We start from the raw sequence: 57671 nt of genomic DNA on the forward strand, positions 1-57671 counted from the left end.
GAAATTATTTAAGAAAAAGTTTTTATGTTGATTACTCTACTTTTAACAACATTATTGAATATATCAACATTGAACAAATAATGAAAACTCTGTAAAAAAATCATGTTGATAGCGACAAATTTTCTTTTAGAAGTTTGTCGTTTTTTTATGCCTGAAAGGAGGAAATTTTATTTGATTTTAGTTGTCGCAGAAAAGCCCAGTGTGGCGCAAACAATCGCTGCCGTACTTGGGGCAAAGGAAAAGAAAGACGGATTTCTCACAGGAAGCGGCTATATCGTTTCTTGGTGCGTAGGACATTTGGTAGGGCTTTCCGAAGCTGCCGCCTACGGGGAGCAGTATAAAAAGTGGAGCTATGACAGCTTACCGATTTTGCCGCAGGAATGGAAGTACACCGTTTCGGCTGACAAGGAAAAGCAATTCAAAACCTTAAAGGAGCTTATGCACCGGGCAGACGTTTCCGAAGTCGTCAATGCCTGCGACGCAGGGCGCGAGGGAGAACTCATTTTCCGTTTTGTCTATGAAATGGCGGGCTGCAAGAAACCTATGCGCCGCCTTTGGATTTCCTCTATGGAGGACAGCGCAATCAAAGAGGGCTTTTCCCGTCTGAAGAACGGCGAGGAATACGACGCGCTCTTTGCTTCCGCATTATGCAGGGCAAAGGCTGACTGGTTAATTGGTATCAATGCCACCCGCCTTTTCTCTGTCCTTTATAATCATACCTTGAACGTGGGGCGCGTACAGATCCCGACCTTAAAAATGCTTGTTGACCGGGACGCAGCGATTACCACTTTCAAGAAAGAAAAATACTACCATGTGCGCCTTGCCTTATCCGGCGCGGAAGCTGCAAGTGAAAGAATTTCAGATAAGGCAGAAGCCGACGCATTAAAAACGACTTGCGAAGTGTCAAAAGCAGTCTGTACTTCCCTTGTGAAAGAGAAAAAGACCGCAGCCCCGCCGAAGCTCTTTGACCTTACTTCTTTACAGAGGGAAGCAAACCGCCTGTTCGGATATACGGCAAAGCAGACCCTTGACCTTGCACAAGCCCTGTATGAAAAAAGACTTCTTACTTATCCGAGAACCGACAGCGCATTTCTGACCGACGACATGGGCGACACAGCGGCGGGCATTATCAAACTGCTTTGTGGAAAGTTTTCTTTTATGGCGGGAAAAGACTTCACGCCGGAGCTTGGAAAGGTGCTGAACAGTAAAAAGGTATCAGACCACCATGCCATTATCCCGACTATGGAACTTGCAAAGACCGACCTTGCCGCGCTGCCGGAAAGCGAAAGGAATATCCTTACCCTTGCCGGGGCGCGTCTACTTATGGCGACCGCTGCACCGCATACCTTTGAAGCGGTTACGGCAATCTTTGAATGTGCCGGACAGTCCTTTACCGCAAGGAGAAAAACGGTACTGTTCGACGGGTGGAAAGAGATTGACCGAAAATACAGGGCAGCCTTAAAGAACAAGACCGAAACGGACGACGCAGACAGCGACACAGAAAAGACTCTGCCGCCATTTACCGAGGGACAGACCTTTGAAAATCCGGCGGCAACGGTAACGGAGCATGACACAACACCGCCGAAACCTCACAACGAAGCGTCGCTGCTCTCTGCTATGGAGCGTGCCGGAAGTGAGGACACCGACCCGGACGCAGAACGCAAAGGGCTTGGAACTCCCGCCACCCGCGCCGCCGTCATTGAAAAACTGGTAAAGGGGGGCTTTGTGGAGCGAAAAGGCAAGCAGCTACTTCCCACAAAAGACGGTATCAACCTTGTGTGCGTCCTGCCGGACACATTGACAAGCCCGCAGCTTACCGCAGAATGGGAAAACAATCTGACGCAGATTGCAAAAGGCAAGGCAGACCCCGCTGCATTTATGGAGGGTATCGAAAATATGGCGCGGGAACTGGTAAAGACCTATCCGTTTCTTTCTGATGATAAAGCGCAGATGTTCAAGCCGGAACGGGAGGTGTTGGGAAGCTGCCCCCGCTGCGGTTCTCCTGTCTATGAGGGAAAGAAAAACTACTATTGCAGCAACAAGGACTGTATCTTTACCATGTGGAAAAATGACCATTCCTTTGAAGAACGAAAAGTAACCTTTACCCCGAAGATTGCCGCTGCACTCTTACAGTCCGGCAAGGTAAATGTGAAAAAGCTCTATTCCCCAAAGACGGGCAAAACCTACGACGGAACTATCGTATTGGCTGATACGGGCGGGAAATATGTCAACTATCGCATTGAACTGCCGAAGAAAAAATAACTGAATAGCAAGCATAGGAAAAGAGTACCCTTTTCCGTAAAATCCCTGCTTTCTCTACCGAGAACGGCGGGGATTTTTGCTTGTTGGGAAGTTCCCAAACCCTCTGAAACAGCAGAAAGGAGGTTACACATGGTAAGTTTACGGGACACCGTAAAGGACTATCAAGAAGAATTAAGGGACGGTATCGCTTGGGTGGCGTTTTGGAAAACGGGACGTTCTTGGAACGCCGAATATTTCCACCTTGAAATGAGCGACTACCTTTACCCGAAGGACAGAAGCCGCATGGAAGAAATCAAACAGGCTGACCCTGCCGCCGTTGTGGTAAACGGCTATTATTCCGGCTATCTTGGCGAGGATATGAACCTTGACGAGCTGACCGCCGGGGTGCACCGCCACTACGAAAACGGATATAGCAATATCGGGGAATTTATCGAAGTCCACGACGACAGGCTGCCGCCGGAGCTTATCGAGGAAGCAAGAGCCGCCGCCCACGCTGCGGCGCTTCCGTTCTCTGAAAAAGCCTACCGGGATGGCGAAGAACCCGACCCCTATCTATTTGACGGGAGCATGAGCATTGAGGACTACGAACTTATGCACCGCATGATTGAAAACGAAAGGAGTGAACGCATGGCAGAAATAAAAACAGGATATTCCACATACGACCATGACCGCTTAGACCCGGCAGACAGTATGAGGATAGAACGCAAGCTATATTTTGAACAGGACAAAGCCGATATTTCCGGGTTGACTGTCTTATCTATGGAACAGCTACGGGAAATCCGCGAGGAAAGCGCGGCGGCTGAACAGACAATTTATGAAGATTTGAAACAGCGGGCGGCTGCATGGGAAGCACAGGCAGGACAGACCCTTGCCGTTGATAAAGCCATTGAGTATGTGAGGACACCCGAAGTCAAGCATACCGCTAACCAGTGGGAAGCCGCAGAAAATGACCGCCATATCATTAGCAACCGCGTTTATCAAATGCGCTACCACATTTATGAGAATACCCGCTATGACCGGGAAAAGGAACAATCCGTTCCCTATGCGTGGACGCTCTCATGGAACGTTTACACCAACAGCCCGGACGGTTACAATCAAGCAAAAATCGCCGGACAGGAAAAGAAATTTGCAGACAAGGCAGCTATGGAAAAATATCTGAATGGGCGTATCAAAGCCTATCAGCATTTATTTACTGAAATATCGCCGCCTATTCCGAAAGAATATGCCTACCATTTCAAGATAAACGGGCAGCTTTTACCGAACTACACGATTGAGGGCGAGGAACGGGAACAGCCGACCACTGAACAGGCAGCACCCGTCCCGACAGAGCCACCGCAGAACATAGGGCAAAGGAACGAGCCGGAACAATTTGCAATTCTGATTAACAGCCGCAGCCGTTTTGAAACAGGCGAACCGGGCGGCGTGTGGCTTTCCATGCCGACCACAAAGGAGCAGCTTCACGAAGCTATGAGAACTGTCGGCATTACCGCTGACAATCCACAGGACTTTTTTATTAACGGATATTCTGATAATGAAAACAGGCATATTGCCTTACCCTATGACATGGTATGCGCCGCTGACATTGACAGCCTTAATCTTCTTGCAGCGCGTATCGCACAGCTTGACCCCGCAGAGCTTCCAAAGCTCAACGCAGCCTTGCAGCAGAAACAGGGATTTGAAAATATCGGACAGATAATTGATTTTACTTACAACGTGGACTATTTCGTACATATCCTCGGAGTGAACACGTCCCGCGACTTGGGCGACTATTACCTTAACAAATCCGGCATGGTGCAAATGCCCGAAGAATGGAAAAACGGCGTTGACCTTGCTGCTTTTGGAAAAAATGCTGCCGAGCAGGAGCAGGGCAGCTTTACCCCTTATGGCTACCTTGTGAAAAGCGGCGACGAATGGGAACGCCATTTTGAGGGGCGCGAATTGCCGGAGGAATACCGCATTATGAGTTATCCGAAGCCGGAACAAAGCGAACAGGACAAGATTTTTATGGACGCAGCCGCCACAGAACAAACCGCCCCGGCGACAGCCATAGAGCCGCAAAAGCCCCGCCCGGTTATCCCTATCGTGCTGACAAGCGAAAAACCCGCAGAAAAGATGAAAGAGATTACCGACCGTTTGGAGCAGGGCATTACAGAACTCTTTGACAGTGAACGCTACAAAGAATATCTCAAAGTTATGTCCCGCTTCCACAATTACAGCTTTAACAATACGCTGCTTATCGCCATGCAGAAACCCGACGCTTCCCTTGTGGCAGGATTTACAGCTTGGAAAAATAACTTTCAGCGCAACGTAATAAAAGGAGAAAAGGGTATCAAGATTATTGCCCCGTCGCCGTTCAAGGTAAAACAGCAAACGGAGAAAATCGACCCACATACAAGGAAGCCTGTTATGGGGAAAGACGGGAAACCTGTCATGGAGGAAAAGGAAGTCACCATACCCGCTTATAAGGTGGTATCTGTCTTTGATGTGTCGCAGACCGAGGGAAAAGAATTGCCGGATATTGCGGTTGACGAGCTGACTGGGGACGTTGACCGTTACAAGGACTTTTTCATAGCCCTTGAAAAGACTTCTCCTGTCCCTATTGGTTTTGAAAAAATCACAGGTGGCGCACATGGCTACTATCACTTGGAGGATAAGCGTATCGCTATTGATGAGAGCATGAGCGAGTTGCAGACCCTCAAAACCGCTATCCATGAAATCGCCCACGCAAAGCTGCATGATATTGACTTAAACGCCCCGAAAGACGAGCAGCAGCCCCGCGTTGACCGCCGTACCCGCGAGGTGGAAGCAGAAAGCGTAGCCTATACTGTCTGCCAACATTACGGACTTGATACGTCTGATTATTCCTTTGGATATGTCGCCGGTTGGAGCAGCGGGCGGGAACTTGCGGAGCTGAAAGGCTCTCTTGAAACAATCAGAAGCACCGCTGCCGAGATAATCAACAGTATAGATGAACATATCGCACAAATCCAAAAGGAGCAGGACAAGGAACAGGCAGCCCCCGCACAGGAGCAGCCGGAACAGGAAGCCCCACAGGACAAAGACACCTTTTCCATTTATCAGATAAAAGGCGGGGACGAAACAAGGAACTTGCGTTTTGAACCTTACGACCGTCTGACTGCCACAGGACACCGGGTAGACCCGAAAAACTATGCGCTTGTCTATTCCGCAGAGCTTACGCCGGGGACTTCCCTTGAAGATATTTACACCCGCTTTAATATCGACCACCCGAAAGATTTTAAGGGACACAGCCTTTCCGTTTCCGACATGGTGGTGCTTCATCAGAACGGGCAGGACACCGCCCACTATGTAGACAGCTTTGGTTATAAGGAAGTGCCGGAGTTTTTCAAGGAGCAGGAAAAAGCCCTCATTCCCGACGACTTGGAAACGGGCGAAACAATCAAAACACCGAGGGGGACTTTCTATGTAACCGCCATGAGCCGCGAGCAAATGGAAGCTGCCGGATATGGATTACACCACCAGTCCGACGACGGAAAATATTTAATTATGGGGAACGGAACGCGGGCGTTTGCCATTTTCGCAGAGCAGCCGGAAAACTATCTGAAAGCTGCTGAGCAGACCACCGAGCAAAACTACAACATGATTGACGGGCAGATAAACAACACCCCGACCGTTGCAGAACTGGAAGCAAAGGTAAAGGCAGGAGAAACCATTTCCCTTGTTGACCTTGCGGAAGCTGTCAAGGCTGATAAGGAACGCGGAAAGGCAGCAAAAACGGAAAAGAAGCCCTCTATCCGGGCGCAGCTTAAAGCAGATAAAGAAAAGACCGCACAGAAAAAAGCGACAAAATCAAAAAATCACGAATTGGAGGTATGAGCATGATTAGACTGACCGTTGAAGAAACGAACCTGTTGAGCATTTACAATGAGGGCGGTAAGCGCGGGCTTATGGAGAACATCAACGCTGCGCTGCCGTTCATGGACGAGGATATGCGGGAACTGGCGAAGCGCACCCTTGCAAAAATCGCACCTCTGACAGAAAATGAGTATGCGGAGCTTGCTATTTTCGCCGCTGATGAGGTATGACCGGGGGTAAGCGGCTTACGCCGCCCCAAAGCCGAAAAGTCAACAGCCTTGTAAAAAAGGAGTGCTGCAACTGCGATAACGGACACTGTATTTTACTGGACGACGGGGAGGAATGTGTCTGCCCGCAGCTTATTTCCTATTCGCTTCTATGCGAATGGTTTCAGACTGCCGTACTTCCTCTTGATAAGCTGCTGTATGCAGAGCTTTTCAAGACCGAGGATAAAAAGCGTTGTACCGAGTGCGGAGTTTCTTTTGCGTCCACCTCTAACAGTGTAAAATACTGCCCGGACTGCCGGAAGCGTATTACCCGCAGACAGGCAGCGGAGCGCATGAGGAAACGACGCGCCCTTGTTACGCAGTAGGGGCAAAAAAAGCCTTATTTTATGCGGCTCTGACAGCCGTTTTCTAAGGCGGTAAGGGATTAAATACCTTTCCCCTCAAAATAGGACTTTTACTGCGTAACACATACTTAAAACGCACCTACAAGAAATGGGGCGCGGACAGTCATTTACTGGCTGTCTGCGCCCCGTTCTTTTTGCATTATAGAGGTAATGTACCTAACAATGCGATTATTCCAGATGCTATTAAGCTTCCGCTTGCACCAACGGCTAAGTCTTTGAGAATACGCAAAGACTTTTTCACGATACCGACATCTTCTTTACTTTCAACTGCTTTAATTGTGTCCTCAATAATTGTTTTTACATTTTCAGAATTTTCTTTGAAAGTTGTTTGAAATTGAGGAAAATCAACATATTCCCTTATCTCTTTTAAAACTTCAAGAGCCTTGTCATAATTGAATGTCTGTGAGTTAGTCATTTCTTGCGTAGCACCATCGGAATTTTGCTGTATTTGTATTCCATTAGCGTTATCTCCGATAACTATTGTTGCTCCTTTTTCTCCAGCTTCTTTCAAGGCAGCGACTATTTCGTTATGTCTGCGTAATTCCTCGGCTTCTTTTTCTTCTCGCGCTTTTTGAATGCTTCTAATGGTTTGTTCCTGTTCTCTTTGTATTCGTGCCATTTGGTCTTGTACCGGATTTACATATTGCATGGTTTTTGTCAAATCCAGACTAAATTTTGATAAATCAATATCTTTGAAGTCTGACATAATTAAATATCCTTTCATTTTCTTTTTGTAATAGGGATTACTCTGGAATAATCTGTGCTAAATCGTCCTCTACATCAAGCCCATAAGATTTAGCAATTTGTCCTATCATAATGCCAAAAACACCGCGTAATTCACCAACCGCAGAAGTGAAAATCCAGTTGTCAATATTTCCGCTTTGGCAAGCATAGCAGCGGAAATCTTTACGGTCTGGACATTTACTTAAAAACTTATTACAAGCGTTACGCATTGCTCGAACATAAGAATTAAGTTCTGAATTTTCATCAATTTGCTGAAGTTCAGATGTAAGATAATTCTTTATTTCTGTAACTGATGTAATACACGGACATACAGATTCATATTCATATGCAGAATACAACACCCTGCGAGGTTCAAGAAATACAATTATGCGCCGAGCAATACTTCTTTCAGTATCAACAGGGTTCCACGATAATCCAAAAATAGGGCAACTAATACCTGTAAGCCTATTCATTATTTCTGAAAATCTCAATGTCCTTCACATCCTTTCTATTTTTTTAATTATACTATAAAATTATGAATAAATCCACCATAGAAGGCTATCCACGCTCTGGTTCCTTGCCCCGTTCCTGTTCTTTGCCCTGCCGCAAAATACTGTCTATGTTCTGTTTGATAACGTCGTATTCCTTGACCTGTTTTTTCAGCTTGCCATAATCAGTGTAAAGGACTTCTTTTTGCGCTTGTAGTTTCCCGTATTCTTCCTGCATGGCGGCAAGGTTGGGAAGTTTAGTAACGCCCGCCGCTTTCAGTGTCTTTACTGCTGCTTTGTGGAGTATCAGACTGCTTTCCTGCTTTGCCCGGTACGCGTCCTTATCCTTTGCCCTGCGGTATGCTTCATAAACAGGCTTTGTCTTTTGGTAGGTGGTAACGTGCTTCATCAGCACTGCCATGTCTGCAAGATGCTTCTCCACGCTCTTTAATGCGTCTGCTGTCTTTACATTTTCCGCATTTATTTCCTCAATCCGGCTGACTAAATCTGCGTACTGCTCAATCTTATGTTCCGTCAAGAAATTCATAGTCTTTGCAGCCAGTTTCAGATTATGGATTTTCGCCCACTGTTCATAGCCCCGGCTCTCTTGTGCTTGATACTGTTTTCAATGTCGATAAGCAGCGATACGCCGCGCTGCTCTTTGGGAGCTTTCGTCGCCTTTGTGCGCTTGCCCTCTATCCGTTCTCTTATGGCTTCTTCTGTATAATCTACACCGAGAGTTTTTAAGCGGGTAAAGCGTTCCTGTCCGGGAGCGCGGCAGGAGATATATTTTCCCGGCTTTATCTCATAACCCGCTGCCTGTAACCGCTGCAACAATTCTTCAAAACTTGCTACTTGGGGGATAAGCGTATCAACGGCAATTTTCAGCTTGCCTTTCCAACTTGTACCGACCTTTTCCGCTTGATATTCTGCATAGCTTTTTCCCTTGCTGCCTTTGCCCGGAACGACAACAGACAGCCCGTTTTCCCGGCACAGCTTATCGCTCATGTTCCGTATGCCGTAGTAACTGCGTTTGTTGGAATTGTACTTATGGTAGTCAACAAAATTGACCGCACAAAAAATGATATGGTTATGGATATGCCCTTTGTCTATGTGGGTAGTTAAGACGTATTCATGCTGTCCCTTTGTTACCGCGTCGGCAAGCTGCTTTCCGATTTCGTGGGCTTTCTCATAGTCTACTTCTCCCGGCTCAAAGGACTGTATCAAATGGTGGGCGAGATTGTTCCCTTTCTCTATGGCTTGTGCAAGCGTAAATCCGAACTCAATGTCTGCCGTTTCATAGCTGCACCCAAAGGAGGACACAAGCATTTTCCCGTCTGTTTTATCCGGGTTTTGGATATAGTCAAGGGCTTTGCTCAACGTGCTTTTAATAGGCTTAATCTTTGTAACCGCCATATCTCCGCAAGCACCCCCTTTATTTCCTCTATGTCCTCTTGGTAGACGCTGCCTGTCGCATTGACACGCTTTGCAATCTGATTGATGTTGACCCCGATTTTCTGTATCTCTGCTGTCATGGCTTTTATGTCGCTATGGTCTGTCTGAATGATATACCCGTCAATGGCAATCTTGCGAAGATACGCCGCCATGTTCCGGGTGGGGACGAGCTTCATTTTCTGTTCAATCAATGCCCTTTCTTCCTCTGTTACATAGAATTTGATTTGTATTTTTCTTTTGCGTCCGTTCATGCAATCGCTCCTTTCCATTCCGAGGGTTTGGGACACTTCCCAACAAGCAATTTTCAACCGACACACCGCAGGACGGGAGGGCGAAAATACGGAAAAGGGTACTCTTTTCCTATGCTTGCTAAGAAAGTTTTTTCCTCACTTACCACTACAACGAAACTTCCAGTATGCCAAAAAAAGTGCAAAAGAAAAACGCCGCAATCCTGCGACGCTTCAATCACTTTATGCAGACAAAAACGAGGGAACTTTATTCCCCCGTCCTGTCGTTGTTGGCTTCCTCTATGCCTTTTGCAGTAGCAGACATGATTTTTAAGTCCGTTTCGCTCATAGTGTCAAGCATGGTATCGAGCTGACGGCGGCGTGTGGACTTCTCCTGTTCCCGTTCCGGGAAAAAGAACTGGTCTACTGATACGTCAAGCAGGGTTACAAGCTCATACAAAATCTGTAAACTTGGGTGCTGCCCGCTGTTCTCAATGGACGCGATATATCGGGGCGCAATATTCAGCGTGTCGGCTAACTGATTGCGTGATATTCCCTTTGCTTTTCTTGCTGCTTTAATGGCTTGTCCGAAAGCCTTAAAATCAAATTTCTCTTTACTCTGCTTCATAATCATTTCACCCAGTTACATTTTACCGTTCACCTTTCTTTCAAGATATGAGTACACATATCATAGTATTGATAGTAATAGAGCATAAAACATGCAGAGTAAGGTTGCTATCACTCATACTGCCATATATAATATCTAATGACATCGAAAATTAAAGAAATTGATTAGAAATAGATTTTTGTTTGATAATCTTAAATCAGATATTTACAAGGGAGGTATATTTATGGCGCAGAGTATTTTAATTGTAGACGATGAAAAAGAAATTGTATCAATGCTGTATTACTATTTCAGCAAACTTGGATATACGGTATATACTGCAACAGCAGGAAATGCTGCATTAAAAGAAGTAGAAAAAAAACCTGACATTATTTTGTTAGACGTTAATATGCCAGATATTGATGGATTTACTGTTTGTGAAAGAATACGGGATTATGTTTCATGCCCTATAATTTTTTTAACAGCACGCATTGAAGATAGTGATAAAATAAAAGGATTTTCTATTGGCGCAGACGACTATGTAATAAAACCATTTTCTGTTGATGAATTAGAAGCTCGCATTGCAGCACATCTTCGCAGAGAAAAAAGACACAATACATCTTTAAAGGTGCAATTTGATGAAGATATGGTTATAGATTATTCCTCACGTATTGTGTTTTATCATAATAAGGATATGGCTTTTACCAAAAAAGAATTTGATATAATATCTTTCCTTTCGCAAAACAAAGGAATTGTTTTTGACCGGGAAACTATTTATGAAAAAGTTTGGGGATTAGACGGCATTGGTGATAATACAGTTGTTACAGAACATATCAGACGTATTAGGGCAAAATTTTTATCTTTAGGCGATAGACCTTACATTGAAACTGTTTGGGGGTGCGGATATAAATGGAAAAATTAAAGAGAAGCAGATTGTTCAATCGGTTAAATAGCATGAGTATTAGAATGTCCTTTGTTCTTTATGCTTTGTTTTCGTTGTTGATTGGAATAATTATTTGTATATTTTTAATTTCAATGGTTGACAGATACAGAATAAATTTAAACTATAAGTATGAAAATATGTCAACAAGGTATGATATACCGGAAAATGGCTCATTTACCGCCACTTATAGTAATGACCAAACAAAATATACAATATTTGACACGAAAGGAAACGAGATATGCAAGTTCAATGTTGATTATCAAAAAGAACGCCCAGTACACGAATATGTCTATCCGAACCATGTTTCATATATCGAAGTTTTACCTAATTTTACAAGCCGGGATAGGCTTATTGACAGTGCTTTAGGTTCATTAAATATTGCAATTATTCCTATCGTATTATCTATTAGTATGATATGTTGTGTAACATTTTTTATAAAAAAATTATCAAAACCCATTAAGCTATTAACTAATGCGTATCATAAAATTGAAGCAAATGACTTGGATTTTGCGTTATCATATCCCTTGAATGATGAAATGGGAAAACTTTGTTGTGCTTTTGAAAAAATGAAAGATTGTTTAGCAAAAAACAACGAAATAATGTTACGGCAATTTGCTGAACAACGACGTTTAAATGCTGCCTTTTCACATGATTTACGCACTCCTTTAACCTTACTAAAAGGTCATGCTTCTACGTTGCTTTCCTTTATCCCAAAAGGCTTAGTATCACAGGAAGAAATAATGGAAGAAATATCTGTTATGTCAAAAAATGTTGTGCGGCTTGAAAAATATGTAAATGCCATGACAAACTTATATAGATTGGAAGAAATTGAAATGCCACGCCAGTATATTCAATTCCATTCACTAATAAACAGCTTGAATGAAACAGCAGAAGCCCTTTGTTGTGACAAACGCTTTACGATCACATCAAAAAATGATGATATAGCCTTGTTTATTAACTTAGATACGGTCATGCAGATATATGAAAATTTACTTTCCAATAGTATCAGATATGCAAAAAATAATATTACTATCGGAATAGAAATACAAAATAATGATTTAGTTATATCTGTTTCGGACGATGGTTGTGGTTTTAAAATTAGCGATATCGAAAAAGCAACTTTGCCATTTTATAAATCATCAAAAGAAATATCTACTGAACATTTAGGATTGGGTCTGAATATTTGTAAGATTTTAAGTGAAAGGCATGGTGGAAATATTCAAATTTCCAATAACGAAACAGGTGGAGCTTGTGTTACCGTAAGAATAAATTATAGTGAAAGTTGATTGAAAATAGATATTTAGTTGCTAAGATATACTCAAAAGAAAGGAGATAAGGACAAATGAAAAAAATAATATGTATGTTTATTATGTTATCATTATTGGTGTGTATTGTTGGGTGCAGTCAAGCAGAGGATAGTGGTAATCAATTAGTGCAGGATTATTCCGAAGAATATGAGGTTTCTCCTTATGGAAATGAAGAAGAACTTGACACTTTGAAAGATTTAAAGATTTCATTGAGTACAGAAAATGATTTAGATTTGAAACAGCTTTCTTTTCTAATCGAAAATACTTCTGATAAGGAATACCGATATTCACCAGAATATTTTGAAATAGAAGCCGAACAATCCGGTACTTGGTATCAGCTAAAACAGCTTAATGACCCCTCAAAGAATAATGAAACAGATTGTATTATTAAGCCCGATGAACAGTTACCATTAAAAATAGATGTCAAAAGTTTTTATGGAGAGCTGCCCGCTGGACACTATCGCTTGATTAAACAATTTGCTTTCTTTGAGCATGAGAGAGATTGGGATTACGACACATACAATTTATCTTGTGAATTTACAATCAAATAAGAAATATCTACTCCATAAGCAGGAAACAAAAAAAACCGCTTATGAAGTAGAAAGTACTCATGCCTCTATAACGGCGGTTTTGAAATAACAATCAAAGCCGCCGTTTTCCTTTTTAAAAAATGGATTTGCGGGGGGTGTGTTGAAGTCGCCCTTTTCTAAGGACACGGCGGTATCCGGGAGGTATTGTCATGTCCTTTTTTCTATACCTAATGGGTTACTATCAAAAAAAGCCATTATCCACCGACGGGGTATTCCGGCTATGTAGATGAACTATCAAATCAATTAAATACTGCTGTTATTTCCTATGCGTCTGTCTGCATTTTGCAGGCAGGCGCATTTCGCATTTTACAGAAGATTTTTCAAAAACTTTGCCCTCTTTTTGGCAAAGCAAAAAGTCGCCTGTATTATCCCGCGAAAAGGGGAGGTACTACCGCCTTTCGGCAGAAAGGAGGTGAACACCATGACACCTAATCGCAGGAAATTTGAAAAGCAATGTACGTTTCAAAAGTTCTGTAAATCAGTGCTGCACAATGAAGCGTGCAACGCCCATGAAGAAATTCGTCGGCGCAGAGTTCGGGAAGTTACTTTTTCCGACCTTGCCTTGTATGAGGAACGGCAGCTTTATACCGTCGATAAGTATTTTCAAGACGAAGAAGCAGAGCCGTCTTATCAAATGGCAGGAAAAGAAATAACCCCAAAACTGCTGCTTGAAGCTATCCGGGCTTTACCCGAAGAACGGCGCAAAATTGTACTGATGTATTACTTTGAGGGATTGACTGATGTAGAAATCGGAAAGCAGCTCAATATCTCAAGAAGTACGGTACAGTATCGCCGGACAAGCTCCTTTGAGCAGTTAAAAAAATATTTGGAGGAAAACGCTGATGAATGGATTGAATGGTAAACCGACCGAGTACCCGGAAAATGCCCTTGTTCCCTATCCCGTTATTTTGGCGGCGAGCAAAGGCGACCCGGATGCAATGAAGATTGTATTGCAGCATTTCAGCGGCTACATAGCAAGTCTTTCCATGCGGAAGCTCTATGATGAGCGAGGAAATGTTTATTTTGGAGTAGACAAAGAAATACGCGAAAGGCTGCAAGCAAAACTGATGAGGGCAATCCTCACATTTAGGGCTGAATAAAGCAACGCGGTATTGGAACGCTTCCCCCTTTTCCGTTCCATATCGCAGAACAGCCCTCTGCTCTTTGACAAAGAAAGCGGCGCAATAGAACGGCGACGCAGCATAGGACAAATCAGATACATTCGATATATGGGGAGCCGTTGGGCTGATACGCCATGACTGAAAGGAGGGACAAAACGAGCGAGAACTATCAGCGTTCCATAGCAGACTTAGCAACTCTGTCGCCACAATCCATATATCGGTATAATGATACTCCTTTACCGCCGTAGTCCGAGCGTTAAAAGCGTCGCAGACAACGGGTAGAGCTGCATGAGAACCATGCGGAAGTGAAATTCTTGTGAGGTTTGCTAAAACCGTCTGATGAGCCTTTATAATTTTACAATAGTTTTATAGTTCAAGAAAGGGGAGAGAATAAATGAATAATGAAACACAGGTACAGATACAAAATAAGTTTTGTTTAACGATTGATGAAGCAGTAATTTATTTTAATATTGGAGAAAAGAAATTAAGAAAACTTGTTGCAGATAATTTGGACTCCGGTTTTATTATTCAAAATGGAGTGAAGTTTCTTATCAAAAGGAAACGATTTGAAGATTTTCTGAATGACCTGACAGCAATTTAACAAATATACGATAATCAGTAGCCATATCGGATAGGCTATATAGTCGTTTCCGCTTTGAGTGCTGCTTGATAAAAGGATAGAAAAAGGGCTTTGCTTATGATATAATTTAATATATCGTGGCGAGGCTCTTTTTGTACGAAAGGAGCATAGACATGAGCGGAAAAAGACGAGATAGCAAAAATCGTATTCTTCGCAATGGAGAGAGCCAACGCCGGGACGGACGATATGCGTTCAAATATATTGATACAACAGGTAAACCGCAGTTTGTTTATAGTTGGAAATTAGAAAAGACCGATAAGACACCGCAAGGAAAACGCGACGACCTTTCATTAAGAGAAAAAGAAAAGCAGATAATGAAAGCGATTGATGATGAAATTGTCCCGCGCGGTGGAGAGATGACCGTTTTAGAATTGGTAAAGAAATATCTTTTACAAAAAACGGGAGTACGACATAACACCGAAGCAAATTATAATTTTGTTCTCAATATTATCAAGAAAGAGGACTTTGGTAAAAAGCGAATAGATAAAGTGAAGCTGTCCGACGCAAAGTGTTGGCTGATAAAGTTACAGCAGGACGGACGTGGATATAGTTCCATTCATTCTATCAGAGGTGTTGTAAGACCAGCTTTTCAAATGGCGGTAGATGATGATTTGATACGCAAAAATCCGTTTGAATTTCAGCTTGCTACGGTTGTTGTAAACGACAGCGTAACAAGAGAAGCAATTACAAGAAAGCAAGAACGGGCATTTCTTGAATTTGTGGCAAATGACAAGCACTTTTGCAGATATTATGAGGGAATTTTTCTTTTATTCAAAACAGGGCTTCGTATTTCAGAGTTTGTGGGATTGACATTATCAGATTTGGATATGCAGAATAGAAAAATCAGTGTCAATCATCAGCTACAAAGAAAAAGAAATATGGAATATGTAATTGAAGATACAAAGACTTCTTGTGGTACAAGAGAAATCCCTATGACAGATGAAGTTTATGAGTGCTTTCAACGTATTATTTCCAATAGAAAGAAACCGAGGGTTGAACCTATTGTAGGAGGTAAATGCGGCTTCTTATATTTGGATAAAAATGATATGCCTATGGTAGCCTTGCATTGGGAGAAATACTTTCAGCATATTTGCGAGAAGTATAATAGCATTTATAGAGTGCAAATGCCAAAGGTTACGCCACACGTTTGCAGACACACTTTTTGTTCTAATATGGCTAAAAGCGGCATGAACCCTAAAACTTTACAGTACCTCATGGGACATTCGGATATAAGCGTTACGTTAAACACCTATACACATATAGGCTATGACGACGCAAAAGAAGAACTGAAACGGGTAGTAAATGGGGAGTAGTAAAATACGGAGTTAGCTTTTAATTTACTACTTTTTGTACTACTTTTGAGGTAAAAGATGTGCTAATTTATGCTACGATATGCCACGAATGAGAGGAAACAGCAAGCGGAAGAAAATGCCGATATATCAAGGAAATACAGTAAATTCAAGGAGTTTTATATAGATGATTAGAGTATTATTTATTTGCCACGGCAACATCTGCCGTTCCACCATGGCGCAGTTCGTTTTCCAGCACCTTGTCAACGAACAGCACCTCACCGATCAGTTCCACATCGACTCCCGTGCCACCAGCACGGAGGAGATCGGCAACCAGCCACACCACGGTACTGTCCGCAAGCTGCGAGAGGTCGGCATTCCGGTGCTGCCGCACCGCGCCACGCAGATCACCTGGCAGGATTATCAGGAGGCAGACTATATTATCGGCATGGACGAATGGAATATGAAAAATCTCCATCGCATGCTGAAGGGCGACCCGGACGGCAAGGTGTACAAGTTGTTGGAGTTTGCGGGCAGTCATCGGGACATTGCGGATCCGTGGTACACCGGCAATTTTGATGCGACCTACGATGACGTGCTGGAGGGTTGTACGGCGTTCCTGAAGTATCTTAGGGAAAATAAAGAGATATAATATGATATTGGGGGCAAAAGGCATCCACCCTCCCGATCCCATCCTCCTTCTTGTTTTCCAAACGTGAATAGTATATAATATACTTTATATAATGATGCACGGCAATGATATCAATGGATCGATCCGGAGCATCAGATAGAGGGGCGATATTTTCGAGCCTTTCATAGAACACGACGGAGGGACAGACCATGAAGGAAAAGATTTATAAGAGATTTCAGGAGATTTTTGGAGCGGAGGGAGAGATTGGTGTTTATTTTGCACCGGGACGTGTGAATCTGATCGGTGAGCATACCGATTATAACGGCGGACATGTATTTCCATGCGCCTTGACGATCGGTACATATGGAGCCGTTCGCAAGAGAAATGACAATAAGCTTCGCTTTTATTCTATGAATTTTGAGCATCTGAACGTGATTGAGTCAAGCCTTGATGATCTTACGCCGCGCAAGAATGCCGGATGGACGAACTATCCGAAGGGCGTGATGTGGGCGCTGCGTGAGAAGGGCTATGAGATCCCGTGTGGTATTGATCTGATGCTGTTTGGTAATATCCCGAATGGTTCGGGACTTTCGTCTTCTGCATCGGTGGAGGTGCTGACGGGTTATATTCTGAATGATCTGTTTGATCTTGGTATTTCCAATCAGGATCTGGCACTTCTGGGACAGTTTTCGGAGAATAATTTCAACGGAGTCAACTGTGGAATTATGGATCAGTTTGCAATCGCTATGGGCAAGAAGGATCATGCAATCTTTCTGGATACGGCAGATCTTTCGTTTGAATATGCACCGATCAAGCTGGAGGGTGCAAAGATCGTGATTTCCTGCAGCAATAAGAAGCGTGGCCTTGGAGATTCCAAGTATAATGAGCGCCGTGCAGAGTGCGAGGAGGCTCTGGAGGAGATCCGGCAGAAGGTGAAGGTGGACAGCCTTGGTGACCTGAGCGAGGAGCAGTTTGAAGAGGTGAGGGATGCGATCAAGGATGCAACCCGCCAGAAGAGAGCAAAGCATGCGGTATATGAGAACCAGCGCACGATCAAGGCAGTACAGGCATTGAAGGCAAATGATATTGAGCTGTTCGGTAAGCTGATGAATGCGTCTCATGTTTCTCTGAGAGATGATTATGAGGTGACCGGTATTGAACTTGATACACTGGTGGAGGAAGCCTGGAAGGTTGAAGGTGTGATCGGTTCCCGTATGACAGGAGCAGGCTTTGGGGGATGCACCGTAAGTATTGTAAAGGATGATGCCGTTGATACATTTATTGAGAAGGTTGGCACAGCCTATAAGGCAACAATCGGATATGCCGCCGATTTCTATGTAGTACAGATCGGAGACGGTCCGGCGAAGCTGTAAGATAAGGAGATTTACAGGATACAAAGGGGGTGCGTGGTATGGAAACGATTTCAGATAAGATAGCAGAGAGCGGCTTTGAGATGCACAAGGAACAATTTGCCAGACTGGCAGGCATGTCGGAGTGCGGCATGATGATCACGAAGATGCAGGCGGAGCTCAGATCATATATGCCAATGATGGATTTTACAGAATGTTTCAGTATACCTCGGAGGAGTTTGAGGAATGCTTTGATAATAAGGTCATGGGACCGGCGCTCCCGGAGGAGAAGCAACGTATGAAAGCACTGATGGCGCGTCAGGTCAGCATGGGCGGTAGTATTCATCTGGAGTTTCGGGCGAAGCGCAAGGATGAATCGATCATCTGGATTTCTTTTACGGCGAAGAGAGAAGCGGAGCCGGGGAGTATGGTGTATTATTGCTCATGTCTGGATATTTCGGGTTCTAAGCGGCATCTGCAGGATGTCTACAATGCCAAAAGAGAGCTGGATCTTATCGCAAACAGTATTCCGGGTGGTGTGATCAAGGTTCGCCTGAATGATTTTAAGATCCTTTATGCGAATGATGGTTTCTTCCGATTGGCGGGATACAGCCGATCGGAGTACAGCATGCAGTTTCATAATGATACCTCGAAGCTTGTTTATCCGGAGGATCTGGATATGGTGACGAGCCTTATCAGGCAGGCGATCGAGAACCGGGGACCTTTGGCGGTGGAGTACCGGATCATGGCGAAAAGTGGCGAGATCCGCTGGTCTTACATTAATGGTACGCGGATTGATGATGACGATGGAAAGCCGGTTTATCTGTGCGTAATCGTGGATATTACCGCCAGAAAGCAGGCGGAGGCAGAGCTTGCGGACAACAATCACCGCTCGAATGTGGTTACCAGCATGCTGAAGGAGACGATCTGGACCTACGATCTGGAGAATCAGGTGTTGCGCCGGGATGGCGATCTGGGAGAGTCGTATTCGCCGGAGTCTATTCTGGAGGGGCAGTTTTCGGACGAGAAGCTTGGGACGATCATTCATCCGGATGACGTGTCAAAGTTTATGGAGATGCGCAATTTCTGGATTGAGCAGGAGGGCAGATATCAGGATGTCTTCCGGGTGATCAACAGTCACGGTGCTTATCACAGAATGCGGATCAGTACCTGTACGGAGAAGAGACCGGGAAAGGGAGCTGTTGTCTATGGCTTGACGAGGCTTCTTTCCGATGGAGAACAGACGGCATTGAAGCCACAGGAGTCGAAGCCGGCAGAGCTGGAGATCACACAGGTTGCAGGCAAGCTGAAGAAGCTTGCGGCGTCAGCAAGAGCGAAGACAGAGGATACGATCACAGGTCTTTTGCCGTATGCATCGTTCCTGCGTAAGGCTGAGAAGATCCTGGCGAACCGGAGAGAGGATTCACACTATGCACTGATCTGTGCGGATATCAATGAATTTCAGAGCTTCAGCCATCATTATGGCTTTTATGTAAGTAATCGGATTTTGAAAGCATTTTCGGATGTTTTGTTAAATCATTTGACAAAGGATGGAATGTGTGCGAGAGTAGACGGGGACTATTTCGTCGTTCTCTTCCAGTACGGAAGTCACAAGGAACTGGTTCGCGCAATGTCCGCAGTTGTCCGTCATCAGCAGGAGGTTGAGGTGGAGGAGGACAACATTGACTTCGGATCGACGGTTGGAGTTTATCTGATCCAGCAGGAGGATCACGAACTTTTAGAAATGTTAGAGAAAGCAGATCTTGCCAGAAGAAGCATTAAGGGACTTCGCGGCAATCATTATGCGATCTATACCGAGGATATGGAGCAGCAGTTGTCCCGCGAGGACGAGATGGCGGGAGAGATCCGACGTGCGATGGACGAACGGACGGTCGAGATCAGCTATCTTCCGCGTATCAGAGGGGATAAGGATCATGTAATTGGGTGCAAGGCGATACCGAGGATTCTTATGAAGGATGGTCAGTATTTTGAGTATACGCAGATCATGCATCTGATGGAGCGCGGCACGCATTTAGAGGAGTTTAGTTTCTATCTGCTGCAGGAGGTTGCAGATAACATTGGTGCCTGGAAGGCAAAGGGCAATACGGTCATTCCTGTTTCGCTGGAGATGACGGCAAGCCAGCTGTCGACCCGGCATGCGGTTGAGCGCATTCATAATATTGTTGTGGAGCGGAATAATCTGGAACCGGAGGATTTCATTTTTGAGATTCCGGAGCGATTCTTCGCCGATGCGACCACAGCATTTGAGGTGGCGATCCGTAACCTGACGAATCTGGGGTACCGGGTGATCATCAGCCGGTTTGGTGCCGATCATACAGCAGTTAATTCAATGCGTCGTCTGCCGGTGACCGGTATTAAGTTCCATGGAGAGTATTTCAGCGAGCATATGATCAATGAAAAGGATACCGTGGTATTTCAGAAGACGGTGGAGATGGCGAAGGAGATGGGTCTTACCGTCACCTGTGGGGGTATTCATACCAGGCTCCAGGAGGAGTATGCGAAAAAGATAGGATGCGATGTGTTTGAGGGCGTGATTTATTATGGCGCCATGAAGAACGTTGTATTTGAAAAATGCTTTTTGAGCGAATAAATCATAAAGGAGAAAAGAAATGTTAGACTTGAAATTTGTCAGAGAAAATCCTGACATCGTAAAACAGAACATCAAAAATAAGTTTCAGGAGGACAAGCTTCCACTTGTGGATGAGGTGATCGCGCTCGATGCAGAGGCGAGAAAGACACAGCAGGAGCTGATGAGCTTCGCGCACGCCGCAAGAAGATCTCCAAAGAGATCGGTGGTCTGATGGCACAGGGCAAGAAGGATGAGGCTGAGCAGAGAAAGGCTGAGGTTGCAGAGATCGCCCCTCGTCTGGAAGAGCTGCAGGCAAAGGAACCGGAGCTTGCAGAGAAGATTCAGAAGATCATGATGGTCATTCCGAATATTATTGACCCAAGCGTACCGATCGGTAAGGATGACAGCGAGAATGTGGAGATTCAGAAGTATGGTGATCCGGTTGTGCCTGACTTTGAGGTGCCTTATCATACAGAGATCATGGAGCGTTTTGACGGTATTGATCTTGACGCTGCAGGAAAGGTTGCCGGTAACGGATTTTATTATCTGATGGGTGATATTGCAAGACTGCATTCTGCAGTTCTTGCTTATGCAAGAGATTTTATGATCAATCGTGGATTTACTTACTGCATTCCGCCGTATATGATCCGAAGCAACGTCGTGACAGGCGTTATGAGCTTTGCAGAGATGGATGCGATGATGTATAAGATCGAGGGTGAGGATCTCTACCTGATCGGTACCAGCGAGCATTCTATGATCGGTAAGTTTATTGATACGATTCTGGAGGAACAGTCACTGCCTCGCACACTGACAAGCTATTCTCCGTGCTTCCGTAAGGAGAAGGGTGCACATGGTATCGAGGAGCGTGGTGTTTACCGTATCCATCAGTTCGAGAAGCAGGAAATGATCGTTGTCTGCAAGCCGGAGGAGAGCAAGGAGTGGTTTGATAAGCTGTGGCAGAACACGGTTGATCTGTTCCGTTCACTGGATATCCCGGTTCGTACATTGGAGTGCTGCTCCGGAGATCTGGCAGACCTGAAGGTGAAGTCTATTGATGTTGAGGCATGGTCTCCGCGTCAGAAGAAGTACTTTGAGGTTGGAGCTGCTCTAATCTGGGTGATGCACAGGCACGCCGTTTAAAGATCCGTGTGAAGGGCGAAGACGGCAATAAGTATTTTGCACATACACTGAATAACACAGTTGTTGCACCACCTCGTATGCTGATCGCATTCCTCGAGAACAATCTGCAGGCAGACGGCAGTGTTAAGATTCCGGAGGCATTAAGACCTTATATGGGTGGCATGGAAGCGATCACAGAGAAGAAGAGTAAATAAAGATATAATGAGTCCCAAGGGACTCATATTAGGAGTTTCTTCGAAACTCCGCTATGCGCAAAAAACGCGCGCAGATATATGTTATAATGAGTCCTAAAGGACTCATATTAGGAGTTTCTTCGAAACTCCGCCATGTGCAAGTGAACAAGCTTCCTTGCGTTGTGAATTTATTTTTTGAAATATATATAGTATAGAAAAAAGCAGAGGGTGTCCCGTTTTGGGGACACCCTTTTTGCCGTTTAAATATTCGTCTGTGAAACATATTAAAGCAGCTGCAGAATTATTTCTCTGTTTGATCGTGATCGGAATGCACCGGCTCGTCTGTGTCGCGTTTCCGGAAAAGAGCGGCAGCAGAAACTTCCAAGGATCGTATAGATAATGTAGCAGGCGGCGCCGATGATCACGATGCGCTTAAACCATTTGAGATGAACGGGTGTGATGTGATACTGCTTTGTAAGATTGTGCGTTACCTTTGCCTCAATCTTGTCCTTCCGGATCGGTCCGATCTCACGGCTGTCGGTGGAATTGTTCCGATTGTCACCCATCACAAAATATTCGTTATCGGATAACCGGATGGACATATCGGAGGTATTCATCGGCTCGGCGATATAGTTCTCTGTCAGAGCCTTGCCGTTGACATACACAACGTTGTCCTTAATATCGACCTGATCGCCCGGAAGACCGATGCAGCGCTTAACGATGCGTTCCCTGAGAACATCGCTGTATATGATCAGGATGTCTCCCTCGGCAATCTCTGCTTTCTTGTCGCCGACCAGCAGATCGCCGTTCGTGTAGGTGTTGTTCATGCTGTTTCCGTCTACCGTGAAAAGCGGCATCTGGCGGATAAATATGATCAGTGCGATCACAGCAAGCAGGAACAGAAATTGCAGGGTATCTACAATAGAAAATTTCTTTTCTTTTTTATCGACCGTTGTTTCTTCGGATATATTTTCTGTTTCGTTCATGAGGATTATCCTTTCTCGTATTGTGTTTTCAGCCCCTATCTTATCACATTGCTTCTTTAATGTAAAATTACGCCGCAGGAATATTCAGAGAAACATTAGGTTTTCTTGAGGAAAAGCAAAGGCATTTTCGGACAGGAGATCCTATAATGGTAATCACACAGAAACAGAAATGGGGGACAAAGGATGCGGAAATGGAAAAGAAGAAAGAAACGAAGACTTGTGCTGACGGTGCTTCTGGTGATCGGGGGGCTCCGTCTGCTGACGTGGAACGGTGGTGCCGGAAATATTTTGAAGAACGGAATGGAGGCGGTTTCGGAGCGGATTTCTCTGGGACAGGATCAGTTTCTGAAAAACGAAGACGGAACTTATCCGGATCAACTGGTGGAGCTTGCAAAAAAGAACAGGGAGACAAGACAGTTTGTGAAGGATTATCCTGAAAATGCCGGCAAAAAGCAGAAGATTAAGCTGACCGACGAGGATCTGAAGGGGAATCAGGGAAGCAGCGTGCCGTTGCTTGTTCAGTGGGATGAGCGATGGGGTTACCGGCAGTACGGTAATGATTTTATGGCGCTGACCGGATGTGGCCCTACGTGTCTTGCGATGGTTGCGGAAAGTCGTGGAGAGACAAAATGGAATCCGTGGAGGGTGGCGAAAATGGCGCAAAGGAATGGTTATTATGTGGATGGTCAGGGCTCGGCATGGTCGCTGATGACGGAAGGTGCGGCAAAGATGGGCTTAAACGGTACAGAGATGTCATGTGATGCGGAAACGATCCGGCGGACGCTGGAGGACGGGCATGTGATCATTTGTGCCATGCGTCCGGGGGACTTTACAACAGCAGGACATTTTCTGGTGCTTGCCGGTGTGACGCAGGATGGCGAGGTGATCATCAACGACCCGAACAGCAGGAAGAACAGTCGGAGAACGTGGGATCTGGAACGGGTTGTGCCGCAGATCAAAAACCTGTGGAAGTATTCCTGACCATGGAAAAGTGGAAGAATTAAGATATGAATGGGAAATTTATGTGTGAAAAAAATTAAGACATAAACGGACAAGAAAAATGAGGATAAAAGGTTGACAATTGTGAATGAATGTGGTAATATGTCATTCGATTTGTGAAAACAAGTCATACTGCCGTAGACAGTAGGTGCTGATAGCTCAGCGTAAGGAAACCGCCTACCGAGGAAGGATGTAATTATTTTGATGATTTCACCTCTCTGTGTTTACGCAGGGAGGTTTTTTAATAAGAACTTCCCAAGGCAGGAAAAATTATGGGACTGCCCAGGAAAGGAGATATCTTATGGCAAAGGTTGAATTAAAACAGCCAATCGTTGATGAAATCAAGGCGAAGATCGATGGCGCTACTACAGTAGTGCTTGTTGATTATCGTGGACTGACTGTAGAACAGGACACAAAACTTCGTAAGGGATTGAGAGAGGCAGGTTGTGAGTACAAGGTATACAAGAACACACTGATGAAGCGTGCGTTCGAGGGTACTGATTTCGCACAGCTCGATGATCTTTTAGACGGACCATCTGCTATTGCAATTTCTAAGGAAGATGCAACAGCTCCTATCCGCGTTTTAAATAACGTTGCGAAAGAGGCTGAGGCTTTGGAATTCAAGGGTGCCGTTGTTGAGGGTACATTCTATGATGTTGACGGTGTTAAGGCACTGGCAAGCATTCCTTCAAGAGACGAGCTTATTTCCAAGCTGCTTGGTTCTTTGCAGTCACCTATCACCAATCTTGCTCGTGTGCTTAATCAGATCGCAGAGCAGGGCGATAGTGCAGCAGAGGCATAATTAACATTTTATTGAAACAAAACGAAAAGAAAATAATACGGAGGTTATAGAAATGACTACACAGGAATTTATTGATGCTATTAAGGGCATGACAGTGTTAGAGCTGAACGATTTAGTTAAGGCATGTGAGGAAGAGTTTGGTGTATCTGCAGCAGCAGGCGTTGTTGTAGCAGCAGCAGGCGGAGATGCAGCAGGCGCAGCAGAGAAGGATGAGTTCGATGTTGAGCTTACAGAAGTTGGTGCAAACAAGGTTAAGGTTATCAAGGTTGTTCGTGAAGTAACAGGTCTTGGACTGAAGGAAGCTAAGGAAGTTGTTGATGGCGCTCCTAAGGTTCTTAAAGAGGCTGCTTCTAAGGACGAGGCTAACGAGATCAAAGAGAAGCTCGAGGCTGAGGGTGCTAAGGTTACACTTAAATAATTTAACCGAAATATTGTGGCATCTATGTCATGTAAATATGCTGGCAGAGGTTTCAGAAATGAAGCTTCTGTCAGCTTTTGTTTGCTTTTATTAGTATTTGGAGTGATGAGTTATGGCAAAGAAAATGACAGAGGGCAGACCACTGCCTTTGATAATGGGATTCGCAGTTCCGCTTTTGATCGGAAATGTTTTGCAGCAGACCTATAATATTATTGATGCGGCGATTGTCGGGAGAGCATTGGGAGCGAATGCTCTGGCGAGTGTAGGTGCATCAAGCAGTGTCCAGTTTTTGGTACTCGGCTTTTGCATTGGTCTGGCGTGTGGCTTTGGCGTGCCGATCGCCAAAAGCTTCGGTGCGGGAGATATGGCACAGATGAGAAGCCATATTTTTCATTCCATGTTCCTGACCGGTGTATTTGCGGTGATCCTGACGGCAGTCTGTGCGCTGCTTTGTCCGCAGATCCTGCATCTTTTGTCAACGCCGGATGAGATTTATCAGGGAGCCTATAATTATCTGATTATATTGTTTCTCGGCATACCGTTTTCATTGTTGTATAATCTGATGTCCAGCATCCTGCGATCGGTGGGAGACAGCAGAACACCATTTATATTTCTGGCGATCTCAACCGTGTTAAATATTATATTGGATCTTGTCTGCATTCTGGTATTTCACTGGGGTTGTGCCGGTGCGGCGGCTGCAACGATCACGGCGCAGGCGGTCAGCGGCATTTTGTGCTGCATTTATATCTGGACAAAGGTGCCGGTGCTTCGGATTTCCGGAAAGGATTGTCATGTGCAGAGCCGCGGAGTGCGGATCATGTGTACCATGGGCGTACCGATGGGACTGCAGTATTCGATCACGGCGATCGGAAGCATGGTGATGCAGTATGCCAATAACAGTCTCGACAGCGTTGTGTATGTCTCTGCATTTACGGCGGCACTGCGGTTGAAACAGTTTTTCATGTGTCCGTTTGATGCGATCGCCACGGGCGTGTCCGTTTTTTGTAGCCAGAATCTGGGTGCAGGCAAAAAGAAACGTATCGTCAAGGGACTTTTTCAGGGAATGGCAGTTGCTGTGGGGTATGGTCTGTGTGCCGGAATTCTGTTGATCTTCTTCGGACGGGATCTGTGCCGGATTTTTATCAGCAGCAGGGAAAATAAAGTGTTGGATGCTGCCGCAATGTATCTGTTCTGTCAGGGCTTTTTCTTCTGGAGTCTCGGCATCCTGAATGTGAGCCGCATGACGACACAGGGACTTGGCTATTCCGGCAGAGCAGTATTTTCCGGCGTGACAGAGATGGTGGCAAGGATCGTGGTCAGCCTGATCTTTGTTCCGATCTACGGTTATACGGCAATCTGTTTCGGCGATCAGACAGCGTGGGTGTCAGCGTGTATTTTTATCTTTCCGACCTGTCTGATCTGCTTGAAAAAGGTCGGTGCGAATTTTCGCTTCCGCAAGGTGGCGTAGTTTACAGTTCATTAAAAGCGAAACGGTGGAAAGAAAAAGCCGGGGCTGCGTGATCCGGAATGTCGAAGGTGTGGTCCGGGCTCCGTTCTGTGAGATTCGCAAGGGCGAGGGCTTGGATCCGGTTCAAGTCTCGGACGGGGTGGTGCAGGAGGCTTTGGTTCCGGCTTTGGAGGGACACAGCCGCACGGGTGTGGAGGCATAGGAGGTCTTGGCCCCGATTTTGGCTCCGGTTCAGATTTCGGACAGGGTGGTGCTGGAGGTTTTGGAGGGACACAGCCATTCGGACAGGGCGGCTTTGGCGGCGGGCAGAATGGACAGCACGGGAAGCATGGTGGCGGACACGGCTTTGGCCTGGAAGGCTTTGGCTTCGGTTTGTGTCCATGAGCACAGAGCGCATCCAGAACAGAATTAACCTCATCAACGCAGTGCTTCATATGGAGGACTTTACGGTTAAGCCGGTAGTTGCACTGCATTTTGCGTGCGATCATATTTTGGATAGACATAAGAGCCTCCTTGAACCGGAACATTCTTATCACTCATGATATGACGTTTTGGACCAAAGGTGCCTGTTTAAATAATTTTTCGAGGTCTGTAAAGTTTCGGACGTAATCAGCCGATAAGAATAATAACAGAAGATGCAGTAAATTATGTTCGCAAAGGAAAAGGAGGTTCGGGAACATGAGTATATCATCAATCAACGGAGTTGGCGCATACAGCGCAGTGACTGCTGCAGAGACAGAGAGCAAGGCGGCAAAGGCGGCAGAGACAACCGACAAGCAGGTCAAGGAGGACGCTGCAGTATTTGAGAAGAGTCAGGATACCAAGAAGGACAGTGCTAATCAGATTTATAATAGAGACAACGTGATCGCAAAGCTGAAAGCAGATCAGCAGACACGTCTGGACAGCATGAACAGTCTGGTACAGAAGCTTTTAGGAAAGCAGGCAGAGAAGTTTAATCTGGCAACAGGAACCAATCTGGCAGCAACCTTCCGTGAGATCGCAGGAAAGGTTGACCAGCAGACGATTGACGATGCGAAGGCATCCATCGCAGAGGACGGTTACTGGGGCGTTGAGCAGACATCAGACCGTATGGTCAGCATGGCAATCGCTCTTTCCGGTGGAGATACCAGCAAGGCAGATCTTATGATGGAGTCTCTTGAGAAGGGTTATAAGCAGGCAACAAAGGCATGGGGTGAGGATCTTCCGAAGATTTGTCAGGATACCGTGGACGCAGCCAAAAAGAAAATGGAAGACTGGAAAAACGGTGTCACAACAGCAGAGGATTATTCCAAGTATCTGAATGAGTAATTTTAGAATAATGTGGCACTGCTGCTGAGAAGAAAGCGGCAGCTGCCGGACAGAAGTTACATAGAAAAGACCGGGACATTGCGGATCATATGCGGTGTCCCGGTCTTGTTCATCGTGTATAGAAAACTGCCCATTTTTATTCCGGTAAACGTGTGCGGCACAGGAGAACATCGTAGTCCTGATACTGCTCCTTTGCCTTCTTTAATGCCATGCGGGCGAGGATCTCATCCTGATAAAGTCCGTATGTGGTAGGACCGCTGCCGCTCATCAGAGAACCAATCGCACCGTTGTCGGAAAGGAAACGTTTCAATTCTGCAAGAATCGGATATTCCGGGATCGTGACTGTCTCAAGTACATTGGAAAGTCCTCTTGCCAGTGTGGCATCGTCGTGACGGCGGATGCAGTCGATCAGGTGCTCCGTGTCCGGATGGGACGTAATCTCGTCCAGCTTTAGATGCGTGTAGACGTAGCCGGTACTCACAGAAATGTCCGGCTTGATCAGAAGCACCCACAGAGGGGAAAGATCCGGAAGTCTGGTCAGGATCTCGCCGATGCCCTCGGAGAGCATTGTTCCTTTCTGGAGACAAAACGGAACATCCGCACCAAGCGTTACACCGAGGTCACAGAGCTGTCCGAGCGTCAGACCGAGACCACACAGCTCGTTGATGCCGATCAGCGCAGCGGCACAGTCTGAGCTGCCCCCGGCAAGACCGGCTGCGGCAGGAATATTTTTTTCCAGATAAATATCAATACCATCCGTGATATGACAGCGCTCCTGCAGAAGCTCGCTGCTTTCCAGACAAGATTCTTCTCCGGAGGGATATGATCCGGCAGCTCCCGGTTCATGGAAAAATAAATGCCGGGCTCGGCAGTCTTCTTGATCGTTAGCTCATCGTACAGGTCGATCGTCTGCATCAGCATGCGAAGGTCGTGATAGCCGTTCTCACGTCGCCCGGTCACATCGAGCGACAGATTGATCTTGGCAGGTGCCTTTATGGTAATCGTATCGTTTGTCATCAGAAACACTCCCCTTTCCGGCAATGCCACGTTGTATTTGGCAAAGCCATGCGCAAGTGAACAAGCTCCCCGGCGCTTCGAATTCATGATAAACAATTATAGTCAGTATAGCAGGAAATTCCTGAAAACTCAAATATTTCAGAGGAAGCGTCTTCATAAAAAATTAAGTAATTTTCGTTCTATATCCGGCAGAATCCCTTGAAAATGAAAACAGGATATGGGATAATAATTTGCAAAACAGAGTTTTTATGTAGTTTTTTGTGCGAAAGAAAATGGGGGATAATACAAATGAAACGCGCAGTTGTTGTGTTGATTGTTTTAGTGGCTGTTTTTGCGGGCTTATTATCGCATCAGCTGGGGAATATAAAGGCGGGGTCTGAGAGTGCGGCAGACACCTCTGACACCGGATATGAATATTATACCGGAGACGATGAGAAAGATGAGGACTCCGGTGTGAAGAAGACCAAGAAAAAGAGTCCGCTGATCAAGGTGGACACGAAAGAGGACAGCATCACTGTTCTGGTAAACCGCGAGTATCGCATGAGTGCGGATTATATTCCGGCTGATCTTGTGGTGCCAAACGTACGGTTTAGTTTTTATGGTACCTTTGAGAAGAGCTATGTGCGCAAGGTGACAGCGGGTGCGCTGGAGAAGCTGTTTGCGGCAGCCGAGCGGGATGGCGTGATCTTAAAGGCTGTGTCCGGGTATCGTTCCTATGCGAGACAGAAGGAGATTTACGACCGGAATGTGAGCAGCCGCGGTAAGTCAGCGACCGATCTTGTGTCCGCAAAGCCGGGCAGCAGTGAGCATCAGACGGGACTGACTATTGATGTGTCCAGCGAGGCGGTGGATTGCGCGCTGGAGGAAAGCTTTGGAGATACCTCTGATGGCAAATGGCTTGCGAAAAACTGCCATAATTACGGATTTATCATTCGATATCCTAAGGATAAGACGAAGATCACCGGATATTCCTATGAACCATGGCATATCCGTTATGTCGGCAGGAGCTGGCGACATATCTTTACAAGAAGGATCTGACGCTGGAGGAATATTATAAAACAACCACTGTGGATCAGCAGATCAAGGAGCCGGAGGGCAAGATACGAGATGTGCCTGATGATGACAAGAATGAGCCGGTAATGACAGCGGCTCCGACGCCGAAGCCGAACCGAAAGGTGGGCAGAGTAAAGCCTGTTATTACTCCGTCCGCAGCTCCGACTGCGACAAAGAAGCCGGAGGCAACGAAGAAGCCAAAGGCAACCAAGAAACCAAAGGCAACGAAAAAGCCGGAGGAGAAACCGAAAGCAACGAAGAAACCCGTTGCCAAGCCGACAAAGAAACCGTCCGTACAGACACCGACGACAGATCCGGCAGAGAGTACTGTGGCGCCGGCTGTCCCGGATCCGGGACAGGGCGGTCAGGAGACGACCGAGGAGAATACGGTGCCTCAGACAGAGTAATGAGGCAGCTTATAAGGCAGGAATAAGCATCATCATAAGAATGGGAGAACACAATGAGAACAATCATAATCGTAATTTACCTGATATTGTATTATATTTTTAGTATACCGGCATGGTTCGTTGGCTGGATCATCGGCAAGATCAATCCGGATATGAAGCCACGGTATGCGCAGACCCTGATCCGCAGGGCATTTAAGGATATTTTGTTTATTGCCGGCGTGAAGGTGACGGTCAAGGGACAGGAAAATGTGCTGCAGGGTGAGTCGGCAATGTATGTCTTCAATCACCGGAGTTATTTCGATATTCTGGTAGGTTATACAACCGGACCAATGCCAATGGCGTTTGTGTCCAAGGATGATCTTGCGCATGTTCCGCTGATCACCCGCTGGATGAAGGCAATGAAATGTCTTTTCCTGGATCGCAATGATCTCAAAAAGGGGCTTCAGACGATACTGGAAGGAATCGAGCTTTTGAAATCCGGACATTCTGTATTTATTGCTCCGGAGGGAACGAGAAATCACGGCGATGAGCTTCTGGAGTTTCATCAGGCAAGCTTTAAGCTGGCGGAAAAGTCGCATCGTCCGATCGTTCCGGTGGCGCTGAACAATACCGATGAAGCATTTGAAAATCATTTCCCGTGGATTCACAGCACACACGTTATTGTTGAGTATTGCAAACCGATCTATATGGATGATCTGGAGAAGACCGAGAAGAAGCATGTTGCAGAGAAGGTTCGTGAAATTATCGGCGAAAAGGTCAAGAAAAATGCGGCAGAGTTGTAGATGGGTATTTTCAACGGGACGAAAATGTGGTATTCTTAAGAACAGTTTGAAGAAAGGTTTGGTTGAAGAATTATGAACGAATGGATGATGTTCATGCCGTTATTTGCAGTAAAGGCATGGGTAGTTGTTACGATTATTGTTATTATTGCACTTGTTGCAGGTCTTGTTGCACTCAGCATCTATGGTAAGAAGCTGCAGAACCGCCAGGAGGAGTCACAGAAGCAGCTTCAGGCAGCAGCACAGAATGCATCATTTCTTGTTATTGACAAGAAGAAAATGAAATTAAAGGATTCGGGGCTTCCACAGCTTGTGATCGACCAGACGCCAAAGCGTTTCCGTGGTCAGAAGGTGCCGATCGTAAAGGCAAAGATCGGAAATCAGATTATGTCATTAATGTGTGATGAGAAGATTTTTGAGCAGATTCCGGTGAAGAAGTCTGTAAAGGCAAAGGTAAGCGGTATCTATATCCTTGAGGTCAAGGGATTGCGTACCAATCTTGAGACACCGACAGGAAAGCGTTCCTTCCGCTCGCGGATGCAGGATAAGCTGACCGGCATGCAGGCGAAGGCAAAGGCTGCCGCTGAGAAGACGGATAAGAAGTAAGAGGCTGATCCCGGTATAGGAAAATGTTCGTAATATAATGCTAATTAAGGGCAAAACGTTGGTTTTGCCCTTTTGTGCTTCAAATTGCAAGATCTCCGGTATTATTGTACCAGAATGGACATCGTGCATTCGCTGACCGGGCTGCCGTTCATGTTCAGGGAGTAGCTCAGCTCCACGCGGATCTCGTTATCGTTTTCGATCATTTCCAGATGGGTCGTGTCAATGCTCAGAGGCAGGGCACCGATCGGTGTCTGATAAAGGGTGTTGTGGGAGATGCCCGGTGAAAAATGCATTTTCATCGGTGTGTCCCCTTTTTTGGTCAGAACCACATTATTGGCATCGAGCTTAAGCATACATGGCACCGCGATTGGAGGTACATCGTCCTCAAGCTCAGGATATTCCTCATAGCGTATAATATGCTTGCCCCGGAAATAAGCATATTTGCCGGGCTGCTTTGTCTCGATGGTATTTTCATCCTCGTCGGTCAGATGGCGGCCGGTAATGGAGATCAGTACATTTTCTTTCATGACAATCCTCGTTTCTGTATTTGGGTTACCCCTATTGTACGGGAAGATACATGGAATGTCCAGTGCAGTTCGGAAGGGGATGTTCGATCCGGTGATGGAGCTGTTGCAAGCTGATCATAGAGAGAAAACATCCCCTAAAATGTACTCTGTGATTCCGTCGAACAATCAGCGAAGCTTGTCAGTGATCCAGTCGCAGGCGGCAGAATGTATTTCAAGAGACTCGTATTCCTCCTGTGAAAGAGAATCCTGAAGCTTTTCCTTGGAGTCGTCAGGGACAACAGCGTGGGTCTCATCGACAAAGCACAGGCTTGGGAACAGGACGCACCACCAGTTGTGACCGGCTGCGGAGCCGATCCGGACACAGAGTGCTTCATAATTGCCGGCAGGAAAACGCAGATCGCCATAATCCTTCACCGGAAAATATTGATTGCCGAGAGTGACTTTGACCGGGTAGCCATAGCCCGCTCCGGCGACTGTTTCCTGTGCTTTCTGTTGGATCTTCGGGATCCGGGTGATGATCTGGCGGCGGGCATCCCGGACGGAGGCCGTTTCGGACAGACTGCTCTGCAGGTTTTTGATAATGGAATCACGTACCTTCAGCTTGAGTGCCTGATCCTCGGCTGTGTCGCTGTTTGCGATGACATGAAGGCGGATGACCCGGGAGGCAATACCCTGCTGGATCGTTTCTGCAGATTCCTGCCGGTATAGAACCGAGGTGTTTGCGTGGTCGGCGGTTGATGTAAGTGTGGTCATAGTCCCGGACAGTGAAGTTTCAAAATGCAGAATGCGCAGTCCCAGCAGAAGAAGGGTAAACGCCATGGCATACAGGAAAACTAAAATCAGCATTTTTGGTGATAATATGGTTGGAAGCTGTTCCAGAAGGACCCAGCGCACTTTCTTTGTGTTTTTGTTCTTGTCTGATATACGATACATAATAAAATCCTTTCGCTTTTTATTTGTCGACATGAAGATTTTTGCCGGATTGCCGAAAAATATACACGGGAATCGAAAAGATGTCGAAATACCATTTACGAGAATCTTATGAATTTATGAAAACCACCTGATAATGATGCATTTTAGAAAAAAATATGCTATGATAACCACATTAGAAAGGCGTGATAAAAGTATGAATTATTCAGAAAGAGGCAGAGCAGCAAACGGCTCTGCAGGGAGAAGCAAAACTTCATATGGTACAGGGCGTGCAGCCTCCCGCGGAACGGGACACGGCACAGCTTCCTACGGTACAGGCAGAGGTTCTGCTTCTTATGGCACGGGTTCCGGAAGAAGCGCATCCGGTTCCGTCGGAAAGAGACCGGCAGCGGCGGCATCGTCAGGAAAGACCGGAAAGACAAAGCGCAAGAAGAAGCATCCAAGCTTCGCTTGTTTTTTAAGATACTTTTTTTGTTGATCCTGTTAGCAATTCTGGCGGTGGTGGCACTGTTTTATTTCAAATACGGCAACACACTGCTCAAGTGGCAGGCAGAGGCGAAGAAGATGATCGCTGCCTCTTCCGAGGATACCTTTAAATCCTCCGAGGCAAGTTTTATTTATGATTCCAATGGCAAGGTTCTGGCAAAACTCAAAGGTGATCATGATTCCTACTACCTGACCTTCGACAAGATTCCACAGTATGTAAAGGATGCATTTGTCGTAACGGAGGATCGTGATTTCTATAAGCATGCCGGTTACGATCCGAAGGCACTGGTCAGCGCAGGTATCACCCTGTTTATGAACAAGCTCAGGGGACAGGATGCGACGCGTGGTGCAAGTACGATTACCCAGCAGCTGGCCCGTAATATTTTTACGGACTATCTGCCGTACACGGATAAGTCATATTCCCGTAAGGTCAAGGAGATCTTCGTTGCCACGGAGATGGAGAAGAAGTACTCCAAGGATCAGATTCTGGAATTTTATATCAACAATGTATTCTTCGCAAATGGCTATTACGGAATTGAGGCAGCGAGCCGCGGCTACTTTAGTAAGTCGGCGTCAGAGCTGAGTCTGGCTGAAGTGGCATTTGTCTGCTCGATCCCAAACCGTCCGCAGAGCTACGATCCGCTGGAGCATTTTGACAATACGATCAAGAGAAAGAACCGTATTCTGGATCAGATGTTGTCCCAGAAGTTTATCTCCTCTGCGGAATACAGCGATGCGTATTATTCGGATATCGTGATGAATCCGGCGAAGGAGATCAAGAATCAGAATTATCTGACGACCTATGCGGTAAGCTGTGCTACCAAGGCATTGATGCAGAAGCAGGGCTTTGAATTCCGGTATGAGTTTTCTTCAGATGCGGATCGGAGCAGCTATGATGCAGAGTATAAGGACATGTACGAGGAATGCTACAAGTTACTGCATACGGCAGGATATAATATTTATACGACACTGAATAAGAAGATACAGGCGAAGTTGCAGAAGGCGGTCAATGAACAGCTTTCTTCCTTCACGGAGAAGAAAAAGGGTGTTTATGCCATGCAGGGAGCGGCAACCTGTATCAACAATAAGACCGGTAAGGTTGTGGCGATCGTTGGCGGACGTAAGCAGAAATCGACGACCGGGTATACGATCAACCGTGGTTTCCAGAGCTATCGCCAGCCGGGAAGCTGCTTCAAGCCGATTGCGGTATATACACCGGCGCTGGAGCGTGGTTATACCGCCAACAGTATTGTGGATGACACCTATTTCAAGGATGGTCCGCGAAATGCGGATGGACGTTATCTCGGCAAGATTCCGCTTCGCACAGCGGTTGAGAAGTCCAAGAACGTTGTCGCATGGCGCTTATTTCAGGAGATGACACCGGCGGTAGGCCTCAGCTATGTCAAGAAGATGAATTTCTCCAAGATCGTTGACAGTGACTATGTGCCTGCGGCATCCCTTGGTGGACTGACCAATGGAGCAAGCACCGTAGAGATGGCATCTGCCTATGCGACACTTGCCAACAACGGAAAGTTCCGCAATCCAACCTGTATCAAGAAGATTACAGATTACGACGGCAATGTGATCGTCAATATGAATAAGCTCACAAAGCAGAAGCAGGTTTACAAGCCGGAGGCAGCGGAAGCGATGACGGATATCCTCAAGGGTGTTCTGGTGCGCGGTACCGCAGCCGGCAAGCAGCTCAGCAATATGGCATGCGCCGGTAAGACCGGAACGACCAGTGATAAGAAGGATGGCTGGTTCTGTGGTTATACACCGTATTATTCGACCGCGGTATGGGTTGGCTACGATAATCCGAGAGCGGTAAGTAATCTGTACGGAAGCACATATCCGCTTTACATCTGGCATGAGTTTATGGGAGAATTGCATAGCGGTATGGAATATGCGGACTTCGTATATGATAGACAGTAACAGCAGCACAGATGCAGCCGCAGCAGAGTGCAAAGCCCAAGATGGTATCTGTACAGTCTGCACCGGCACAGGAAGCAGTGCAGCAGCGTATATTACCGGAGGGACAGATCAACCGCCAGAGCATTCCTGATACAGCCCCGGAGAAGATGGATGCGTCCGGAGCAGCGGCAGCAGATATCCGGCTGCAGTCGGAGACCGGAAACGCAGAGGTTCCGAAAGTGGAAGCCCCACCGAAGAAAGAGCATCTGATTTCTGTCAGCACATCGACGTCAAGACCGATCCGCCCAAAGACATCTGCACTTGATACAATCTCGGAAGAGACAAAGTCCATGGATGCACCGGAGGAACAGGATCATACCGTAGAGATTACGATCAAGCTTGATGTGGCAGGCATCAAAAAGAAATTCTCCGATTTTAAGAAAAAGCTTGCCCCGGAGGAGAGAACTCTGGAGGAAGTAAATGCAGCAATGGAGGAGAACCGTCACCTGCAGGCAGAAAAACAGCAGGAGAAAGCAGAATCTGCCGCCGAAAAGGGAGCAAAGCTTGCTCAGAAAACTGCCGTAGCGGCAAGCAGTATGGGCAAAAAGCTTTCCGGCATGCTTCACAAAAAGCCGGAAGAAGCAGCCACGATGGAGATGGATGGAGTCGTCAATGCAGAAACGGAAGCACAGGCAATGGATGGCGAGATCGTACAGCTTGAGGGTGAAGCGGTAGAGGAGAACCGTTTTGCAGAGAAACTCAACGATCTGAAGGAGGTTATTCCTCAGAAGGCCGGAAAGGTAACTGATTGGGTGACAACAGTTGTTATTATTGCATTCTGTATCGGAATCGCATATTTCCTGGCATCCTTTGTAACAACCTATGTGGCACATCAGACAACCGTAGAGGGTGAGTCGATGGAACCGACGCTGACGGATGGTGACAGTGTGATCATTCAGAGACTGTCCTATTATTTTGCGGATCCAAAGAGATATGATGTAGTGGTATTTCCGGTAAGCTATGATGATGGAACCGCTAAGAAGACATATTATATTAAGAGAGTGATCGGTCTCCCGGGAGAGACGGTACAGATCATTGACGGCAGTGTTTACATCAATAATGAGAAGCTGGATGATGATGTCTACGGCGCAGCTGCGATCAATGAGGCGGGCATTGCAGAGAATCCACTGGTTCTCGGTGAGAATCAGTATTTTGTGATGGGTGATAACCGCAATATGAGTACAGACAGCCGTAATTCATATGTCGGTCTGGTCAACAAAAACGACATTATTGGGGAGGCATGGCTTTGCACATGGCCGCTGAACCATTTTGGTGGAGTTAAAAAATAAATCCATTAACGCCTCTGTGAAAGCAGGGGCGTTAAATAAAACGCAAAATAAACAGAAAAGAAAAAAGAGGCGAGACTGTGAAACAGAGCATAGAGGAAATAGAAAAGAAGCGAGGCTGTGAAACAGGGCATTGAGCAAACAGAAAAGAAACGGGAATTTCAAACCGAACAAAGAGCAAAAAGCGCGATTGCTAAATAGAATGTAGAATAAAATCGAGAGGAGAATACGCAAGATCATGAAATCAATCCGGGATATTAAAGAAGAATTTCAGAATGCGGCGGATCTGGCAGAAAAGGAACGGATCGCACAGTCATACAGTGAGGATAACAGAAAGGGAGTTCAGGATCTGATCGTAAGAGTGAAAAAAGAGAAGGAGAAGCTTGCGGCGGAAATTACACGTCTTCAAGAAATGAAGTTTTTTGAGCGCAAGTATGCGGATTGTTCGGCAATCTGTGGAATCGATGAGGCGGGAAGAGGACCGCTTGCCGGACCGGTTGTTGCAGGTGCCGTGATCCTTCCCAAGGATTGTCAGATCCTGTATCTGAATGATTCCAAACAGGTGAGTGCATCAAGAAGAGATGAGCTTTTCGATGAGATTCGGGAAATGGCGGTTGCAAGTGCGGTTGGAATTGTAAGTCCGCAGAGAATTGATGAGATCAATATTCTTCAGGCAACTTATGAGGCGATGCGTCAGGCAATTGATGGACTTGGCATAACACCGGATATGTTGCTTGTGGATGCCGTGACGATACCAAATGTTTCGATCCGGCAGACAGGAATCATTAAAGGGGACGCCAAAAGCGTATCGATCGCAGCGGCAAGTATTCTAGCCAAGGTGACAAGGGACCGTATGATGGAGGAATATGATAAGCTGTATCCGGAATACGGATTTGCAAAGCATAAGGGCTATGGCTCCAAACAGCATACGGATGCAATCCACGAATATGGTCCTTGTCCGATCCACAGACGGACATTTATTCATAAGTTTATATAGAGTTGACGGTCTGCTCTGCATTAAAATTTGTATAGACAGGTTTCGACGGAAGGAAGATTTTATTTTGCGCTACAGGGATTGTGGTCGTGACAGGAAGTTTACAGACGTGGAATGAAAGGAGAGGCTATATGGAACAGGACGGATTTCAGTATTTTCACAGTCCGAACCGGGAGAAAAAAACGGCGGTTGCTCTGGAATATGAGCCGACGGATCAGGCACCGAAAGTCATCGCATCCGGACAGGGTTATATTGCAGAAAAGATCATTGATACGGCGAAGCAGTCTGACATTCCGGTACATAAGGATGAGAAGCTTGCGGGAAGTTTAAAGAATATCGAGATCGGGGAATACATTCCACCGGAGCTTTATCAGGTGGTGGCGGACGTGCTTGTCTTTGTGGATGCTATGGATCATATCAAGGATAAGGTGATGGATCACCGGAAGGAACGATAAAATTAAGCGTAAATTAAACAGAATGATTTGACAAATGCCGGCGGTTGTCTAAAGAGAATGTGAGGAAGAAAGCACCGGCGTGAAAAGGAGAACAATGTATAATCGACGGGAGATTGGGAGTCATTATGAGGATATTGCGGCAGAATATCTGGAAAAGCAGGGCTATGTGATCCTGCAGAGAAATTACCGTGCCGGGCGTCATGGCGAGCTGGATATCATTGCCGAGGATCCGGCAGGACTGCTTGTGATCTGTGAATGCCGTTACCGCAGGAAAACCGGGTATGGTGATCCGCTGGAATCGGTGAATATGGCAAAGCAGAGGCAGATATGCCGCACAACGCTTTATTATTACAAAGAGCATGGTTACGGAATGGATCATGCCTGCCGATTTGACGTGATTGCCGTCAGCGGAGACGGGTCGCTTTCACATATCAAAAACGCATTTGAATTTATATGATGCCGCGGTAGAAAGTATAAAGGAATTTATACAGCAAAACGGGTTAAATGGAGATTGATGGAATGGAACAGAAACTGATACGGAAAAGACAGGACGAATTTGAGGCGGAGGGAAAGGAATATGCCGCATATTATGACAATGAGGAGACGATTCTTGAAGAGAGATCGAAGGTTCCTTATCTTCATTTTGGCTCCTTCGACCGGCAGGAATGGCTGCAGCTTTCCTTTTCAACAAGACTTGGGGGCGTCAGCGACGGATATCTTTCCTCGTTGAATCTGGGCTGGGACCGCGGCGAGGGACGGGAAAATGTTTGTGAGAATTACCGCCGTTACTGCGAGAGCATCGGAGCGGATCATCAAAAGCTTGTGCTGTCGGATCAGGTGCATGAGACAACGGTAAAGTATGTGGATCCGAATTTTTGTGCCGGAGCGAATATCGAGAAGAAGCTAAAGGCGGTGGACGGAATGCTTACAGACATTCCGGAACTGCTGCTTGCAACCTCCTATGCGGATTGTGTGCCGTTATTTTTCTGTGATCCCAAGAAAAAGATCATCGCATCCTCGCATTCCGGCTGGAAAGGAACGGTTGCAGGGATCGGTGAGGTGACAGTACACAAAATGCAGGAGATGGGCTGTACACTTTCAGATATCGAGGTGCTGATCGGACCATCAATCTGTCAGAGCTGTTATGAAGTAAGCGGCGATGTGGCAGAGCAGTTTCTGGAGAAGTACCCACAGGAAGAAGCTTCTCAGATTGTGACGGAAGGAAGGGTGACCGATGAGGGAGAACAGAAGTATCAGCTTGATCTTTGGGCAGCAAACTGGTTCTTACTGAAAAAAGCAGGCATTCTGCCGGAGCATATTCATCTGTCCGGTGTCTGTACCTGCTGTAATTCAACGTTATTATATTCTCACCGTGCGAGTCACGGGAAGCGGGGCAATTTAAATGGTTTTATCCGTATCAGAGAATGGATCAGATAGAACCCTGTTCCTTTAAGCGTGTTTCCACAAGCTCCTGAATGCGGCTTGTGGCATCCAGAATGTTATTTACGGAAGTATCATGATTTAAGGTGTCAATGATCAGTGAGATGTATGCACTCATGTCGACATTCACATAATATTGCTTATGAAGAAGTTCATTTGGTACATGAACCAGGTTCGTTGTATAAATGTTATCGAAAAGCCCCTTCTCATAAGCGGCATCGATTTCATCCAGTCCATTGGAGAAAAGACCGAAGGTTGCGCAGATGATAACCTTGGAAGCACCGCGCTTCTTAAGCTCTGCGGCAGCATCCATGATCGTCTGACCGGATGCGATCATGTCATCTAAAAGGATGATGTTCTTACCGGCAAGATCATTACCGAGAAATTCCACGGAAACGATCGGATGATCTCCGTTGACTGTGATCGAATAATCCTTTCTGCGGTAGAATGTTCCCATATTGACACCGAGCAGGCTGGCGTAATAAACAGCACGTCCCATGCCGCCCTCATCCGGACTTACGATCATCAGATGCTTATCGTCTACCGGCATATCCGGATTACGATCAAAGATCTCACGGATGAACTGATAGGAGGTATAGAAATTATCAAAGCCGTGGATCGGAATCGCATTCTGAACACGGCTGTCGTGTGCGTCAAAGGTAATGATCGTCTCCACACCCATCTCTGTCAGCTCCTGAAGTGCCTGTGCACAGTCCAAAGACTCATTTGCCATACGGACATTCTGACGTCCCTCATACAGATACGGCATGATAACTGTGATACGTCGTGGAGAACCGCCACATGCCATGATAACTCTCTTCAGATCCATAAAATGATCGTCCGGAGACATCTGTGAGATGCTTCCATGCATTTTGAAAAGCTCACTGTAATTGACGGTGTCTGCAATAATGAACAGGTCGGTTCCTCGGATCGACTGATTGATCACGGCACGTCCCTCGCCGGTACCAAATCGTGGACAGTCATAGGAAACCAGATAATCGTCACGGTCATATTCCTGCATCTTAAAGGAAGAATTGCGGATGCCCGCTTCTGAAAGTGCTTTGTGGCGTCTCTCGATAATAAGCTGGTTGACCTTCTCGCCAAGTTCCTTACAGTTGTTTAATGCAATAATTCGAAGTGGGGCTACCAATAAAGAGTCATGATAATTTATATTTGACATAATCGTTCTCCAATCTGAAATTTTCAATCCTATTCAAAAATATATCGCTTTTGGACGTATCCGTCAATGGTTTCCTTTTGCAATTGGGTGTGAATTTTTCTCAAAGGGCTTTTCATTTTTAATGGTTTATGTTATAAATTAATATGGCTATGTGTGTTTACTCTGTATTTGATCCGTTATTCATTTATTTAAGATTTTGGAGGTATTATTTTGAGAAAGATAAGTAAAACAGCACTTTCCGTGCTTTTATGTGTAACAATGGTACTCACATCCGGCTGCAGTATTGGCAGCAAGAGTAAGAAGGAGACAGAGAAGAAGGCTTCCGAGTATGTCACTCTGGGCGAATATAAGCAGATTTCCATGAAGAAGTCTGATGTTGATGAACAGGTACAGAAGCAGATTGATTCGACGTTAGATTCTTATGCGGAGTATAAAAAGAAAAAGTCCGGCAAGGTTAAAGATGGCGATACCGTCAATATTTATTATGTTGGTAAGATGAACGGAAAGAAGTTTGACGGCGGTACCTGTACCAAGAAGGAGAATCCGGACGGATATAACCTTACGATTGGCTCCGGTACCTTTATTCCGGGATTTGAGGACGGCTTGATTGGTGCCGGCGTCGGTGAGAAGCTTGATGTTAAGGTGACATTTCCAAAGAGCTATCCGAATAATCCGGACATGGCAGGGAAAAAAGCCGTATTTACAGTAACGATCAATTATATCCAGGGCAAGAAGATACTTCCGAAGCTTACGGATGCGTTTGTCAAAAAGAACCTGACTTCGTATAAGTCATTAAAGGATTATAAGGATACACTGCGTCAGCATTCTCTGGAGGATCTGGCATGGGACAGCGTTTACAGTGCTTCCAAGGTGAATGAGTATCCGAAGGCAAGAGTTAATGAGATGTATAAGCAGCTCAACACCTCGATTGTATATTATCTGCAGCAGAACAACTACACGATCTCCGATTATCTGTCTGCACAGAATACGACATCGTCGGATTTTAAAAAGGAGCTGACAAAGACGGCGAAGGAAGATGTCGGTAAGCAGCTTGTTTACGGAGCCATTGCAGAGAAAGAAAATATCGAGATTTCCGATAAGGATTATAAGACAGAGCTTGACAGCTATCTGTCAACCTATAACTGCAAGGATGAGGATGCATTAAATGAGCAGTTTCAGAATTTCTACGGCACGGATGCCAAGCAGCTCATCATGGATGATCTGTTATACAAGAAGGTGAAGACCTATCTGGCAGATAATGTTGTAGAGAAATAATCAGGTAAGGAGGAGCATGTAAAATGGCGAAACCAATTGTGGCGATCGTAGGACGTCCGAACGTCGGTAAATCCACATTATTTAATATGATGGTCGGGGAACGTCTTTCTATCGTTAAAGATACACCGGGTGTGACAAGAGACAGAATTTATGCAGATGTGACATGGCTGAATCACAGCTTCACACTGATGGATACCGGCGGAATCGAGCCGGAGACTAACGATCTGATGCTTAAGCACATGCGTGAGCAGGCCGAGATGGCGATCGAGATGGCAGATGTTGTGCTGTTTCTGACCGATGGCAAGACCGGTCTGGTCGATGCGGATTATCAGGTGGCAGATATGCTGCGCAAGTCCCGCAAGAAGGTGGTTCTTGTAGTAAATAAGATCGACAATTATGAGAAGCAGATGATGGATGTATACGAGTTTTACAATCTGGGTATCGGTGATCCGTTCCCGATTTCTTCCATCGGTAAGATCGGTGTTGGTGAGATGTTAGACGAGATCGTGCACCTGTTTCCGGAGAATCTGGAGGAGGAAGAGGATGAGCGGCCGAGAGTGGCGATCGTTGGTAAGCCAAACGTTGGTAAGTCCTCGATCATCAATAAGCTTCTGGGCGAGAACCGCGTGATCGTATCGGACATTGCGGGAACAACCAGAGATGCGGTTGATACTGCTGTGACCTGGGAAGGCAGAGAGTATGTCTTTATCGATACGGCAGGACTTCGCCGTAAGAACAAGATCAAGGAAGAGATCGAGCGTTATTCGATCCTTCGTACGGTGTCTGCCGTAGAGCGTGCCGATGTGGTCATGCTTGTGATTGACGCAACAGAAGGAATTACGGAGCAGGATGCCAAGATCGCAGGAATCGCTCATGACCGTGGACGGGGTATGATCATCGTTGTCAACAAATGGGATGCGATCGAGAAGGACAACAACTCTGTCAAAAAGTACACCAATGAGATTCGAAAGGTCTTGTCTTTCCTGCCGTACGCAGAGATCGTATTTGTTTCTGCCAAGACAGGTCAGAGACTGCCAAAGCTCTTTGATACGCTCGAGGTTGTGATCCAGAATCATTCCCTTCGGATTGCGACAGGTGTCCTGAACGACATTCTGGCAGAGGCGGTCGCTATGCAGCAGCCGCCATCAGACAAGGGACGCCGGCTTAAGATTTACTATATGACACAGGTCAGCGTAAAGCCGCCGACATTTGTTATTTTTGTCAACAGTAAGAAGCTGATGCATTTTTCATACACCAGATATCTGGAAAATAAAATACGTGAGGCGTTTGGATTCTCCGGAACGCCATTGAAATTCTTTGTCAGAGAAAGGAAGGAAAACTGATCATGACAGCATATATTATCTGTTTGATCGTGGGATACTTCTGCGGATGTATCTCCATGGGTTACTTTGTAGGAAGATTTTATCATATGGATATCCGTACAAAAGGCAGCGGCAATGCCGGTACAACCAATGTGCTGCGTAACCTTGGTAAGATTCCGGCGCTCATCACGTTTGCCGGCGATCTTGTCAAGGCGATCATACCGATCCTTGTGATACGTCTTGTATTTACGCCGGAGCAGTGGTATCTCTGGTGTCTGTATTGTGGGCTTGGTGTTGTTCTGGGTCATAACTATCCGTTTTATCTTGGATTTAAGGGCGGCAAGGGCATTGCCGTGACAGCAGCGGTTGTCATGTCGGCATGTCATCCGCTGATGATTCCGATCGGACTGGCGATCTTTATCGTGATGGTTGCGCTGACACGGTATGTATCTGTGGGATCTTTGTTTGTGGCATGGTATATTCCGGCTAATACATTGATCTTATACAGGGACAACCCTTATTTTGTACATATGATGATCTTAAGCCTGATCTTCACGGCTCTGGCGTACTTCCAGCACCGTAAGAACATTGTACGGCTGATCCATGGCAATGAAAATCCGCTCTGGGGCAATAAGAAGGAAGCGTAGGGGTCAAGAAAGGAATGCAGGACTATGAGTAAAGTAAGTTTTCTGGGGGCCGGAAGCTGGGGGACAGCTCTGGCGATTATGTTAGCAAAGAATGGACATGATGTGACATTATGGTCAGCGGTAGAGGCAGAAATCGATATGCTGGCAGAGCACAGGGAGCATAAAGACAGACTTCCCGGTGTGAAGCTTCCGGATTCGATTGCACTTACAAAGGATTTAAAAGAGGCATGCACCGGATATGACCTGCTTGTCTTTGCGGTAGCGTCACCGTTTGTGCGACAGACGGCAAAGAACGCATCGCCGTATATCCGCGAGGGACAGCGGATTGTCAACGTGGCAAAGGGCATTGAGAATGATACTCTCTGTAGCTGCGCGATGTCATTCTGTCCGAGATTCCGCAGGCAGATATCTCTGTGCTGTCCGGACCAAGCCACGCAGAGGAGGTAGCGATCGGTGTGCCGACAACGGTTGTGGCAGGCTCCGTGAAGCGTGAATCCGCAGAAATAATCCAGGAAATATTTATGAATGAGAGATTCCGTGTATACACAAGCTCAGATATTATCGGTATTGAACTTGGCGGCTCGATCAAGAATGTGATCGCACTGGCAGCCGGAGTGATCGATGGCATGGGCTTTGGCGATAATACGCGTGCCGCGCTGATCACAAGAGGAATTACCGAGATCAGCCGTCTCGGCGTGAAGATGGGCGGTCGCATGGAGACCTTTATGGGTCTTTCCGGGATCGGTGATCTCATTGTGACCTGTACCAGCGAGCACAGCCGGAATCATACGGCGGGCTATCTGATTGGAAAGGGTTATACAACCGATGCTGCGATGAAGGAAGTCAATCAGGTGGTTGAGGGCGTGCATTCTGCCCGGGCGGCAATGGCTCTGGCACAGCAGTATCAGGTCAGCATGCCGATTGTGGAGCAGATCAATAAGGTTTTATTTGAGGATATGCCGGTTCTGGATGCGGTACATGGTCTGTTGGTCCGTGATAAATGTAACGAATATCCCGGACTTGACTGGGACGAATAAACAGCTTTTCCATTCATATATTTAGTATGGGGCTGGAGGCAGCATGCATTTTGATCACAGCATCATTTTGTATGAAGTCGCAGACAAATGCAAAATATATGAATGGAGGAGATCTTAATATGCAGCAGATGGATCGGCAAATGAATCGTCAGCAGAAAATAATGGCGGCAAAGGCATCTTTTCAAAGGACAGGTGACGATGCCGGCTTTTTCTATAAGAGGGATTTGAAAGAAGCGGAGCAACTGTTAAATGAAACGAAAAACACAGGACCTTCTTTTCATTTCGGACTGATGCGCTTCCTGGCGTCCGTCATGCTTCTTATCATACTTCTGGCTGCATTTTCCGGCGGATTTTCCTATCGGGGTTTTCGGCAGGAATATGTTGAAAAATGCATGTCAGATGAAACGACCTGGAACAAGCTGGAGGAGCAGGTGCAGAAGCTGTATCAGAATGCGTTGGAGCAGGGGAAGAAGCTTTCGAAGGACTCTGCGCAGTAGGTCGGTGAGACAGAAGAGATTTCAGGATGCACAGCAGCATAAGACAGAAAGGATTTTGAATACATGGGTGCAAGAAAATTAGCATTATCGGATGAGATATTATTATCTGTGGAAAAACCGGCGAGATATATTGGAAATGAGATCAACATGGTCAAAAAGGATCCGGCACAGGTGGATGTGCGTTTCTGCATGTGTTTTCCGGATGTATATGAGATCGGTATGTCCCATCTTGGCATACAGATCCTTTACGATATGTTCAATCAGTGGGATGACGTATATTGCGAGAGAGTGTATTCTCCGTGGGTGGATCTGGATCAGATCATGCGTAAGCAGCATATTCCGTTGTTTGCACTGGAAACGCAGGAGCCGATCAGGAATTTTGATTTTCTCGGGATCACACTGCAGTATGAGATGTGTTATACCAATATTCTGCAGGTTCTTGATCTTTCCGGGATCCCACTTAAGGCAAAGGAAAGGACGATGGAGGATCCGTTCGTGATCGGTGGAGGTCCGTGCAGCTACAATCCGGAGCCGATCGCTGATTTCTTTGACATGTTTTACATCGGCGAGGGGGAGACGCAGTACCGTCGCATGATGGATGAATACAAGGAATGGAAAAAGTCAGGACAGGACAGAGTGGCATTTTTGAAGCGTGCTGCACAGATCCCGGGGATCTATGTGCCGATGTTTTATGAGGCGTCCTACAACGAAGACGGAACTTTGGCAGACTTTCAGCCGATCGTGCAGGAGGCACCGAAGACGGTCATGAAAGAGGTCGAGATGGATATGGAGCATACCTATTATCCGGAGAAGCCTTTAGTGCCTTATATCAAGGTGACGCAGGATCGTGTTGTACTGGAAATACAGAGAGGCTGTATCCGCGGCTGCCGTTTCTGTCAGGCGGGTGTATTGTATCGCCCGATCCGTCCGCGTAAGCTGGAATTTCTGAAGGACAGAGCAATTAAAATGCTAGAATCTACCGGTCATGAGGAAATCACGCTCAGTTCCTTAAGCTCCAGTGATTACAAGGAGCTGCCGGAGCTTGTGTACTGGCTGATCGATGAGTGCAGCAAAAACGGGATCAATATTGCACTGCCGTCCCTTCGTATCGATGCATTTTCGTTGGATGTTATGTCGAAGGTACAGGATGTGCGAAAGAGCAGCTTAACCTTTGCGCCGGAGGCGGGCTCCCAGAGGATGCGAAATGTCATCAACAAGGGTCTGACCGAGGAAAATATCTTAAACGGTGCGATGGATGCCTTTCGTGGAGGCTGGACAAGAGTAAAGCTTTATTTCATGCTGGGGCTGCCGGGTGAGACCTACGATGATATTGAGGAGATCGCGGTGCTTTCGGACAAGATCGCGAGAGAATATTATACGATCCCGAAGGAGGAGCGCAAGGGAAAGGTCAATATCGTGACAAGTACGTCCATTTTTGTGCCAAAGCCGTTTACGCCGTTCCAGTGGGCACGAATGAATTCCAGGGAGGAGGCACTGGATAAGCGTAATTTTCTGCTTGGTAAGGTCAAGAGCCAGTTAAATGCCAAGAGTATTAAATATAACTGCCATGATGCCGATGTATCCGAGCTTGAGGGCGTATTTGCAAGAGGTGACCGCCGGTTAAATGACGTGATCCTCCAGGCGTATGAGGATGGCTGCTTCTATGATGCCTGGACTGAATATTTCAAATACGATGTGTGGCAGAAGGCGTTTGAGGATCATGGGCTGACCATGGACTTTTATAATGACAGAGAGCGCAGTGAGGACGAGCTGTTTCCATGGGATTTCATTGACTGTGGTGTGACAAAGCAGTTTTTGCTGCGGGAGTATCACCGTGCAAAGGAAGCTGTTGTGACACCGAATTGCCGTCAGAAATGTGCCGGCTGTGGTGCGGCAAGATTTGGCGGCGGTGTCTGTACCGAGAAGAGAGAAGGGGGATGTGTGTAGGATGAAAGCGAGAATCAAGTTTTCCAAATGTGGTTCCATGCGGTTTATCGGTCATCTGGATGTCATGCGATATTTCCAGAAGGCATTTCGAAGAGCACATATTCCGGTCAGCTACAGCAAGGGCTATTCACCGCATCAGATCCTGTCCTTTACCTCGCCGCTCGGAATCGGGCTGACCAGCGATGCCGAATATATGGATATGGAGCTGGAGGAGTGTCCGGAGCCGGAGAAGATGGTGGACTGGATCAACAGTCAGATGAACGATGAGATCCGTGTGAAGGATTTCGTCCTGCTGCCGGATGAGGCAAAGCCGTCCATGGCAATGCTTGCCGGATGTGATTATCTGGTTGCTTTAAAACCGGGCAAGATGTCCGATTTTCGGGACAGACCGGATATGGAACAGGTGCTTGCAGATTTTGTAGCACAGCCGGAGATTCTGGTAACAAAGAAAACAAAGCGCTCCGAAAAGCAGGTAGATATCAAACCGAATATTTATTATTTGAGCAGCAAGCTTGAAGCATTCGAGGAGCAGACCGGACAGGCATATGGTGCGCTATGTCTTGATACAGAGGAATATCAGCCGGTGCTTTACTGCCAGCTTACGGCGGGCAGTGTGTTAAATATCAAGCCGGAGCTTGTGATGCAGGCGTTGTGCCGGTTTGTGGGAACGGAGTATGATCCGCTTGACTATCAGATCCACCGACTGGAAATGTACGGGGATGAGAACGGCAAAAAGGGAGAGATCCATCTGTTACACGATGAAATTCCGTGTCAGCTTGTGCCATTGTCAAGCTATCATAAATAAAAGTTCCGGATCTTCGGAATGTATTATATATAGATTTTAAAGGAAATAAGCATTTACAATGATGAGGAAAGGGGTGTGCCTGCCATGGAGCTTTTGCTGACGAAATCGGACCATAAAATATTATCCATGCTGTCGGATGGCAAACGGATCCTGCAGGTGCATGCGGAACCGGAACAGACGAAAGAGGATAAGATCTTTGTCGGTGATATTTATGTCGGAAAGGTCCGCAATGTCGTTAAAAATATCAATGCGGCGTTTGTCGAGTTTGCCAAGGGGCAGATGGGATATCTTTCTCTGGCAGACAAGGTTGTACCGCTTCACACGGCGGGCGGAAGAGGGGACGATCGCGTTCTGATCGGGGATGAGATCATTGTACAGGTGAAAAGAGAGGCTCTGAAAACCAAGCCGCCGGCACTTAGCGGAGCGATCGACATTACCGGCAGATATGTGGTGCTTACCATTGGCAAGAAGGGCTGCAACATATCCAAGAAGATCCGGGATAAGGCAGTGCGAAGCCGCCTTCTGGAGATTCTCGGAGAATATGAGGATCCGGGATATCTTCTGATCGCGCGCACGAACAGTGCCGGGGTGGCGGAGGAGACGCTGCGGAAGGAGATTGAAGCACTTTTAAAGCGTTATGAGAAGATCTCACAGCAGGGAATCTACAGACAGCCGTTTCAATGTCTGGAGCAGGCACCGCCGACGTATCTGGCAGACATCCGTGACGGCTACGCCGAGCAGATCGAGCGGATCGTGACGGATGATGAGCAGCTATATACACAGGCGGAGACGTATCTGAGGGAGTATTCTCCGCAGGAACAGGACAAGCTTGTGCACTGGGATCTAAAGGACGGTAAGCTTGACGCGGTCTATAATGTGACAAGAACCATAGAGCACGCCCTGATGCCGAAGGTATGGCTGAAAAGCGGGGCGTATCTGGTGATCCAGCCGACTGAGGCTCTGATCTCGATTGATGTCAACACCGGAAAGGCAGTCTCTAAGAAGAAGGATGTCCAGAAGACCTTTGCAAAGATCAATCTGGAGGCAGCCGGGGAGATTGCCGTGCAGATGCGGCTTCGCAATCTGTCCGGTATTATTCTGGTGGATTTTATCGATCTGGAGGATAAGGAGGATCAGAAGAAACTGATGGAGTGTCTCCGACAGGAGGTACGAAAGGATCCGGTCCAGACAACGGTCGTTGATATGACGAAATTAGGGCTTGTGGAAATTACAAGAAAAAAAGGACGAAAAAGTCTGTACGAACAGATCAAAGAGATAGAAACAAAGCAGTCAGAAAGGCAGGGTGAGCGAATTGACGCAGGATGAGATCATAATCAGAAAAGGAATTGTCCATATTCTCGATGCAGAGCTGGGCTATCCGGTATTTTCCGAGGAGCTTTTGGAATTATCACCGGATACCAATGATTTTTTTCGGGGATTGATCTATAAGATCATGTCCGGAGATGAGATGAAGAAATGCTTTTTCGATGAATCCGGGGAGCAGACGGATGAGATGCCGTGGGAAGAAGGCAGTACGGCATCGGCAGACCAGACACAGGAGGGTGGACTGGAGAGTGACGGACAGGAAGAGAACACGATGAGTCTGCCACAGACGGACGTGTATTCTCTGGTTAAGGCATTTTCGGAGGAGAGCATGGTCGAGGACAGCAAGAAGCTTGCGCAGGCACTGTATGATATCATGAATGCCAATGTCACGATCCCGTCCGCAGACTTTGCGGTTGTAACATTTCAAGTGCATTCCATGATGTATCTCGGTCTTTTAAAGATGAACTATAAAGAAAGCTATGTACATATGACGCGGAATAATGAGGAGGGACGGAATATTAACCAGATCATCCGTTACCGTTCCATGCTTCCGTCGGCGACCACAAAGCTTTCCGAGGCAGTGATCATCGATCTGACGGATTACAGCGTACAGATCATCGAAAAGAAATACGACATTAACGGAAGCAAGGTCAATTATCTGTCCGAACTTTATCTGCACTGTCATGCGGCAATGTCTTCCAAGACAAAGCTTGATATCGTGGTCAATGCGGTAAAGCAGGTCAATAACAAGCATTATTCGGAGGAGCCGGTCAAGCAGCTTGAGGCAAAGCGTATCATCAAGGAAGAGATGGAGGAGACCGGAAGCGTCAGTGTTGAGAAGGTCAGCGATAAGCTTTACGGAGATGTGCCGCAGATCAAGGAAGAGTTTGACAAGAAAATGGAGAAGTACCATATGGAGACGGCAGAGGTGACGCCGCAGAGCGAACGGACCACCAAGAAGTTCGAGAAGCAGTACCTGAAAACGGACACCGGTATTGAGATCAATATCCCGATGGAGCAGTATCAGGATGCCGATCAGGTTGAATTTATCACGAATCCGGACGGAACGATCTCTGTTCTGATCAAGAATATCAATAAGATCACGACGCGGTAGCAGAGATGGTACGAGGAATCGCGATATTATTTGGCAGGTGACGGCATATACAGGCTGCTTCCATGCGTGCAGAAATGACAGTGAAAAGGGGAAAATAATGTTTCGATTATGGGCAAAGATATTTAAGGATAACCGGATGCTTCAGGATCTGACGATCTGTGATGACAGCAAGGACAAGAACCGGACGAAGAAGGTGTTTGATTCACTGGATGAGGTCTGCTATGCCTTTGATCTGAGTCGTCCGATCTGGTTAAATACCAACATCGATGAGTTTAAGAGGAATGACAAAACAAGATTCCGCAGGGATAATTTTATTGATGATATCGATTTTGATTTTCTGGAGATCCATGTGATCGAGGAGGATGACGATTTCTAAAACAGCGGGGAGAGAAATTCTTTCTCAATAAGCGTCCGGCTCCGGTCCGATACAGGGCAGGGCGCTTATTTTGACTTTACTTTTTATTTTGGTCATGGTAAAATGAGCGTTGACGAGCAGCACAGACAATCGCAGCTGCAAGCGCCGAAAGGCCGCAGGTGAGGAAAGTCCGGGCTTCACAGGGCAGGATGCCGGATAACGTCCGGTGGAGGCAACTCCCAGGCCAGTGCAACAGAAAATAACCGCCAGCCTTAGCTGGTAAGGGTGAAAAGGCGAGGTAAGAGCTCACCGCGTTTCCGGTAACGGAGACGGCTGTGTAAACCCCATCCGAAGCAAGACCGAACAGGGACGATACGGTTGCCCGCCGTGTTCCGGGTAGGTTGCTTGAGTCTGCCGGTAACGGCAGACCTAGATAGATGATTGTCTGATACAGAACCCGGCTTATAGTGCTGCTCCCTTATTTATAGAAAACGGAGAGAGAACTATGGCACTGACACCAATGATGCAAAAGTATCTTGAGACGAAGGAGGAATACAAGGATTGTATTCTTTTTTATCGTTTAGGGGACTTTTATGAGATGTTTTTTGACGATGCAAAGATCGTTTCCAGGGAGCTTGATATTGCGCTGACCGGCAAAAGCTGTGGTCTGGAGGAGCGTGCGCCGATGTGCGGCGTTCCGTTTCATGCGGTGGATACATATCTGGATCAGCTTATCAGCAAGGGCTATAAGGTGGCAATTTGTGAGCAGGTGGAGGATCCGAAGCTTGCAAAGGGACTTGTAAAGCGCGAGGTTGTCCGTGTGGCGACACCGGGCACGAACCTGAATATGCAGGCACTGGATGAGAGCCGTAATAACTATCTTCTTTGTGTGGTATATACGACAAATGCTTACGGTGTCTCCTATGTCGATGTGACGACGGGAGACTATTATGTGACTGAGTTTGATTCGGAGAATAAGCTTTTGGATGAGATTGGTAAGACGATGCCGTCGGAGATCATCTGCAACGATTCCTTTCTGGTGTCGGGGATCGATCTGGACGATCTGCGGGATCGTTTAAAAATCGTGATCTCAGCGATCGATGCATGGCATTTTGACGAGGACCGTTGTGTGGACAGTCTGTGCCGCCACTTTCATGTAAGCTCCTTAGATGGTCTGGGGCTTGCGGATTATTCGATCGGTGTGACTGCTGCCGGAGCCGTGATGCAGTATCTTGAGGAGACACAGAAGATCTCTCTTGACCATATTACAACAATAAAGCCATATGTGCCGAACAGCTATATGCTGCTTGACCGGGCGACCAGACGTAATCTGGAGCTTTGTGAGACGATGCGGGAGAAGGCGAAGAGAGGCTCTCTTTTCTGGGTGCTTGACCGGACCAAAACGGCGATGGGAGCCAGAAAGCTGCGTAATTCCATTGAGCAGCCGCTTGTCGATAAGGATAAGATCAATGAACGTCTCGATGCGATCGAGGCATTAAATAATAACGAAATCTCCAGGGAGGAGCTGCGGGAATATCTTTCACCGATCTATGATCTGGAGCGCCTGATCAGTAAGATCAGCTACCGCAGTGCCAATCCAAAGGATCTGCTGGCGTTTAAGCAGTCTCTGTCCATGTTGCCGGCGATCAAGTACCTTCTGGAAAGCTTTGAGGGAGATACCCTGTTATCCGCCTACGGAAAAGATCTGGATGATCTGTCGGATATCTGCGGACTGATCACGGATTCAATCGACGAAGAAGCACCTTTGACTGTGCGGGAAGGCAAGATGATCAAGAGCGGCTATAATGAGGAGATTGACCGGCTGCGTCTGGCAAGCACGGATGGCAAGAAATGGATGGCAGATCTTCTGGAGGAGGAGAAGGAACGCTCCGGAATTAAGAATCTGCGTATCAAATATAACAAAGTATTCGGCTATTATCTTGAGGTGACCAAGTCCTTTATCGACCAGGTGCCGGAGGACTGGATGCGCAAGCAGACATTGGTAAATGCGGAACGCTATACGACGCCGAAGCTTAAGGAGTTAGAGGAGACGATCACCGGAGCGGAGGATAAGCTTTATACGCTCGAGTACAACGTATTCTGTGAGGTGCGTGATGTGATCTATGCACAGATCGGCAGGATCCAGACGGCAGCCAAGATCATTGCCGGCGTGGACATGTTAGCATCGCTTGCAGTCGTGGCAAGGCAGAATAATTATGTGCGACCGCAGATCCGTAAGAAGGGTGCGATCGACATAAAGAACGGACGCCATCCGGTTGTGGAAAAGATGATCAAAAACGATATGTTTGTCGCAAACGATACATATCTGGACAATGACAAGCACCGGATCAGCATTATCACCGGACCGAACATGGCAGGAAAGTCCACTTATATGCGCCAGGCGGCACTGATCGTTCTGATGGCACAGATCGGTTCCTTTGTGCCTGCCGAGAAGGCGGTCATCGGAATTGTTGACCGGATCTTTACGAGAGTCGGTGCGTCGGATGATCTGGCGAGCGGACAAAGTACATTTATGGTGGAGATGACTGAAGTTGCCAATATCCTTCGGAATGCCACGAAGGACAGCCTGATCATTTTGGATGAGATCGGACGCGGCACCAGTACGTTTGACGGACTTGGCATTGCATGGGCGGTGATCGAGCATATTGCAGATAAGAAGCTGCTTGGTGCCAAGACTCTATTTGCAACGCATTATCATGAGCTGACGGAGCTTGAGGGTAAGCTTGACAGCGTGGATAACTACTGTGTTGCCGTTAAGGAGCAGGGGGAGGATATTATTTTCCTGCGAAAGATCATCAAAGGCGGCGCGGACAAAAGCTACGGTATTCAGGTGGCGAAGCTTGCCGGTGTCCCGGAAAATGTTCTCAGACGTGCCCGGGAGATCGTGGACGAACTCAGTAATAATGACATTGCCGAGCGTGCGAAGGACATTGCCGTGGAATACGAAATTCCGGACTATGAATACGGCATTGAGCAGCAGACCAAAAAGCCGAGAAAGATTCGTAAGAAAACAGAGTCGGAGATTGAATCAGAGAAGATGGGACAGATCTCTTTGTTTGACGGCTATCAGCCGAATGTAAAGACCGATGATATCATATATGAGCTGCACGATCTGGATCTGTCGACAACGACGCCGATCGATGCAATGAATATTTTATACAAGATGCAGACAAAGCTGAGAGAGAGAATGTAAGGAAAGGCTGGTGGTTGAAGTGTCAAAGATACATGTTCTGAATCAGGATACCATAAATAAGATCGCGGCAGGCGAGGTCATTGAGCGGCCGATGGCAGTCGTGAAGGAACTGACGGAGAATGCGATCGATGCAGATGCCACTGCAGTTACGGTGGAGGTCAAGGACGGCGGTAAGGCGTTGATCCGTATGACTGACAACGGAGTCGGCATGAACAAGGAGGATATCCGTCTTGCGTTTACGCCGCATGCCACCAGTAAGATCGAGGATGCCAAGGATCTGCTTAAGGTAGCGACACTTGGATTTCGCGGTGAGGCTCTTGCGAGTATTTCCTCGGTTTCACAGCTTGAGATGGTGACAAAGACCAGAAATGAACTGATGGGATCGCGTTATGAAGCAGACGGCGGTGTGGAGCGTACGCTGGAGGATGTGGGATGCCCGGACGGAACGACGATCCTTGTGCGCAATCTGTTTTATAATACACCGGCACGCCTGAAATTCTTAAAATCCTCGCCGACAGAGGCGGGATATATCAATACGCTGATCGAGAGACTGGCATTATCCCATCCGGAGATTTCTTTCCGGTTTATCAATCAGAATCAGACGAAGCTTCATACGTCCGGTAACGGTAATCTGAAGGATGTGATCTATCATATTTACGGCAGGGATATCACGGCGAATCTGCTTGAGGTGGATGCAGATGAGGTGAGCTGTCAGGTGAAGGGCTTTATCGGAAAGCCTGTGGTATCAAGAGGAAACCGTAATTATATGAATTATTTCATCAATGGACGCTATATCAAGAGTTCAACGATCCACAAGGCGATTGAGGATGCCTACCAGCCATATACCATGCAGCACAGATATCCGTTTACCGTGCTGCATTTTACGGTCAATCCGGAGCTTGTCGATATCAATGTACATCCGCAGAAAATGGAGATTCGTTTTTCGGATGCACAGGGAATTTATCAGAGTGTGTATCATGCCGTCAGTGAGGCATTAAAGTATAAGGAATTTATTCCGGAGGTCACTCTGCAGGAAAATTCCTCCGAACGCAAAGCCGGAGGAAGGAACGGTTCTGTCGGAAATACAGGGGGAACGTTTCAGAAGGACCACGCCGGAAAAGAAAATATGGCAGCGGTCAGACCGGCAAAACCGGTTCGTGAGCCGGAAATATTTGAGAAGAAGAGAATGCAGTCCGTGCGGATATTAGAAGAGCTTAAGAAGCAGGATGAGCTTTTAGAACAGCAGGGACAGCTGCGGGAAAACGCACCTTATGTGACAGGCAGAGAAGAGACACCACAGGCATATCCTGTTTTGAAAAACAAGCCGGTACAGGAGTCTATGTTTGACAAAGGAATATTATCCGAACAGGCGCAGAAGGAGGTCAAGATCATCGGTCAGGTATTTGATACCTACTGGATCCTGCAGTATGACAATGCCATGTATATGGTTGACCAGCATGCGGCACATGAGAAGGTGCTTTACGAGCGTTTCATGAAGAAGCTGGCAGAGAAAAAGCCGATGGTGCAGATGCTGCAGCCGCCGGTGATACTGACACTTACCATGCAGGAGGAAGAGGCAGTTAAGAATAACATGACAGTCTTTGAGGAGTTAGGTTATCAGATCGAGCCGTTTGGCGGCAGGGAATATGCGGTGAGCGGTGTTCCTTCACATCTTCCGCATATTGGCAATGAGGAGCTGTTAAAGGAAGTGATCGACACGCTCGTTGATGAGCATGACCACAGGACGCCGGATATTTTAAAGGATAAGATTGCGTCCATGTCCTGCAAGGCTGCAGTTAAGGGGAATAACCGGCTTCCGAGAGAACAGATGGAGGAGCTTTTAAGAGAGCTTATGACATTAGAGAACCCATACCATTGTCCTCATGGCAGACCGACAATGATCAAAATGACGAAGACGGAAATGGATAAGAAATTTAAGAGAATTGTGTAAGGAGACAACTATGCAGGAGAAACACAAAAAACCGCTGATCATTCTGACGGGACCGACGGCAGTGGGAAAGACCGCATTATCCATCGGTCTTGCCAAGGCAGTGGGTGGTGAGATCATTTCGGCAGATTCCATGCAGGTATACAAAGGGATGGATATCGGAACTGCCAAGATTATGCCGGAGGAAATGCAGGGCGTGAAGCATTATCTGGTGAATGAGCTGGAACCGGACGAGGAATTTAATGTCGTGGTGTTTCAGAGGCTGTGTAAGCAGTATATGGAGCAGATCTACGCCGAGGGAAGGATTCCGATCATTGTCGGAGGAACCGGATTTTATATCCAGTCGATCCTGAATGATATCGACTTTACGGAGAATGAGGCGGACACCTCATACCGACAGATATTAGAGGAGCGGGCAAAGACACAGGGCGTTCAGTCGCTTCACGCAGAGCTTTGCCGTGTGGATGAGAAGGCGGCAGAGCAGATTCATCCAAACAACGTCAAAAGAGTGATCCGTGCACTGGAATATTATCATCAGACCGGAGAGAAGATCTCAGAGCACAATGAATCACAGAGGCAGAAAAATTCACCGTACGATTTTATTTATTATGTGCTTCGTCTTCCGCGGGAGATCCTTTATGACCGGATCAACCGGCGCGTGGATCTGATGCGTGAACAGGGACTGGAGGCTGAGGTCAGACGATTAAGAGAACAGGGATGCACCAGAAATATGGTTTCGATGCAGGGGCTTGGCTACAAGGAGATCCTTGCGGCATTAGACGGTGAATGCACCATGGATGAGGCATTTGATAAGATCAAGCTTGAAACAAGACATTTTGCGAAGCGGCAGTTCACCTGGTTTCGCAGGGAACGCGATGTGACGTGGCTTGATAAGGACCGGTTTGCGGATGAGCAGGAGCTGCTCAAGCACTGCGTTCGGGAAATCAGGCAGCACTTTGACCGGACGCAGGTATGATGCTTACGGAAAGAAGTCGCAGAATATGGAGAATCAAAGAGAAAAGAGGAAGAAAAATGGAGTTACAGAATTTATACGAAAAAGCAGGAATTGACAGTA

55 protein-coding genes, 1 other RNA gene, 3 pseudogenes and 1 other annotated feature (1 of these 60 running past the window's edge) are annotated in these 57671 nt (G+C 46.6%); of the genes and pseudogenes, 48 read left to right on the top strand and 11 right to left on the bottom strand.

Annotation, left to right across the window (positions count from 1 at the left end):
• Nucleotides 1-147: 147 nt before the first annotated feature.
• From DXA20_RS04355 to DXA20_RS04370, 4 genes are all read left to right on the top strand, one after another.
• Nucleotides 148-2262, top strand: a complete 2115-nt coding sequence (locus DXA20_RS04355; protein ID WP_199877051.1) for a DNA topoisomerase 3 — start codon at nt 148-150, stop codon at nt 2260-2262.
• 129 nt (nt 2263-2391) lie between these two features.
• A complete protein-coding gene (locus DXA20_RS04360; RefSeq protein ID WP_158577131.1) occupies nt 2392-6117 on the top strand; it encodes a YodL domain-containing protein in 3726 nt (1241 codons plus the stop codon).
• Complete coding sequence (locus DXA20_RS04365; RefSeq protein ID WP_022617838.1) at nt 6114-6326, top strand: transposon-transfer assisting family protein; 213 nt, start codon at nt 6114-6116, stop codon at nt 6324-6326. Before DXA20_RS04360 ends, DXA20_RS04365 begins: the two co-directional genes overlap by 4 nt.
• A complete protein-coding gene (locus DXA20_RS04370; RefSeq protein ID WP_077711839.1) occupies nt 6323-6688 on the top strand; it encodes a cysteine-rich VLP domain-containing protein in 366 nt (121 codons plus the stop codon). The genes DXA20_RS04365 and DXA20_RS04370 overlap by 4 nt, the downstream gene beginning before the upstream one ends.
• Before the next feature lie 178 nt (nt 6689-6866).
• On the opposite strand, the gene DXA20_RS04375 is transcribed toward DXA20_RS04370, so the two are convergent.
• The 5 genes and pseudogenes from DXA20_RS04375 to DXA20_RS04395 all read right to left on the bottom strand — a co-directional run bounded on the left by DXA20_RS04375 (nt 6867) and on the right by DXA20_RS04395 (nt 10248).
• A complete protein-coding gene (locus DXA20_RS04375; RefSeq protein WP_118288584.1) occupies nt 6867-7433 on the bottom strand; it encodes a hypothetical protein in 567 nt (188 codons plus the stop codon).
• A 37-nt stretch (nt 7434-7470) separates the two neighbouring features.
• The gene (locus DXA20_RS04380; RefSeq protein ID WP_147363200.1) at nt 7471-7941 is read right to left on the bottom strand and encodes a DUF6650 family protein; all 471 of its coding nucleotides are present in this window, start codon (nt 7939-7941) and stop codon (nt 7471-7473) included.
• 67 nt (nt 7942-8008) lie between these two features.
• Nucleotides 8009-9354, bottom strand: a pseudogene (locus tag DXA20_RS04385) (relaxase/mobilization nuclease domain-containing protein).
• Nucleotides 9315-9644, bottom strand: a complete 330-nt coding sequence (locus DXA20_RS04390; protein WP_011861100.1) for a plasmid mobilization protein — start codon at nt 9642-9644, stop codon at nt 9315-9317. Before DXA20_RS04390 ends, DXA20_RS04385 begins: the two are co-directional and overlap by 40 nt.
• 244 nt (nt 9645-9888) lie before the next feature.
• Nucleotides 9889-10248 (bottom strand): helix-turn-helix transcriptional regulator, encoded by a 360-nt coding sequence (locus tag DXA20_RS04395; protein ID WP_025578915.1) that lies wholly within the window; start codon nt 10246-10248, stop codon nt 9889-9891.
• 223 nt (nt 10249-10471) lie between these two features.
• On the opposite strand from DXA20_RS04395, the gene DXA20_RS04400 reads away from it, so the two are divergent.
• The 11 genes and pseudogenes from DXA20_RS04400 (at nt 10472) to serS (ending at nt 22018) form a co-directional block, all read left to right on the top strand.
• A complete protein-coding gene (locus tag DXA20_RS04400; protein ID WP_118288581.1) occupies nt 10472-11146 on the top strand; it encodes a response regulator transcription factor in 675 nt (224 codons plus the stop codon).
• Nucleotides 11134-12453, top strand: coding sequence for a HAMP domain-containing sensor histidine kinase (locus DXA20_RS04405; protein ID WP_118559451.1), 1320 nt, complete (start codon nt 11134-11136; stop codon nt 12451-12453). Before DXA20_RS04400 ends, DXA20_RS04405 begins: the two co-directional genes overlap by 13 nt.
• A gap of 56 nt (nt 12454-12509) precedes the next feature.
• On the top strand, nt 12510-13025 hold the full coding sequence (locus tag DXA20_RS04410; RefSeq protein WP_118288579.1) for an immunoglobulin-like domain-containing protein: 516 nt from the start codon (nt 12510-12512) through the stop codon (nt 13023-13025).
• A gap of 460 nt (nt 13026-13485) precedes the next feature.
• Nucleotides 13486-13926, top strand: a complete 441-nt coding sequence (locus tag DXA20_RS04415) for an RNA polymerase sigma factor (RefSeq protein ID WP_118559452.1) — start codon at nt 13486-13488, stop codon at nt 13924-13926.
• Nucleotides 13907-14164, top strand: a complete 258-nt coding sequence (locus DXA20_RS04420) for a helix-turn-helix domain-containing protein (protein ID WP_118288578.1) — start codon at nt 13907-13909, stop codon at nt 14162-14164. Before DXA20_RS04415 ends, DXA20_RS04420 begins: the two co-directional genes overlap by 20 nt.
• Nucleotides 14165-14579: 415 nt before the next feature.
• Entirely contained in the window at nt 14580-14786 is a 207-nt protein-coding gene (locus DXA20_RS04430; RefSeq protein ID WP_055200770.1) for an excisionase, read from the top strand.
• A 152-nt stretch (nt 14787-14938) separates the two neighbouring features.
• Complete coding sequence (locus DXA20_RS04435) at nt 14939-16138, top strand: site-specific integrase (RefSeq protein ID WP_118288577.1); 1200 nt, start codon at nt 14939-14941, stop codon at nt 16136-16138.
• Between the two features lie 163 nt (nt 16139-16301).
• On the top strand, nt 16302-16766 hold the full coding sequence (locus tag DXA20_RS04440; protein WP_118559453.1) for a low molecular weight protein-tyrosine-phosphatase: 465 nt from the start codon (nt 16302-16304) through the stop codon (nt 16764-16766).
• A 188-nt stretch (nt 16767-16954) separates the two neighbouring features.
• The gene (locus tag DXA20_RS04445; protein WP_118559454.1) at nt 16955-18118 is read left to right on the top strand and encodes a galactokinase; all 1164 of its coding nucleotides are present in this window, start codon (nt 16955-16957) and stop codon (nt 18116-18118) included.
• Between the two features lie 121 nt (nt 18119-18239).
• A complete protein-coding gene (locus tag DXA20_RS04450; protein ID WP_118559455.1) occupies nt 18240-20705 on the top strand; it encodes an EAL domain-containing protein in 2466 nt (821 codons plus the stop codon).
• 19 nt (nt 20706-20724) lie between these two features.
• Nucleotides 20725-22018: pseudogene (gene serS / locus DXA20_RS04455) on the top strand (serine--tRNA ligase).
• A 263-nt stretch (nt 22019-22281) separates the two neighbouring features.
• On the opposite strand, the gene lepB (DXA20_RS04460) reads toward serS, so the two are convergent.
• On the bottom strand, nt 22282-22983 hold the full coding sequence (lepB, locus tag DXA20_RS04460; protein WP_118559456.1) for a signal peptidase I: 702 nt from the start codon (nt 22981-22983) through the stop codon (nt 22282-22284).
• Nucleotides 22984-23166: 183 nt separating this feature from the next.
• Here lepB (DXA20_RS04460) and DXA20_RS04465 point away from each other — a divergent pair, with 183 nt between their 5' ends.
• The 7 genes from DXA20_RS04465 (at nt 23167) to DXA20_RS04490 (ending at nt 27978) form a co-directional block, all read left to right on the top strand.
• Entirely contained in the window at nt 23167-23964 is a 798-nt protein-coding gene (locus DXA20_RS04465) for a C39 family peptidase (RefSeq protein ID WP_022305896.1), read from the top strand.
• Nucleotides 23965-24099: 135 nt separating this feature from the next.
• Nucleotides 24100-24234 (top strand) — a sequence feature (ribosomal protein L10 leader region).
• A gap of 49 nt (nt 24235-24283) precedes the next feature.
• Nucleotides 24284-24784 carry a 50S ribosomal protein L10 gene (gene rplJ, locus DXA20_RS04470; protein WP_022305895.1) on the top strand — a complete coding sequence of 167 codons (501 nt, stop codon included), beginning with the start codon at nt 24284-24286 and terminating at the stop codon, nt 24782-24784.
• Between the two features lie 52 nt (nt 24785-24836).
• A complete protein-coding gene (gene rplL / locus DXA20_RS04475; RefSeq protein ID WP_022305894.1) occupies nt 24837-25202 on the top strand; it encodes a 50S ribosomal protein L7/L12 in 366 nt (121 codons plus the stop codon).
• A gap of 112 nt (nt 25203-25314) precedes the next feature.
• Nucleotides 25315-26670 carry an MATE family efflux transporter gene (locus DXA20_RS04480; RefSeq protein WP_118559457.1) on the top strand — a complete coding sequence of 452 codons (1356 nt, stop codon included), beginning with the start codon at nt 25315-25317 and terminating at the stop codon, nt 26668-26670.
• Nucleotides 26671-26695: 25 nt separating this feature from the next.
• Nucleotides 26696-26872 carry a hypothetical protein gene (locus DXA20_RS16105; RefSeq protein WP_158577132.1) on the top strand — a complete coding sequence of 59 codons (177 nt, stop codon included), beginning with the start codon at nt 26696-26698 and terminating at the stop codon, nt 26870-26872.
• Nucleotides 26873-26890: 18 nt separating this feature from the next.
• Complete coding sequence (locus tag DXA20_RS16110; RefSeq protein ID WP_158577133.1) at nt 26891-27082, top strand: hypothetical protein; 192 nt, start codon at nt 26891-26893, stop codon at nt 27080-27082.
• A gap of 266 nt (nt 27083-27348) precedes the next feature.
• Nucleotides 27349-27978, top strand: a complete 630-nt coding sequence (locus DXA20_RS04490) for a hypothetical protein (RefSeq protein ID WP_118559458.1) — start codon at nt 27349-27351, stop codon at nt 27976-27978.
• A gap of 136 nt (nt 27979-28114) precedes the next feature.
• Here the strand turns inward: DXA20_RS04490 and ispE are convergent, their stop codons facing one another.
• Both ispE and DXA20_RS16660 read right to left on the bottom strand, forming a co-directional pair.
• The gene (ispE, locus tag DXA20_RS04495; RefSeq protein WP_330420645.1) at nt 28115-28759 is read right to left on the bottom strand and encodes a 4-(cytidine 5'-diphospho)-2-C-methyl-D-erythritol kinase; all 645 of its coding nucleotides are present in this window, start codon (nt 28757-28759) and stop codon (nt 28115-28117) included.
• Complete coding sequence (locus DXA20_RS16660; RefSeq protein WP_243100535.1) at nt 28651-28995, bottom strand: hypothetical protein; 345 nt, start codon at nt 28993-28995, stop codon at nt 28651-28653. The genes ispE and DXA20_RS16660 overlap by 109 nt, the downstream gene beginning before the upstream one ends.
• 288 nt (nt 28996-29283) lie before the next feature.
• Between DXA20_RS16660 and DXA20_RS04500 the strand changes: the two genes are divergently transcribed.
• The 4 genes from DXA20_RS04500 to DXA20_RS04510 all read left to right on the top strand — a co-directional run bounded on the left by DXA20_RS04500 (nt 29284) and on the right by DXA20_RS04510 (nt 31840).
• On the top strand, nt 29284-30033 hold the full coding sequence (locus DXA20_RS04500) for a M15 family metallopeptidase (protein WP_199877052.1): 750 nt from the start codon (nt 29284-29286) through the stop codon (nt 30031-30033).
• The gene (locus tag DXA20_RS16370) at nt 29976-30455 is read left to right on the top strand and encodes a hypothetical protein (protein WP_199877053.1); all 480 of its coding nucleotides are present in this window, start codon (nt 29976-29978) and stop codon (nt 30453-30455) included. Before DXA20_RS04500 ends, DXA20_RS16370 begins: the two co-directional genes overlap by 58 nt.
• Nucleotides 30456-30508: 53 nt before the next feature.
• Nucleotides 30509-31237, top strand: coding sequence for a lysophospholipid acyltransferase family protein (locus tag DXA20_RS04505; protein WP_118559459.1), 729 nt, complete (start codon nt 30509-30511; stop codon nt 31235-31237).
• 72 nt (nt 31238-31309) lie between these two features.
• Entirely contained in the window at nt 31310-31840 is a 531-nt protein-coding gene (locus DXA20_RS04510) for a hypothetical protein (protein ID WP_243100536.1), read from the top strand.
• Nucleotides 31841-31941: 101 nt separating this feature from the next.
• On the opposite strand, the gene DXA20_RS04515 is transcribed toward DXA20_RS04510, so the two are convergent.
• On the bottom strand, nt 31942-32367 hold the full coding sequence (locus DXA20_RS04515) for a DUF1934 domain-containing protein (RefSeq protein ID WP_118559460.1): 426 nt from the start codon (nt 32365-32367) through the stop codon (nt 31942-31944).
• 165 nt (nt 32368-32532) lie between these two features.
• Nucleotides 32533-33300 (bottom strand): stage II sporulation protein R, encoded by a 768-nt coding sequence (gene spoIIR / locus DXA20_RS04525; protein ID WP_158577134.1) that lies wholly within the window; start codon nt 33298-33300, stop codon nt 32533-32535.
• Between the two features lie 193 nt (nt 33301-33493).
• Here spoIIR and DXA20_RS04530 point away from each other — a divergent pair, with 193 nt between their 5' ends.
• From DXA20_RS04530 to pgeF, 7 genes are all read left to right on the top strand, one after another.
• Nucleotides 33494-33775: a hypothetical protein gene (locus DXA20_RS04530; protein WP_118559462.1), complete on the top strand. Its 282-nt coding sequence runs from the start codon at nt 33494-33496 to the stop codon at nt 33773-33775.
• Nucleotides 33772-35715 carry a transglycosylase domain-containing protein gene (locus tag DXA20_RS04535; protein ID WP_118559463.1) on the top strand — a complete coding sequence of 648 codons (1944 nt, stop codon included), beginning with the start codon at nt 33772-33774 and terminating at the stop codon, nt 35713-35715. Before DXA20_RS04530 ends, DXA20_RS04535 begins: the two co-directional genes overlap by 4 nt.
• An 11-nt stretch (nt 35716-35726) precedes the next feature.
• Nucleotides 35727-37043, top strand: coding sequence for a signal peptidase I (lepB, locus tag DXA20_RS17540; protein ID WP_330420634.1), 1317 nt, complete (start codon nt 35727-35729; stop codon nt 37041-37043).
• Between the two features lie 232 nt (nt 37044-37275).
• The gene (locus tag DXA20_RS04545; RefSeq protein WP_279222355.1) at nt 37276-38037 is read left to right on the top strand and encodes a ribonuclease HII; all 762 of its coding nucleotides are present in this window, start codon (nt 37276-37278) and stop codon (nt 38035-38037) included.
• Nucleotides 38038-38165: 128 nt separating this feature from the next.
• Complete coding sequence (locus tag DXA20_RS04550; protein ID WP_022306869.1) at nt 38166-38489, top strand: EscU/YscU/HrcU family type III secretion system export apparatus switch protein; 324 nt, start codon at nt 38166-38168, stop codon at nt 38487-38489.
• A 94-nt stretch (nt 38490-38583) separates the two neighbouring features.
• A complete protein-coding gene (locus DXA20_RS04555; protein ID WP_022306868.1) occupies nt 38584-38946 on the top strand; it encodes a YraN family protein in 363 nt (120 codons plus the stop codon).
• 62 nt (nt 38947-39008) lie between these two features.
• Entirely contained in the window at nt 39009-39926 is a 918-nt protein-coding gene (gene pgeF / locus DXA20_RS04560) for a peptidoglycan editing factor PgeF (protein ID WP_118559522.1), read from the top strand.
• Here pgeF and DXA20_RS04565 read toward each other — a convergent pair.
• Nucleotides 39919-41109, bottom strand: coding sequence for a ribose-phosphate pyrophosphokinase (locus DXA20_RS04565; protein ID WP_118559465.1), 1191 nt, complete (start codon nt 41107-41109; stop codon nt 39919-39921). The genes pgeF and DXA20_RS04565 overlap by 8 nt on opposite strands.
• A gap of 210 nt (nt 41110-41319) precedes the next feature.
• Here DXA20_RS04565 and DXA20_RS04570 point away from each other — a divergent pair, with 210 nt between their 5' ends.
• The 15 genes and pseudogenes from DXA20_RS04570 to DXA20_RS04640 all read left to right on the top strand — a co-directional run.
• Nucleotides 41320-42384, top strand: a complete 1065-nt coding sequence (locus DXA20_RS04570) for an FKBP-type peptidyl-prolyl cis-trans isomerase (protein ID WP_118559466.1) — start codon at nt 41320-41322, stop codon at nt 42382-42384.
• Between the two features lie 23 nt (nt 42385-42407).
• Nucleotides 42408-43727, top strand: coding sequence for a ribosome biogenesis GTPase Der (gene der, locus DXA20_RS04575; RefSeq protein ID WP_118559467.1), 1320 nt, complete (start codon nt 42408-42410; stop codon nt 43725-43727).
• A gap of 2 nt (nt 43728-43729) precedes the next feature.
• Complete coding sequence (gene plsY, locus DXA20_RS04580) at nt 43730-44353, top strand: glycerol-3-phosphate 1-O-acyltransferase PlsY (RefSeq protein ID WP_022306863.1); 624 nt, start codon at nt 43730-43732, stop codon at nt 44351-44353.
• Between the two features lie 24 nt (nt 44354-44377).
• A pseudogene (locus DXA20_RS18315) lies at nt 44378-45390 on the top strand (NAD(P)H-dependent glycerol-3-phosphate dehydrogenase).
• 119 nt (nt 45391-45509) lie between these two features.
• Nucleotides 45510-45887, top strand: a complete 378-nt coding sequence (locus DXA20_RS04590; RefSeq protein ID WP_147403695.1) for a hypothetical protein — start codon at nt 45510-45512, stop codon at nt 45885-45887.
• 63 nt (nt 45888-45950) lie between these two features.
• Nucleotides 45951-47834, top strand: a complete 1884-nt coding sequence (locus DXA20_RS04595; protein WP_118559469.1) for a TIGR03960 family B12-binding radical SAM protein — start codon at nt 45951-45953, stop codon at nt 47832-47834.
• 1 nt (nt 47835) lies between these two features.
• Nucleotides 47836-48639, top strand: a complete 804-nt coding sequence (locus tag DXA20_RS04600) for a TIGR03936 family radical SAM-associated protein (protein WP_118559470.1) — start codon at nt 47836-47838, stop codon at nt 48637-48639.
• An 84-nt stretch (nt 48640-48723) separates the two neighbouring features.
• The gene (locus DXA20_RS04605) at nt 48724-49965 is read left to right on the top strand and encodes a ribonuclease E/G (RefSeq protein WP_118559471.1); all 1242 of its coding nucleotides are present in this window, start codon (nt 48724-48726) and stop codon (nt 49963-49965) included.
• Nucleotides 49943-51079: a nucleoid-associated protein gene (locus DXA20_RS04610; protein WP_118559472.1), complete on the top strand. Its 1137-nt coding sequence runs from the start codon at nt 49943-49945 to the stop codon at nt 51077-51079. The genes DXA20_RS04605 and DXA20_RS04610 overlap by 23 nt, the downstream gene beginning before the upstream one ends.
• A 97-nt stretch (nt 51080-51176) precedes the next feature.
• Nucleotides 51177-51455, top strand: a complete 279-nt coding sequence (locus DXA20_RS04615; protein WP_118559473.1) for a hypothetical protein — start codon at nt 51177-51179, stop codon at nt 51453-51455.
• Between the two features lie 113 nt (nt 51456-51568).
• Nucleotides 51569-51915, top strand: an RNA gene (gene rnpB / locus DXA20_RS04620) — RNase P RNA component class A.
• A 24-nt stretch (nt 51916-51939) separates the two neighbouring features.
• A complete protein-coding gene (gene mutS, locus DXA20_RS04625; RefSeq protein ID WP_243100538.1) occupies nt 51940-54648 on the top strand; it encodes a DNA mismatch repair protein MutS in 2709 nt (902 codons plus the stop codon).
• Nucleotides 54649-54667: 19 nt separating this feature from the next.
• Nucleotides 54668-56599, top strand: coding sequence for a DNA mismatch repair endonuclease MutL (gene mutL, locus DXA20_RS04630; protein ID WP_118559474.1), 1932 nt, complete (start codon nt 54668-54670; stop codon nt 56597-56599).
• Nucleotides 56600-56609: 10 nt separating this feature from the next.
• Nucleotides 56610-57572, top strand: coding sequence for a tRNA (adenosine(37)-N6)-dimethylallyltransferase MiaA (miaA, locus tag DXA20_RS04635; protein WP_118559475.1), 963 nt, complete (start codon nt 56610-56612; stop codon nt 57570-57572).
• Nucleotides 57573-57628: 56 nt separating this feature from the next.
• Nucleotides 57629-57671: the 5' portion of a methionine gamma-lyase family protein gene (locus DXA20_RS04640; RefSeq protein WP_118559524.1), read on the top strand. 1250 nt of this gene lie beyond the right edge of the window; the window shows 43 of its 1293 coding nt (coding positions 1-43); its start codon is at nt 57629-57631; its stop codon lies beyond the right edge, outside the window.

It is taken from the genome of Roseburia sp. AM59-24XD, assembly GCF_003478445.1.
Taxonomy (GTDB): Bacteria; Bacillota; Clostridia; order Lachnospirales; family Lachnospiraceae; genus Jutongia.

Excerpts from the sequence above, each read along its gene's own strand:
- DXA20_RS04355 (WP_199877051.1), top strand. The coding sequence starts at position 148 with ATGCCTGAAAGGAGGAAATTTTATTTGATTTTAGTTGTCGCAGAAAAG.
- DXA20_RS04360 (WP_158577131.1), top strand. The coding sequence starts at position 2,392 with ATGGTAAGTTTACGGGACACCGTAAAGGACTATCAAGAAGAATTAAGG.
- DXA20_RS04365 (WP_022617838.1), top strand. The coding sequence starts at position 6,114 with ATGAGCATGATTAGACTGACCGTTGAAGAAACGAACCTGTTGAGCATT.
- DXA20_RS04370 (WP_077711839.1), top strand. The coding sequence starts at position 6,323 with ATGACCGGGGGTAAGCGGCTTACGCCGCCCCAAAGCCGAAAAGTCAAC.
- DXA20_RS04375 (WP_118288584.1), bottom strand. The coding sequence starts at position 7,433 with ATGTCAGACTTCAAAGATATTGATTTATCAAAATTTAGTCTGGATTTG.
- DXA20_RS04390 (WP_011861100.1), bottom strand. The coding sequence starts at position 9,644 with ATGAACGGACGCAAAAGAAAAATACAAATCAAATTCTATGTAACAGAG.
- DXA20_RS04395 (WP_025578915.1), bottom strand. The coding sequence starts at position 10,248 with ATGAAGCAGAGTAAAGAGAAATTTGATTTTAAGGCTTTCGGACAAGCC.
- DXA20_RS04400 (WP_118288581.1), top strand. The coding sequence starts at position 10,472 with ATGGCGCAGAGTATTTTAATTGTAGACGATGAAAAAGAAATTGTATCA.
- DXA20_RS04405 (WP_118559451.1), top strand. The coding sequence starts at position 11,134 with ATGGAAAAATTAAAGAGAAGCAGATTGTTCAATCGGTTAAATAGCATG.
- DXA20_RS04410 (WP_118288579.1), top strand. The coding sequence starts at position 12,510 with ATGAAAAAAATAATATGTATGTTTATTATGTTATCATTATTGGTGTGT.
- DXA20_RS04415 (WP_118559452.1), top strand. The coding sequence starts at position 13,486 with ATGACACCTAATCGCAGGAAATTTGAAAAGCAATGTACGTTTCAAAAG.
- DXA20_RS04420 (WP_118288578.1), top strand. The coding sequence starts at position 13,907 with ATGAATGGATTGAATGGTAAACCGACCGAGTACCCGGAAAATGCCCTT.
- DXA20_RS04430 (WP_055200770.1), top strand. The coding sequence starts at position 14,580 with ATGAATAATGAAACACAGGTACAGATACAAAATAAGTTTTGTTTAACG.
- DXA20_RS04435 (WP_118288577.1), top strand. The coding sequence starts at position 14,939 with ATGAGCGGAAAAAGACGAGATAGCAAAAATCGTATTCTTCGCAATGGA.
- DXA20_RS04440 (WP_118559453.1), top strand. The coding sequence starts at position 16,302 with ATGATTAGAGTATTATTTATTTGCCACGGCAACATCTGCCGTTCCACC.
- DXA20_RS04445 (WP_118559454.1), top strand. The coding sequence starts at position 16,955 with ATGAAGGAAAAGATTTATAAGAGATTTCAGGAGATTTTTGGAGCGGAG.
- lepB (WP_118559456.1), bottom strand. The coding sequence starts at position 22,983 with ATGAACGAAACAGAAAATATATCCGAAGAAACAACGGTCGATAAAAAA.
- DXA20_RS04465 (WP_022305896.1), top strand. The coding sequence starts at position 23,167 with ATGCGGAAATGGAAAAGAAGAAAGAAACGAAGACTTGTGCTGACGGTG.
- rplJ (WP_022305895.1), top strand. The coding sequence starts at position 24,284 with ATGGCAAAGGTTGAATTAAAACAGCCAATCGTTGATGAAATCAAGGCG.
- rplL (WP_022305894.1), top strand. The coding sequence starts at position 24,837 with ATGACTACACAGGAATTTATTGATGCTATTAAGGGCATGACAGTGTTA.
- DXA20_RS04480 (WP_118559457.1), top strand. The coding sequence starts at position 25,315 with ATGGCAAAGAAAATGACAGAGGGCAGACCACTGCCTTTGATAATGGGA.
- DXA20_RS04490 (WP_118559458.1), top strand. The coding sequence starts at position 27,349 with ATGAGTATATCATCAATCAACGGAGTTGGCGCATACAGCGCAGTGACT.
- DXA20_RS16660 (WP_243100535.1), bottom strand. The coding sequence starts at position 28,995 with ATGACAAACGATACGATTACCATAAAGGCACCTGCCAAGATCAATCTG.
- DXA20_RS04500 (WP_199877052.1), top strand. The coding sequence starts at position 29,284 with ATGAAACGCGCAGTTGTTGTGTTGATTGTTTTAGTGGCTGTTTTTGCG.
- DXA20_RS16370 (WP_199877053.1), top strand. The coding sequence starts at position 29,976 with ATGGCATATCCGTTATGTCGGCAGGAGCTGGCGACATATCTTTACAAG.
- DXA20_RS04505 (WP_118559459.1), top strand. The coding sequence starts at position 30,509 with ATGAGAACAATCATAATCGTAATTTACCTGATATTGTATTATATTTTT.
- DXA20_RS04510 (WP_243100536.1), top strand. The coding sequence starts at position 31,310 with ATGAACGAATGGATGATGTTCATGCCGTTATTTGCAGTAAAGGCATGG.
- DXA20_RS04515 (WP_118559460.1), bottom strand. The coding sequence starts at position 32,367 with ATGAAAGAAAATGTACTGATCTCCATTACCGGCCGCCATCTGACCGAC.
- spoIIR (WP_158577134.1), bottom strand. The coding sequence starts at position 33,300 with ATGTATCGTATATCAGACAAGAACAAAAACACAAAGAAAGTGCGCTGG.
- DXA20_RS04530 (WP_118559462.1), top strand. The coding sequence starts at position 33,494 with ATGAATTATTCAGAAAGAGGCAGAGCAGCAAACGGCTCTGCAGGGAGA.
- lepB (WP_330420634.1), top strand. The coding sequence starts at position 35,727 with ATGCAGCCGCAGCAGAGTGCAAAGCCCAAGATGGTATCTGTACAGTCT.
- DXA20_RS04550 (WP_022306869.1), top strand. The coding sequence starts at position 38,166 with ATGGAACAGGACGGATTTCAGTATTTTCACAGTCCGAACCGGGAGAAA.
- DXA20_RS04555 (WP_022306868.1), top strand. The coding sequence starts at position 38,584 with ATGTATAATCGACGGGAGATTGGGAGTCATTATGAGGATATTGCGGCA.
- pgeF (WP_118559522.1), top strand. The coding sequence starts at position 39,009 with ATGGAACAGAAACTGATACGGAAAAGACAGGACGAATTTGAGGCGGAG.
- DXA20_RS04565 (WP_118559465.1), bottom strand. The coding sequence starts at position 41,109 with ATGTCAAATATAAATTATCATGACTCTTTATTGGTAGCCCCACTTCGA.
- der (WP_118559467.1), top strand. The coding sequence starts at position 42,408 with ATGGCGAAACCAATTGTGGCGATCGTAGGACGTCCGAACGTCGGTAAA.
- plsY (WP_022306863.1), top strand. The coding sequence starts at position 43,730 with ATGACAGCATATATTATCTGTTTGATCGTGGGATACTTCTGCGGATGT.
- DXA20_RS04590 (WP_147403695.1), top strand. The coding sequence starts at position 45,510 with ATGCAGCAGATGGATCGGCAAATGAATCGTCAGCAGAAAATAATGGCG.
- DXA20_RS04595 (WP_118559469.1), top strand. The coding sequence starts at position 45,951 with ATGGGTGCAAGAAAATTAGCATTATCGGATGAGATATTATTATCTGTG.
- DXA20_RS04600 (WP_118559470.1), top strand. The coding sequence starts at position 47,836 with ATGAAAGCGAGAATCAAGTTTTCCAAATGTGGTTCCATGCGGTTTATC.
- DXA20_RS04605 (WP_118559471.1), top strand. The coding sequence starts at position 48,724 with ATGGAGCTTTTGCTGACGAAATCGGACCATAAAATATTATCCATGCTG.
- DXA20_RS04615 (WP_118559473.1), top strand. The coding sequence starts at position 51,177 with ATGTTTCGATTATGGGCAAAGATATTTAAGGATAACCGGATGCTTCAG.
- mutS (WP_243100538.1), top strand. The coding sequence starts at position 51,940 with ATGGCACTGACACCAATGATGCAAAAGTATCTTGAGACGAAGGAGGAA.
- miaA (WP_118559475.1), top strand. The coding sequence starts at position 56,610 with ATGCAGGAGAAACACAAAAAACCGCTGATCATTCTGACGGGACCGACG.